58 protein-coding genes (2 of these 58 running past the window's edge) are annotated in these 56,536 nt (G+C 56.5%); 24 read left to right on the forward strand and 34 right to left on the reverse strand.

From position 1 onward, the window contains the following. The 7 genes from ACZ1HJ_RS01930 to pncA form a co-directional block, all read right to left on the reverse strand. Positions 1-710: the 5' portion of a sulfite exporter TauE/SafE family protein gene (locus ACZ1HJ_RS01930; protein ID WP_472720683.1), read on the reverse strand. 319 nt of this gene lie to the left of the window's left edge; only the first 710 of its 1,029 coding nucleotides appear in the window; the start codon lies at positions 708-710; its stop codon lies beyond the left edge, outside the window. Between the two features lie 135 nt (positions 711-845). After that, entirely contained in the window at positions 846-1,481 is a 636-nt protein-coding gene (locus tag ACZ1HJ_RS01935; RefSeq protein ID WP_472720684.1) for a LysE family translocator, read from the reverse strand. Between the two features lie 98 nt (positions 1,482-1,579). Beyond that, positions 1,580-2,005 carry a GNAT family N-acetyltransferase gene (locus ACZ1HJ_RS01940; RefSeq protein ID WP_472720685.1) on the reverse strand — a complete coding sequence of 142 codons (426 nt, stop codon included), beginning with the start codon at positions 2,003-2,005 and terminating at the stop codon, positions 1,580-1,582. After that, positions 1,992-2,657 carry a tRNA (adenosine(37)-N6)-threonylcarbamoyltransferase complex dimerization subunit type 1 TsaB gene (gene tsaB / locus ACZ1HJ_RS01945; protein ID WP_472720686.1) on the reverse strand — a complete coding sequence of 222 codons (666 nt, stop codon included), beginning with the start codon at positions 2,655-2,657 and terminating at the stop codon, positions 1,992-1,994. Before tsaB ends, ACZ1HJ_RS01940 begins: the two co-directional genes overlap by 14 nt. Positions 2,658-2,661: 4 nt before the next feature. After that, positions 2,662-3,225, reverse strand: coding sequence for a NifU family protein (locus ACZ1HJ_RS01950; RefSeq protein WP_472720687.1), 564 nt, complete (start codon positions 3,223-3,225; stop codon positions 2,662-2,664). A gap of 88 nt (positions 3,226-3,313) precedes the next feature. Further along, positions 3,314-3,769, reverse strand: a complete 456-nt coding sequence (locus ACZ1HJ_RS01955; RefSeq protein ID WP_472720688.1) for a universal stress protein — start codon at positions 3,767-3,769, stop codon at positions 3,314-3,316. A gap of 73 nt (positions 3,770-3,842) precedes the next feature. Continuing rightward, a complete protein-coding gene (gene pncA, locus ACZ1HJ_RS01960) occupies positions 3,843-4,439 on the reverse strand; it encodes a bifunctional nicotinamidase/pyrazinamidase (RefSeq protein ID WP_472720689.1) in 597 nt (198 codons plus the stop codon). Between the two features lie 99 nt (positions 4,440-4,538). Here pncA and trhO point away from each other — a divergent pair, with 99 nt between their 5' ends. Then, positions 4,539-5,453, forward strand: coding sequence for an oxygen-dependent tRNA uridine(34) hydroxylase TrhO (trhO, locus tag ACZ1HJ_RS01965; protein WP_472720690.1), 915 nt, complete (start codon positions 4,539-4,541; stop codon positions 5,451-5,453). On the opposite strand, the gene ACZ1HJ_RS01970 is transcribed toward trhO, so the two are convergent. Both ACZ1HJ_RS01970 and ACZ1HJ_RS01975 read right to left on the reverse strand, forming a co-directional pair. After that, the gene (locus ACZ1HJ_RS01970; RefSeq protein WP_472722134.1) at positions 5,450-6,667 is read right to left on the reverse strand and encodes an MFS transporter; all 1,218 of its coding nucleotides are present in this window, start codon (positions 6,665-6,667) and stop codon (positions 5,450-5,452) included. The two genes, trhO and ACZ1HJ_RS01970, sit on opposite strands and share 4 nt — an antisense overlap. A gap of 73 nt (positions 6,668-6,740) precedes the next feature. Beyond that, on the reverse strand, positions 6,741-8,060 hold the full coding sequence (locus ACZ1HJ_RS01975; RefSeq protein ID WP_472720691.1) for a UDP-glucose dehydrogenase family protein: 1,320 nt from the start codon (positions 8,058-8,060) through the stop codon (positions 6,741-6,743). A 178-nt stretch (positions 8,061-8,238) separates the two neighbouring features. Between ACZ1HJ_RS01975 and ACZ1HJ_RS01980 the strand changes: the two genes are divergently transcribed. Further along, positions 8,239-9,198: a KpsF/GutQ family sugar-phosphate isomerase gene (locus tag ACZ1HJ_RS01980; protein ID WP_472720692.1), complete on the forward strand. Its 960-nt coding sequence runs from the start codon at positions 8,239-8,241 to the stop codon at positions 9,196-9,198. 97 nt (positions 9,199-9,295) lie between these two features. Here the strand turns inward: ACZ1HJ_RS01980 and ACZ1HJ_RS01985 are convergent, their stop codons facing one another. From ACZ1HJ_RS01985 to ACZ1HJ_RS02025, 9 genes are all read right to left on the reverse strand, one after another. Then, positions 9,296-10,480 (reverse strand): DegT/DnrJ/EryC1/StrS family aminotransferase, encoded by a 1,185-nt coding sequence (locus ACZ1HJ_RS01985; RefSeq protein ID WP_472720693.1) that lies wholly within the window; start codon positions 10,478-10,480, stop codon positions 9,296-9,298. Further along, a complete protein-coding gene (locus ACZ1HJ_RS01990) occupies positions 10,477-11,403 on the reverse strand; it encodes a GDP-L-fucose synthase family protein (RefSeq protein WP_472720694.1) in 927 nt (308 codons plus the stop codon). Before ACZ1HJ_RS01990 ends, ACZ1HJ_RS01985 begins: the two co-directional genes overlap by 4 nt. Then, positions 11,400-12,461, reverse strand: coding sequence for a GDP-mannose 4,6-dehydratase (gene gmd / locus ACZ1HJ_RS01995; protein ID WP_472720695.1), 1,062 nt, complete (start codon positions 12,459-12,461; stop codon positions 11,400-11,402). Before gmd ends, ACZ1HJ_RS01990 begins: the two co-directional genes overlap by 4 nt. Before the next feature lie 127 nt (positions 12,462-12,588). Then, positions 12,589-13,683, reverse strand: a complete 1,095-nt coding sequence (locus ACZ1HJ_RS02000; RefSeq protein ID WP_472720696.1) for a winged helix-turn-helix domain-containing protein — start codon at positions 13,681-13,683, stop codon at positions 12,589-12,591. A gap of 86 nt (positions 13,684-13,769) precedes the next feature. After that, a complete protein-coding gene (locus ACZ1HJ_RS02005; protein ID WP_472720697.1) occupies positions 13,770-14,564 on the reverse strand; it encodes a hypothetical protein in 795 nt (264 codons plus the stop codon). A 101-nt stretch (positions 14,565-14,665) separates the two neighbouring features. Then, a complete protein-coding gene (locus tag ACZ1HJ_RS02010; protein WP_472720698.1) occupies positions 14,666-16,213 on the reverse strand; it encodes an ABC transporter ATP-binding protein in 1,548 nt (515 codons plus the stop codon). After that, complete coding sequence (locus ACZ1HJ_RS02015; RefSeq protein ID WP_472720699.1) at positions 16,210-17,025, reverse strand: ABC transporter permease; 816 nt, start codon at positions 17,023-17,025, stop codon at positions 16,210-16,212. The genes ACZ1HJ_RS02010 and ACZ1HJ_RS02015 overlap by 4 nt, the downstream gene beginning before the upstream one ends. Next, the gene (locus tag ACZ1HJ_RS02020) at positions 17,022-17,969 is read right to left on the reverse strand and encodes an ABC transporter permease (RefSeq protein WP_472722135.1); all 948 of its coding nucleotides are present in this window, start codon (positions 17,967-17,969) and stop codon (positions 17,022-17,024) included. The genes ACZ1HJ_RS02015 and ACZ1HJ_RS02020 overlap by 4 nt, the downstream gene beginning before the upstream one ends. An 85-nt stretch (positions 17,970-18,054) precedes the next feature. After that, positions 18,055-19,530 carry an ABC transporter substrate-binding protein gene (locus tag ACZ1HJ_RS02025; protein ID WP_472720700.1) on the reverse strand — a complete coding sequence of 492 codons (1,476 nt, stop codon included), beginning with the start codon at positions 19,528-19,530 and terminating at the stop codon, positions 18,055-18,057. 157 nt (positions 19,531-19,687) lie between these two features. On the opposite strand from ACZ1HJ_RS02025, the gene panB reads away from it, so the two are divergent. Next, entirely contained in the window at positions 19,688-20,527 is an 840-nt protein-coding gene (panB, locus tag ACZ1HJ_RS02030) for a 3-methyl-2-oxobutanoate hydroxymethyltransferase (protein ID WP_472720701.1), read from the forward strand. After that, positions 20,524-21,372, forward strand: a complete 849-nt coding sequence (gene panC / locus ACZ1HJ_RS02035; protein ID WP_472720702.1) for a pantoate--beta-alanine ligase — start codon at positions 20,524-20,526, stop codon at positions 21,370-21,372. The genes panB and panC overlap by 4 nt, the downstream gene beginning before the upstream one ends. A gap of 122 nt (positions 21,373-21,494) precedes the next feature. Here panC and ACZ1HJ_RS02040 read toward each other — a convergent pair whose 3' ends face one another. The 8 genes from ACZ1HJ_RS02040 to ACZ1HJ_RS02075 all read right to left on the reverse strand — a co-directional run bounded on the left by ACZ1HJ_RS02040 (position 21,495) and on the right by ACZ1HJ_RS02075 (position 27,299). Beyond that, the gene (locus ACZ1HJ_RS02040; protein WP_472720703.1) at positions 21,495-21,698 is read right to left on the reverse strand and encodes a hypothetical protein; all 204 of its coding nucleotides are present in this window, start codon (positions 21,696-21,698) and stop codon (positions 21,495-21,497) included. Positions 21,699-21,819: 121 nt separating this feature from the next. Further along, on the reverse strand, positions 21,820-21,969 hold the full coding sequence (locus ACZ1HJ_RS02045; RefSeq protein WP_472720704.1) for a hypothetical protein: 150 nt from the start codon (positions 21,967-21,969) through the stop codon (positions 21,820-21,822). Next, positions 21,966-23,000, reverse strand: coding sequence for an aromatic ring-hydroxylating oxygenase subunit alpha (locus tag ACZ1HJ_RS02050; protein WP_472720705.1), 1,035 nt, complete (start codon positions 22,998-23,000; stop codon positions 21,966-21,968). The genes ACZ1HJ_RS02045 and ACZ1HJ_RS02050 overlap by 4 nt, the downstream gene beginning before the upstream one ends. Before the next feature lie 61 nt (positions 23,001-23,061). Continuing rightward, entirely contained in the window at positions 23,062-24,240 is a 1,179-nt protein-coding gene (rlmN, locus tag ACZ1HJ_RS02055; protein WP_472720706.1) for a dual-specificity RNA methyltransferase RlmN, read from the reverse strand. Positions 24,241-24,311: 71 nt separating this feature from the next. Continuing rightward, entirely contained in the window at positions 24,312-25,277 is a 966-nt protein-coding gene (locus ACZ1HJ_RS02060) for an OmpA family protein (RefSeq protein ID WP_472720707.1), read from the reverse strand. 5 nt (positions 25,278-25,282) lie between these two features. Then, the gene (locus ACZ1HJ_RS02065; RefSeq protein WP_472720708.1) at positions 25,283-25,855 is read right to left on the reverse strand and encodes a peroxidase-related enzyme; all 573 of its coding nucleotides are present in this window, start codon (positions 25,853-25,855) and stop codon (positions 25,283-25,285) included. Positions 25,856-25,860: 5 nt separating this feature from the next. Next, positions 25,861-26,580: a GNAT family N-acetyltransferase gene (locus tag ACZ1HJ_RS02070; protein ID WP_472720709.1), complete on the reverse strand. Its 720-nt coding sequence runs from the start codon at positions 26,578-26,580 to the stop codon at positions 25,861-25,863. Next, complete coding sequence (locus tag ACZ1HJ_RS02075; RefSeq protein WP_472720710.1) at positions 26,577-27,299, reverse strand: competence/damage-inducible protein A; 723 nt, start codon at positions 27,297-27,299, stop codon at positions 26,577-26,579. The genes ACZ1HJ_RS02070 and ACZ1HJ_RS02075 overlap by 4 nt, the downstream gene beginning before the upstream one ends. A 45-nt stretch (positions 27,300-27,344) precedes the next feature. Here ACZ1HJ_RS02075 and sfsA point away from each other — a divergent pair, with 45 nt between their 5' ends. From sfsA to ACZ1HJ_RS02145, 14 genes are all read left to right on the forward strand, one after another. Beyond that, a complete protein-coding gene (gene sfsA / locus ACZ1HJ_RS02080; protein WP_472720711.1) occupies positions 27,345-28,046 on the forward strand; it encodes a DNA/RNA nuclease SfsA in 702 nt (233 codons plus the stop codon). Positions 28,047-28,224: 178 nt separating this feature from the next. Further along, positions 28,225-28,626 (forward strand): hypothetical protein, encoded by a 402-nt coding sequence (locus ACZ1HJ_RS02085; RefSeq protein ID WP_472720712.1) that lies wholly within the window; start codon positions 28,225-28,227, stop codon positions 28,624-28,626. Positions 28,627-28,630: 4 nt separating this feature from the next. After that, complete coding sequence (locus ACZ1HJ_RS02090) at positions 28,631-29,047, forward strand: hypothetical protein (RefSeq protein ID WP_472720713.1); 417 nt, start codon at positions 28,631-28,633, stop codon at positions 29,045-29,047. Continuing rightward, positions 29,044-29,976 (forward strand): ATP-grasp domain-containing protein, encoded by a 933-nt coding sequence (locus ACZ1HJ_RS02095; RefSeq protein ID WP_472720714.1) that lies wholly within the window; start codon positions 29,044-29,046, stop codon positions 29,974-29,976. Before ACZ1HJ_RS02090 ends, ACZ1HJ_RS02095 begins: the two co-directional genes overlap by 4 nt. Positions 29,977-30,075: 99 nt before the next feature. Then, positions 30,076-30,888: a type I methionyl aminopeptidase gene (gene map, locus ACZ1HJ_RS02100; RefSeq protein ID WP_472720715.1), complete on the forward strand. Its 813-nt coding sequence runs from the start codon at positions 30,076-30,078 to the stop codon at positions 30,886-30,888. Between the two features lie 410 nt (positions 30,889-31,298). Next, the gene (locus tag ACZ1HJ_RS02105; RefSeq protein ID WP_472722136.1) at positions 31,299-32,576 is read left to right on the forward strand and encodes an ABC transporter substrate-binding protein; all 1,278 of its coding nucleotides are present in this window, start codon (positions 31,299-31,301) and stop codon (positions 32,574-32,576) included. 127 nt (positions 32,577-32,703) lie between these two features. Next, positions 32,704-33,645, forward strand: a complete 942-nt coding sequence (locus tag ACZ1HJ_RS02110; protein WP_472720716.1) for a carbohydrate ABC transporter permease — start codon at positions 32,704-32,706, stop codon at positions 33,643-33,645. Between the two features lie 4 nt (positions 33,646-33,649). Further along, positions 33,650-34,483 carry a carbohydrate ABC transporter permease gene (locus ACZ1HJ_RS02115; protein WP_472720717.1) on the forward strand — a complete coding sequence of 278 codons (834 nt, stop codon included), beginning with the start codon at positions 33,650-33,652 and terminating at the stop codon, positions 34,481-34,483. Continuing rightward, on the forward strand, positions 34,483-35,379 hold the full coding sequence (locus tag ACZ1HJ_RS02120) for a helix-turn-helix domain-containing protein (protein WP_472720718.1): 897 nt from the start codon (positions 34,483-34,485) through the stop codon (positions 35,377-35,379). The genes ACZ1HJ_RS02115 and ACZ1HJ_RS02120 overlap by 1 nt, the downstream gene beginning before the upstream one ends. Next, positions 35,376-36,788, forward strand: coding sequence for a mannitol dehydrogenase family protein (locus tag ACZ1HJ_RS02125; RefSeq protein ID WP_472720719.1), 1,413 nt, complete (start codon positions 35,376-35,378; stop codon positions 36,786-36,788). The genes ACZ1HJ_RS02120 and ACZ1HJ_RS02125 overlap by 4 nt, the downstream gene beginning before the upstream one ends. Continuing rightward, entirely contained in the window at positions 36,776-37,819 is a 1,044-nt protein-coding gene (locus ACZ1HJ_RS02130; protein ID WP_472720720.1) for an ABC transporter ATP-binding protein, read from the forward strand. Before ACZ1HJ_RS02125 ends, ACZ1HJ_RS02130 begins: the two co-directional genes overlap by 13 nt. Next, the gene (locus ACZ1HJ_RS02135) at positions 37,816-38,742 is read left to right on the forward strand and encodes a carbohydrate kinase family protein (RefSeq protein ID WP_472720721.1); all 927 of its coding nucleotides are present in this window, start codon (positions 37,816-37,818) and stop codon (positions 38,740-38,742) included. Before ACZ1HJ_RS02130 ends, ACZ1HJ_RS02135 begins: the two co-directional genes overlap by 4 nt. A gap of 642 nt (positions 38,743-39,384) precedes the next feature. Then, positions 39,385-40,470 carry a GSCFA domain-containing protein gene (locus ACZ1HJ_RS02140; protein WP_472720722.1) on the forward strand — a complete coding sequence of 362 codons (1,086 nt, stop codon included), beginning with the start codon at positions 39,385-39,387 and terminating at the stop codon, positions 40,468-40,470. Next, on the forward strand, positions 40,460-41,152 hold the full coding sequence (locus ACZ1HJ_RS02145) for a hypothetical protein (RefSeq protein ID WP_472720723.1): 693 nt from the start codon (positions 40,460-40,462) through the stop codon (positions 41,150-41,152). The genes ACZ1HJ_RS02140 and ACZ1HJ_RS02145 overlap by 11 nt, the downstream gene beginning before the upstream one ends. Before the next feature lie 150 nt (positions 41,153-41,302). Here the strand turns inward: ACZ1HJ_RS02145 and glcF are convergent, their stop codons facing one another. The 4 genes from glcF to ACZ1HJ_RS02165 are packed head-to-tail and all read right to left on the reverse strand — an operon-like array spanning position 41,303 to position 45,573. Further along, the gene (gene glcF / locus ACZ1HJ_RS02150; protein ID WP_472720724.1) at positions 41,303-42,622 is read right to left on the reverse strand and encodes a glycolate oxidase subunit GlcF; all 1,320 of its coding nucleotides are present in this window, start codon (positions 42,620-42,622) and stop codon (positions 41,303-41,305) included. Beyond that, a complete protein-coding gene (locus tag ACZ1HJ_RS02155; RefSeq protein ID WP_472720725.1) occupies positions 42,619-42,987 on the reverse strand; it encodes a hypothetical protein in 369 nt (122 codons plus the stop codon). Before ACZ1HJ_RS02155 ends, glcF begins: the two co-directional genes overlap by 4 nt. Beyond that, positions 42,984-44,120 carry a glycolate oxidase subunit GlcE gene (gene glcE, locus ACZ1HJ_RS02160; RefSeq protein ID WP_472722137.1) on the reverse strand — a complete coding sequence of 379 codons (1,137 nt, stop codon included), beginning with the start codon at positions 44,118-44,120 and terminating at the stop codon, positions 42,984-42,986. Before glcE ends, ACZ1HJ_RS02155 begins: the two co-directional genes overlap by 4 nt. A gap of 13 nt (positions 44,121-44,133) precedes the next feature. After that, positions 44,134-45,573, reverse strand: a complete 1,440-nt coding sequence (locus tag ACZ1HJ_RS02165; protein WP_472720726.1) for an FAD-linked oxidase C-terminal domain-containing protein — start codon at positions 45,571-45,573, stop codon at positions 44,134-44,136. Between the two features lie 83 nt (positions 45,574-45,656). On the opposite strand from ACZ1HJ_RS02165, the gene ACZ1HJ_RS02170 reads away from it, so the two are divergent. From ACZ1HJ_RS02170 to ACZ1HJ_RS02180, 3 genes are all read left to right on the forward strand, one after another. Then, a complete protein-coding gene (locus tag ACZ1HJ_RS02170) occupies positions 45,657-46,376 on the forward strand; it encodes a DUF599 domain-containing protein (protein ID WP_472720727.1) in 720 nt (239 codons plus the stop codon). A gap of 36 nt (positions 46,377-46,412) precedes the next feature. Then, the gene (locus ACZ1HJ_RS02175) at positions 46,413-46,772 is read left to right on the forward strand and encodes a hypothetical protein (RefSeq protein WP_472720728.1); all 360 of its coding nucleotides are present in this window, start codon (positions 46,413-46,415) and stop codon (positions 46,770-46,772) included. Between the two features lie 102 nt (positions 46,773-46,874). Then, positions 46,875-48,014 (forward strand): aminotransferase class I/II-fold pyridoxal phosphate-dependent enzyme, encoded by a 1,140-nt coding sequence (locus tag ACZ1HJ_RS02180; RefSeq protein ID WP_472720729.1) that lies wholly within the window; start codon positions 46,875-46,877, stop codon positions 48,012-48,014. A 25-nt stretch (positions 48,015-48,039) separates the two neighbouring features. On the opposite strand, the gene ACZ1HJ_RS02185 is transcribed toward ACZ1HJ_RS02180, so the two are convergent. Genes ACZ1HJ_RS02185 through ACZ1HJ_RS02200 form a run of 4 tightly spaced genes read right to left on the reverse strand, consistent with a single transcriptional unit; the run spans position 48,040 to position 54,720 of the window. Continuing rightward, positions 48,040-50,088, reverse strand: a complete 2,049-nt coding sequence (locus tag ACZ1HJ_RS02185; protein WP_472720730.1) for a hypothetical protein — start codon at positions 50,086-50,088, stop codon at positions 48,040-48,042. Further along, complete coding sequence (locus ACZ1HJ_RS02190) at positions 50,085-52,841, reverse strand: DUF4159 domain-containing protein (protein ID WP_472720731.1); 2,757 nt, start codon at positions 52,839-52,841, stop codon at positions 50,085-50,087. The genes ACZ1HJ_RS02185 and ACZ1HJ_RS02190 overlap by 4 nt, the downstream gene beginning before the upstream one ends. After that, positions 52,838-53,716: a DUF58 domain-containing protein gene (locus tag ACZ1HJ_RS02195; protein ID WP_472720732.1), complete on the reverse strand. Its 879-nt coding sequence runs from the start codon at positions 53,714-53,716 to the stop codon at positions 52,838-52,840. The genes ACZ1HJ_RS02190 and ACZ1HJ_RS02195 overlap by 4 nt, the downstream gene beginning before the upstream one ends. Further along, a complete protein-coding gene (locus ACZ1HJ_RS02200) occupies positions 53,713-54,720 on the reverse strand; it encodes an AAA family ATPase (protein ID WP_472720733.1) in 1,008 nt (335 codons plus the stop codon). Before ACZ1HJ_RS02200 ends, ACZ1HJ_RS02195 begins: the two co-directional genes overlap by 4 nt. A 69-nt stretch (positions 54,721-54,789) precedes the next feature. On the opposite strand from ACZ1HJ_RS02200, the gene ACZ1HJ_RS02205 reads away from it, so the two are divergent. The 3 genes in view from ACZ1HJ_RS02205 to ACZ1HJ_RS02215 are tightly spaced (at most 5 nt apart) and all read left to right on the forward strand, a layout consistent with a single transcriptional unit that may run on beyond the window. Beyond that, on the forward strand, positions 54,790-55,377 hold the full coding sequence (locus ACZ1HJ_RS02205) for a DUF1285 domain-containing protein (protein WP_472720734.1): 588 nt from the start codon (positions 54,790-54,792) through the stop codon (positions 55,375-55,377). Between the two features lie 5 nt (positions 55,378-55,382). Further along, positions 55,383-56,069, forward strand: coding sequence for an SDR family NAD(P)-dependent oxidoreductase (locus tag ACZ1HJ_RS02210; RefSeq protein ID WP_472720735.1), 687 nt, complete (start codon positions 55,383-55,385; stop codon positions 56,067-56,069). A 3-nt stretch (positions 56,070-56,072) separates the two neighbouring features. Next, positions 56,073-56,536, forward strand: the 5' portion of a protein-coding gene (locus tag ACZ1HJ_RS02215) for a hydroxypyruvate isomerase family protein (protein WP_472720736.1). It continues 286 nt past the right edge of the window; only the first 464 of its 750 coding nucleotides appear in the window; it begins with the start codon at positions 56,073-56,075; its stop codon lies beyond the right edge, outside the window.

The following is a 56,536-nucleotide window of genomic DNA, read 5'->3' on the forward strand; positions in this document are numbered from 1 at the left end:
GTGTAGTTCGTGGTCGCGTGCAACATGGTCGTAAAGCCGGTGACAAAGATAATCTGGAACAGGGATGTACCGACAACCACTTTTGTGGGCATTCCCAGCAGGTAAATCATCGCAGGAACCATGATGAACCCGCCGCCGACACCCATGATCGCCGCCAGAATACCAACACACACGCCCACGATCAGGGGTGGGATCACGCTGATATACAAACCCGACGTGCGAAACCGCATCTTGAAGGGCAAACCGTGGATCCAGTTATGCTTCTTGCGCTTGGGTGCTTTGCCCGAACGCGTGTTACGAATGGCATTCAGGCTCTCGACAAACATCATGGCACCGATGATGCCCAGAAAAATCACGTAGCAAAGCTTGACCAGAAGATCGACCTGACCCAGCGATTTGAGGTAATTGAATACCACCACCCCTAAGGCCGCACCCACCAGACCGCCGATCAGCAGCACTGTTCCCATCTTCAGATCAACGGTTTTTCGCCTTAGATGGGCCAACACACCTGAAAACGACGACGCCACGATTTGGTTGGCTTCTGTGGCAACCGCCACAGCCGGCGGAATGCCGATAAAAAACAAAAGCGGCGTCATCAAAAAGCCGCCGCCAACCCCAAACATTCCCGACAAAATACCCACGAGACCACCCAGGCCGAGCAGCAAAAAAGCGTTCACGGAGACTTCTGCAATGGGGAGGTATATCTGCATGGGCTGTCCTAGCGCCACATCCCCGAGAATTGCAAGGCGTCACGGCGGCTAAATCGTTTCAGGCCCGATCTTTTCTTCGAAACTGGACTTATGGTGATGCAATTTTCATCACAACTTGTTTCAATCAGTGAGAATTTAGATCTTACTAATTGCCAGTTTATACGCAGCAAATGTGAAGAAAAATCCAAGCCCCGACTCGATCCAACGCCGCCCGGATCCATAAGCACGCCGTATGGGTGCCGCCGACAAAGCAATCGCCCATGCGGCATGGCAGATAAACGAGATCAAAAATGCACCGGCAATAAACAGGGCGGTGATCAACCATCCCGCACCTTCAACCGCGCCGATCGATGCAATGGCAAGCCAAAACGCAACGGCTTTGGGGTTGGTCACCTGCAACAGATACCCGGTTCCAAAGTGACGCATCGATGACTGCACATGCCCAGGCTCTAGGTGGAATGCCGGCGGGTTCACTGCTTTGCGAAACGCGCCATAGGCCAGATAAAGCAGGTACGCTGCACCAATCAGGCGCATCAGGCTCATGGCCCAGGCGGCCTGCGACAACAGTAACCCGACGCCAATCATTGTCAGCAGATTGAGCGTAAGGCTCCCCGTCGCAATCCCCAAGGTGGCGACCAACGCAGGGGCACGCCCCTGCGATGTGGCTATCCCAATCAGCATGGCAACTGACGGCCCGGGTGATGACGCACCCACAAGAAGGATTGCGTAGGCGGCGAAAAATCCCGGCAGGTAGAGAGGAAGGTCAGCCATGGTCAGTCTCCAAAATCAAAGGGCGCTGTGCAAACGCACCTTTCGACCATAGGTCAAATACCCGAGCCAGTGTTTCGATGAAGGTCGAACCATGCGCGTCAGGCTCCAGACAAAATCTTGCGGCACAAAAGCGCATCCAGCCGCGCCCCGTCAGGCCGGGTGTAATAGCCGGCCCGCCTGCCATATTCGTCGTACCCGGCGCGCCGGTATAGTGCCAAAGCAGCCGCATTATCTTGCGCAACTTCCAGAAACACATGTCCGGCACCCAATGCCATCGCCTTGGCTTCCAGTTGCGCCAAAACTTCGGACGCCAGACCGTTTCGGCGGTGCGCCGGATCTGTCGCAATGGTCAAAAGTTCGGCTTCATCCGCAACAACCCGGAGCAGGGCAAAACACCGTGCATCCCCCAAGACATGTGCATGCGGGCTTTCCAACAATGCGGTAAACTCAGCCGCAGACCATGACCGCCCTTGCCCATCGAACGCCAGGGCATGCACCTGCGCCATTTCTTCAGGCGTCATCATCCAAAATCACCGGGGCTCTGTCCCGCGCAGGCGCCGCATCGGCGGGTTTCAAATAGAGTGGCGCGGGCGGCTGTGGGCCTTGGTCCCATCGCGATGATGCCAGACGCGCAATCGCGGATCCTGGCGCATAGGCGGCCGGTGCAGTTTTCGCCCCCAGAATACTGGCCACCGGATCGGCGGCGGAGCCGACACATGTCAGGCCCGGCATGGACCAATCAGACGCCACATCGGATATTGCCGTGAATTGCGCGGGGATGTCCGCGACTGTGCCAAACCCTTGCACAAAACACTGATCGCGCGGCGCTGACAGGCAGGACAGAACCGGTGTTTTTGTGCCCAACGCCACTGCCTCCAGCAAGCTTACCCCAACCGCCGGAATGTCCAATGACAAGGCCAAACCCCGCGCCGCCGACACCGAGATACGAATGCCGGTGAAATTTCCCGGGCCAACACCAACGCCAATGGCTGTAAGGTCGCCCCATGAGGCATCCGCCCGTTTCAATAGGTCTTCAAGCAACGGAAACAACATCTCCCCCTGCCCTTTGGCCATGGGATCATGAGCATCGGACAAAACCGTATCCCCGTGCAACACGACGGCACTGATATAGGGGCCCGACGTATCGAACCCCAAAATCAAGGGAGCAGTGGGCATGAGGTTAGACGCCGACGGGGCGTACTTCTGTCACTTCGGGGATGTAATGGCGCAGCAGATTCTCGATGCCCATTTTCAACGTGATCGTTGACGACGGGCAGCCCGCGCAGGCACCTTGCATGTGCAGATAAACGACGCCGCGCTCGAAACCGTGGAACGTGATATCGCCGCCATCCTGCGCCACGGCTGGACGCACACGCGTATCCAGCAATTCTTTAATCTGGCCCACGATTTCTGCGTCTTCACCATCGTGTTCCGCATGGCCGGATGCCGCGGCGGCGTCCCCGATCATGATCGGTTTACCCGATTGAAAATGCTCCATGATGGCGCCCAGAATGGCGGGTTTCAGATGATCCCATTCGGTGTCATCGGCCTTGGTCACGGTCACGAAGTCATTGCCGAAAAACACGCCGGAGACGCCCTGCACCTTGAAGATACGCTCCGCCAGCGGCGATTGCTCGGCACCTTCGGGTGTCGGAAAATCCGCCGTTCCGGTTTCAAGCACGGTCTGGCCGGGCAGAAATTTCAGCGTCGCAGGGTTGGGTGTGGATTCGGTCTGAATGAACATGGGGCAGAACCTTTCGTGTCTGCATCCGATATGCGCCTGCAGGCCGCGTGAGTCAAGGTTTGGAACGATTCTAAACTGTCGAAAACCGTCAGGTGATCGCTTCCAGCCGCTCTTTGCTCAGATCACCCGGTACAATCGTCATTGGAATTTCAAGCGAACCTGAATTCTTCGAAAGCTGCGTGACCAACGGCCCCGGCCCCTTTTTGTCGGTTCCCGCACCCAGCACCAGAACACCGATTTCGTTGTCTTCCTGAACTTGCGCCATGATCTCTGCCACAGGCTCGCCTTCACGGATCACCAACTCCGGATCGACACCCTGTTTATCGCGCATCCACTTCGCAAAGACCTCAAAATGGGCCTGAATGCGCTCGCGCGCTTCTTCGCGCATGATGTCACCGACACCGATCCAGTGGTTGAACTCTTCGGGTGGAATGACGGCCAGAACCTCAACCCCGCCACCGGTATGCGCGGCCCGCATGGCGGCAAAACGCATGGCGTTCAGGCATTCGCGGCTGTCATCAAGAACGACGAGAAACTTGCGCATGATCGGACCCTCTCATAGTCGACATGCCATCATGACGAGAATTACCAAGAGGGGCAAGACGCGTTGCACAGGGTCAGATCAGGGTGACACCTGCATCCGCCATACCGGTCATTGCTGCCGCCAAAGAGCCATCCAGATCAATGGCCCGGCACTGTTTGCTTTCGACAGTTACAGCATAGCCCAGTTTCGCTGCATCAACGGCCGAAAAATTGACGCAGAAATCCGTGGCCAGACCCACCATGGTCAGGGCGGTAATCCCGCGTGTCTGCAGATACCCGTGCAACCCCGTGGGTGTTTTGTGGTCGTTTTCAAAAAACGCCGAATAACTGTCAATCTGCGGATTGTAGCCTTTCCGCACAATCATATCCGCGCGATCAGTTGCAAGGCCGCCATGAAACGCTGCACCTGAGCTGCCCTGAATACAGTGATCCGGCCACAGAACCTGAGTGCCATAGGGCATGTCTACCGTCCCAAACGGATCGAGCCCGTCATGCGATGACGCAAAGGAGGAATGCCCCGACGGATGCCAGTCCTGCGTCAGGATCACGGCACTGAATGCCGTCATCATCGCATTGATACCCGGCACAATCTCATCTCCGCCCGCCACGGCCAACGCACCGCCGGGGCAGAAATCATTTTGCACATCAATCACGATCAGCGCGTCGGTCATGGGCACGTACTCCTTTTTGCCATATGCCTACGCGCCCGCGCCCCGGCACGTCAATCATCCCCTTGCCCGGCAGGCGCCAAAGGCGTAAATCGCGGCGCTATGTATACCGTTGCTGCGCTCTATCACTTCACACGCTTTGAAGATCCGGCTGCTGTTCAGGCGCCGCTCTTGGATTTATGTCGGGCCGAGGACATTCGCGGCATCCTCTTGCTTGCGGGTGAGGGCATCAACGGCACGATTGCCGGATCGCGCGCGGGGATCGACCGAGTGCTCGCCCATATCCGCGCACTGCCCGGATGTGAGGGGTTGGAACATAAGGAGAGCTTTGCCGATGCGCAGCCCTTTGGCCGCCTCCGCGTACGCCTCAAGAAAGAAATCGTGACGATGGGCCAACCGGATGTTGATCCGCAGGCCAAGGTGGGCAGCTATGTCGACCCCGAAGACTGGAATGATCTGATCAACAGCGAGGACGTGGCCGTCATCGACACGCGCAACGACTACGAAGTAGCCATCGGTACATTCAAGGGCGCGATTGACCCGCAAACCGCCAGTTTCCGCGATTTTCCGGCGTGGTGGGAAGCCAACAAGCATCGCTTTCACAACAAGAAAATCGCGATGTTTTGCACCGGTGGCATTCGCTGCGAAAAATCCACAAACTATCTCTTGGGTCAGGGGGTTGAAGATGTCTACCACCTCAAGGGTGGCATCCTTAAATACCTCGAAGAGGTACCCCAGGCCGAGAGCGAATGGGACGGCGAATGCTTTGTGTTTGATGGGCGTGTTTCGGTGGGTCACGGCCTGCGTGAGGGGCCGCATCAGCTTTGCTATGCTTGCCGCCGCCCGATCCTGCCCGCCGATATGGAGCACGCGTCATACGAACACGGTGTGTCTTGCCACCATTGCGCCGACGAGACGTCAGAAGACGACAAGAACCGTTTCCGTGAACGTCAGAAACAGATCGCCCTCGCCGAGGCGCGGGGCGAAAAGCATATGACCAACCTTCCCGGTGATTAAGCCGTGGCCAGCCGTGGTCCACGGGTGCGCATCAGGATGAAGACCAGAATAGCGATGTTCAGGACGTTCCACGCAATGCCATTCAGGAAGGCCATGCCGTAATCACCGGTCAGGTCGTAAATCCAACCGGACATCCACCCCCCAAGCGCCATGCCAAGCACGGTCATCATCAACACAAGTCCCACCCGGCGGCCTGCCTCTTCACTGGGCAGGTATTCCCGCACCACCACCGCATACCCGGGGACAATGCCGCCCTGCGCCAGACCAAAGATTGCGCTGACCAGATACAGCGATACCAAACTGCCCGCTGGCAGATAGAGGAACAAAGCCAGGCATTGCAGTGCAGAGCCAATCAAAACGGTCTTCACCCCGCCCAGCCAGTCAGCCAGAAACCCTGAGGCCAGTCGCGAGATGACACCGCAAATCAGCATTACCGACAGCATTTGCCCGCCGACCCCCGCTGAATAGCCCAGATCGACGCAAAAGCTCACGATATGGACCTGCGGCATGGACATGGCCACGCAACAACCCACGCCGGCCATACCGAGAAGCAGCACAAGAACACCCGGTTTGATCCCCGCTGCCTGCGCACGCGTTTCTGAAAGCGTGTTGGAGTGCTGTGTTGCCGACACCGGCACTTTGCGCCGCAAGACCAGCGCCAGAGGCACCATGCCGAGCAAGGTTACGGTCGCCAGCACCCAATAGACCGCGCGCCAGCCGCTTTCTTCCAGGACACCCGAGAGCAACAAGGGCCAAATCGCACCCGACAAATAGTTGCCGCTGGCCGTGATGGCCACCGCAATCCCGCGCCGTCGCAAGAACCATTGCGAGACATCGGCCATCAGCGGGCCAAAACCAGCCGCGGACCCGAACCCTATCGCCATCTGCAACAGGGAAAGCGCAAGGATCGACTGGCTAGTGGCCGCCAGCCCAAGCCCAATGGTCAAGACGATACCGGCTCCAATGATGGCACGCGTGGCACCAATGGTATCGACAAAGCGTCCGATCACCAGATTGCCAAACGCAAATCCGATCATTGTCAGCGTGTAGGGCAAAGACACATCGCCACGGCCCACACCAAATTCGGCCTGAACCGCAGGCATGATCAGAACCATCACCCAAATACCCGCACTGCAGATCACCGCAATCAGCAACGATACCGCAAGTCGCGACCACGCATATTGGCTATCAAGAATGTCGACGCTATCGGTCATGAGGTGACGGTAGGCGGGCGTGGATAGGGTGTACAGAGCCAATCCATGCCGCCAAGGGCCAGTATTTCTCAGGCTACTTTACGAACCCGGCGCGACCAATGCTGTCATACGCTTCAAACCCGGCTCGCTTTGCATCTTTCGGGGAATAGATATTGCGCAAATCCGCCAGCCGCGGCGTGTTCATCTTCTTCGCAATGCGTTTGAGATCGAGCGCCCGAAATTCATTCCATTCCGTCAGAATAACCAGCAAATCGGCGTTGTTTGCGCATTTATACGGGTCTTCCTGCCAACTGACGCCGGGCAACATACCTTCGCCCTCGTGACGCCCCTGCGGGTCGGTGACACGCACCTTGGCCCCACCCCCAACAAGTGCCGGAATGATCGTCAGGCTGGGTGCGTCGCGCATGTCATCGGTGTTGGGCTTGAATGTAACACCCAGAACACCAATCAGTTTACCGTTAAATGTGCCGCCACACAGATCAAGCAGCTTGTCGATCATCCTGCGCTTGATTTCTTCATTGACGTTAATAACCGTTTCGGTGATCTGCATCGGTAGGCCATGCTCCTGCCCGATCCGCGCCAACGCCTTGGTATCTTTCGGAAAACAGCTACCGCCATATCCGGGGCCGGCATGCAGGAATTTGTTGCCGATCCGTCCGTCCAACCCCATCCCATGGCTCACCTGCTTGACGTCCGCGCCGGTGCGCTCGCAGAGCGCTGCAATCTCATTGATAAAGGTGATCTTGGTCGCCAGAAACGCATTGGCCGCGTATTTGATCATCTCCGCGCTTTCCAGACCAGTGGTGATGATCGGAAAATCCCGGAGGTAAAGCGGACGGTAAATTTCGGCCATCACCTCGGCAGCGCGGTCAGTCTGAACCCCAACCACCACGCGATCCGGCTTCATGAAATCATCAATCGCCGCCCCTTCCCGTAGAAATTCCGGGTTGCTGGCGACGTCGAAGTCCAAATCCGGGTTGGCCTTCTTCACCGCTTGTTTTACTTGCCGATTGGTTCCCACGGGCACCGTGCTTTTGGTCACAATAACGACGTAACCCTCCGCAACTTCGGCAATTTCTTCCGCAGCTGCCATCACATAGGTCAAATCCGCATGGCCGTCGCCGCGCCGCGTGGGCGTTCCAACCGCGATGAAAACAGCCTCGGCGCCGTTTACTGCGGTCACCAGATCGGTGGTGAAGGTCAACCGGCCAGCCTCGACATTCTTGGCCATCAACGCCTCGAGCCCCGGCTCATAGATCGGGACTTCTCCTGCCTCCAGTTTGGCAATCTTTTCGGGGTCCTTGTCGACGCAGACCACATCATGGCCGAAATCGGAAAAGCATACACCTGATACCAGGCCGACGTATCCGGTCCCTATCATCGCGATTTTCATTCGCTTGTCCTTGTCACTGCTCTTCTTACGTTCTGCGGCAGGGCGGATTCCAAGTCAATCAAAGGGATGTGCTTGGACCCATCTGCAGGTCCACGCGTCACCTGCACGTCACGCTTGGGGCTTGGCGGGGCGGGTTGCGCACGCTATCACCGCGCCATCACAATCGCCGGAAGTCACCATGACCGAGCCCAAGACCCCGACCCAGATCGCCCATGATGTGCTCAGCATTGAAGGCGACGCGCTGCAACAGATGCGCGATACGCTGCCAGACACGTTCGATGACATTATCGAAACGCTGCTCAAGGTCCGGGGCCGCGTGATCGTTTCCGGCATGGGCAAATCGGGCCATATCGCCGCCAAGATCGCCGCCACCATGGCCAGCACCGGCACCCCGGCCCAAACGGTGCATCCGGGCGAGGCCAGCCATGGTGACCTGGGCATGATCACCTCAGACGACGCTGTGATCCTGATCTCGAATTCCGGCGAAACCCGGGAACTGGCCGACATCATTGCGCACACGCGCCGCTATGCGATCCCCTTGGTTGCAATCACCAAAAAAGCTGAAAGTACGTTGGGCACTCAAGCCGATTTTCTGTTGCAGTTGCCCAACGCGCCTGAAGCATGCGGCATTGGCATGGCCCCCACCACTTCCACCACCTGCACCATCGCCTTGGGTGACGCATTGGCCGTCGCCTTGATGAAATTGCGCGGGTTTGAACGGGAGAATTTCCTGGCGTTTCACCCAGGCGGCACCTTGGGTGCGCAGCTCCTGAAAGTCAGTGCCGTCATGCATACGGGGGACAGTCTGCCGATTGTGCATGAAACAACACCGATGAGCGATACTCTGATCGAAATGACCGCCAAGGGCTTCGGCGTGGCCGCTGTAGTGGAAAATGCCCGTCTGACAGGCGTCATTACCGACGGCGATTTGCGCCGAAACATGGAGGGCCTCATGGCCCAGACCGCTGGCGAAGTTGCGACGCGTACACCGCTGACCACAACACCTGATACCCTATTGGTCGAGGCACTGGGCGTCATGAACGCGAACAAACGCACGACGCTTCTGGTCACGGATGCAGATCATCATCTGGTCGGTCTGGTACATATCCATGACGCACTCCGTGCTGGCGTAGCCTGACACAAACCTCGGGGCACCTACCCGAGGAAGCAGCGCCCGGCGCGGATGACGAGAGATCAAGCCTGCGCGCTAGCGCACTCATTTTTGAAGCGGGCTTTTACCCGGTGACCTGATCGAGGGCTGCTTGAAGACAGCGCCACCCATCGCCCAACGGATAGTGATGGTTTCCGATAAATAAACCATTTTTATCAATATCTTCCGCATGGCGAAGCGTATCGTGGATCACGTGGTCCATATGCTTGACCACTACGTCATTCTTGGCAAAATTACCTGCCACAACGGGGCGGCATTCCACTTTGTGATCCCCCAAGGCGCGGATCAGATCGGCCCTATCAAATCCCGCATCCGGCTGCACCACCATTGAAAACCCAAACCAGCTGCTCTCGCCGATCTCCTGCTGAATTCGGATCTGCGGATAGGCTTGCATCAAAGCCCGGAAACGCTCCGCATTCTTGCGCCGCTCGCCCACAATCATCGGCAATTTTGCAATCTGTTCCTGGCCAATGGCACCGCTCATTTCCAAGGGGCGCAGGTTGTATCCTGGCAGTACGAATTTGAAAGATTCCTCAAACGGATCGTCGCTCTTTTCCCCTGTGACGTGATTGATCTTTGGCAAATGACGGGTCCAGCCATGCGATCTCACGCTCAGCATGATGTGGTGCAGCTCTTCGTCGTCAGTTACCACCAAACCGCCCTCCATCGTGGCGATGTGATGCGAGAAAAACGAAGAATAACTGCCCGCAATTCCGAATGTTCCTGCCTGGCGCCCCTGATATGTCGCCCCAAGAGATTCACAATTATCTTCAATTACCAGAATGTCGCGATCACCAATGATCGTCTCAATCCGGTCAAACGCATTCGGATTACCCAACAGATTAACAACCATGATGGCCCGTGTTTCAGGGCCAACCGCGTCCGCCAACGCATCCAGATCATAGTTCAACGTGTCCGGGTCGATATCGACAAACTTCATCCTCAGACCGTACTGGTGCAACGGATAATAGGTCGTGGACCAACTGACTGCCGGCACGATTACCTCGGCACCCTCCGCCAAGTGATGTTTGGAATGATATCGGAGCGCGGCAACAATAATCAGATTGGCTGACGAACCCGAGTTGACCATCACACAAAATTTGCTGCCCATCGCGGCGGCAAACTGCTCTTCGAACTTGGCCACTTCGGGACCCATCGAAAACATGCCTGATTTAACCACGCGGTCGATGGCCGCATATTCCTTGTCGTCCCAGCTTGTCGTGGCCAGCGGAAACCCCTGATCGCTCATGTGTTTTCCCCCTCCAACGCCAGAAAATGTGCATATGTCTGCGCGATGCCTTCCGCCAGACCCGTTTTAGGTTGCCAGCCGAATGCCGTTTGCCGATCCACCGCCATCAGCTTTTGCTTCATGCCAACAGGACGGTTCAGGTCGTGGGTGAACGTACCTTTCCAACCGATCACATTTGCGGCCTCGGCGTAGTATTCATTGATCGAATGGTCACGCCCGACGCCCATATTCATGCATCCAGGCAAATCATCAAACCGTGCGACGGACTGCCAGACCCCGGCCGCCAGATCCGCGGAAAACATGAACTCGCGACGTGCTGTCCCGTCTCCCCAAATTTCCACGCTGCTTGCCTGCGTCTGCTTGGCCTCATGCACTTTGCGGATGATGGCCGGCAAAAGGTGCGAAACCTTGGGGTCAAACTTGTCGTAGAGGCCATATAAATTGCATGGAATCAGTGTCTTGTACGAAACATCACCGGCTCTGTTTATAAAGTCGCACAACCGTGCAACCGCCAGTTTCGCCAGCCCATAGCCTTCGTTTGTTGGCTCCAACTCGCCTTTTCCCAGGCTGTCCTCTTGCAACGGATTGGGCGCATCGTGGGGATACATACAGCTTGACCCGAGGTTCAAAAGACGCGGTATCCCGGCGTCACGCGCCGCCAAAACGATATTGAATCCCATGTCCATATTGTCCGCCAGAAAGGCAGCAGGGTCCGCCATGTTGGCCTGAATCCCACCCACACGGCCCGCGGCATGGATCACTATATCGGGCGTCTCTGCCTTCAACACCGCCAGGACCGCTGGCCTGTCCGTCAGGTCCAATTCAGCGCTTGTTGGTGCAATAACCTGGTGGGAGGTCGCCACCGCGTGATCCTGCACAGCACGGCCCACCATGCCACGCCCCCCGGTCAGCAGGATTTTCATTTGCTGTCCTCAGCACGCTGCTGCGCCTGCGCCTCTGCCAGATCAGAGGCCGCCATTTCCCGAACCAATTCTTCGAAACTCGTCTCTGGTTCCCAGCCGAGCTGTTGGCGCGCCTTACTGGCATCACCCAACAGGGTTTCCACCTCCGCGGGGCGGAAATATTGCGGATCTACCCTGACGACCACACGGCCGTCCGCGTCGCGCGCCACTTCGTCGACACCTTCACCTTCGAATGTCAGTTGCATGTCCAATGCGTCTGCCGCGCTGTTCACAAAATCCCGGACGGAATATTGCTGCCCTGTGGCAATCACATAATCTTCCGGCCTGTCCTGCTGCAACATCAACCACATCATCTGGACGTAGTCACGCGCATGGCCCCAATCGCGCTTGGCGTCCATATTGCCCAACAGCAGTTCGTCCTGCATGCCCAACTTGATACGGGCCAGTGCGCGGGTGATTTTGCGGGTCACGAAAGTCTCCCCGCGAATGGGGCTTTCGTGGTTAAAGAGAATGCCGTTACAGGCATACATATTATAGGCTTCGCGGTAATTGACTGTGATCCAATAGGCATAGAGTTTGGCCACCGCATAGGGGGACCGCGGGTAGAACGGCGTGGTTTCACGCTGCGGCGTTTCTTGAACCAGGCCATAGAGTTCAGAGGTCGACGCCTGATAAAACCGGGTTTTTTCACCCATGACGAGAAAGCGTATTGCTTCCAGCAGGCGAAGCGCGCCCATGGCATCAGAATTCGCGGTATACTCCGGCTCTTCGAAACTGACCGCCACATGGCTTTGCGCCGCCAGATTATAAACCTCATCGGGCTTGGTTTTCTGCAATATATGCGTCAGCGATGAACTGTCCGTCATATCCCCATGATGCAACTGAAACTGCCCTGATTTACCCGGCTCGCCTTCGAACAGGTGGTCAATCCGCGCAGTGTTGAACAAAGACGTACGGCGCTTGATGCCGTGCACGCGGTAGCCTTTTTCAAGCAGAAATTCAGCCAGATACGCCCCATCCTGCCCGGTCACGCCAGTAATCAGTGCGGTTTTGACCATCTTTGCCTCGTCTTTTTTGTGCCTCTCACGGCGCTCCATCTCCCGGATACTGTTTTCATTGGCCAATGAACAGAGGGCAGATGGGACATCAAACGCACTCAAACGAATTTAAGCACACATTCACGATCTACGCGCGCGACGTTTTCCAGAGGATGTCACCTATCCCGGCCAGTCGCGCAAATCTTGCAAGTTCCGCATCAAGTTTTCCAAATCGGTTTTCACCCCATTTGACACCTGCCTCTGGCCAAAAACCGGTCACATGCATCCATCCCTTTGCCCGGTCGGCCTTGAGTTCGATCCGACCCACAAACCTGTCGCCTTCAAGCAAAGGATACACATAGTAGCCCCATTTCCTCTTCGCCGCTGGAACAAACATTTCGTTACGATACTCAAAACCAAATAGTCTTTGTGTTCGCATACGGTCACGTATGGCAGGATCAAAAGGGTTTAGAATACGCAGGCGTATGGTTGGCGCAGATGCGGCAGCAAGGCGCTGTTCGATATCCGGCGCACCCCAAGCACTAGACACCTGTCCATCTGCCCCTTCGACATCCACTGGAACCAAGTGGCGCTGCCCGTCGCACCATGCATTGGCCTCACGTGCTGTCATGGCTTCCCAAAAACGGCACAGCTCCCCTCCAGTGCCAAACGAAATTCTTTCAATTGACTGATTACAAAGCCAATTTATCTGATCTTTGTCCTCAACGTCGTATCGCAAATACGCCGGAAAGACACGATCACTGAGATTATAGTATTTGACGAAGTTTTCCCGAAAGCATGTTGCAAGCTCACCAGCATACCACATCTGGTCCAACGCTTTTTTGTGCGGCGGACGCGCCCACATTTCGCGTGGACCCTTGATTTTGGTATCGAACGCATGGGTCGATAACGCACCTTCTTTTTCAATACGCTTCCGTATGTTTTGTATCTCAGTTTGCGCCAAACCTGATTGAAACCATTCCGCTTCGGCCGCCTTTCGGCCCAACCGCTGGAACTGCCTCTGCCAATAGGGCAGGAATTCCATCGGAATCAGTGATGCATCATGCGTAAAGTGTTCAAAGATCGCACGATCCCGGCGCAACAACGGCCAGAGCATCTTTTCGCGATAGTTTTGATTGCGCGACCAAAGAATATGGTGGTGCGCGCGCGACACGTTGCGGATCGTGTCGATCTGGACGAACCCCAATTGTCGGATGATCCCCATCACATCCAGTGACCCCACGGGTGCGGCTGATAAGCCGTGTGACCACAACCACAATCGTCTGGCGCTTCGATTTGATATTTTCAACGCCGCCATGTCGCCCCCTGCTAGTCAGGTGTGCTTAGCAGGATCAAAGCATGGTGCAAATCACGTCCCTTTAAAGACAATACGGAATCCATGAACAAGCGACCTGCAGCGCAGGCGCGGCGGTTTCCCGCACGTTCGAGGTCGTTGAACGCCCGTTCCAAGGCGCGCTCATCAGGGTGCCCCTCTACCGTTTGGGCCAGCGCGGCATTGATCCGTCCTACAACCCGTGCTTCATCCGCGGCAGAGAGCCGGGCGACGTCGCGCGTTGCGCCGAACCGTGCAGCTCTATACTGAATACGGTAATATTCCTTGAGCGCGGGCGTGTTCAGACGGGCAGCAACAGCACCCGTCGCCTTCGCGCGGCGTTCCGGCGAAAGTCTTTGCTTAATCACCAGACCACATTCCCGGTCAGGCAGTGCTTTCAACATGGTTTGCTCGACCAAATAGAAATACCGCAGATCGCGCGCGGAAAGATGGCCTAGACCACGATCCACCAAAGGCCAGAACAACCCTCCGGCCTGGGCCGAAGGGATGGACGTCTGTTGTGCGGCCAAGACACGGTCGGCGATATTACCCGCAATCAACGGATCACGCAGCATCCGTACGATCTGCGCCTCGGCGAGATCCAGCTTTTCGCCACGAAATCCGATGGCGGCCATATCTTCGCGAATTGTCGTGAAAGTCGGAAGCTCCCCCAAGAGTCGGACCAAATCCGATTTGCGGACCTGATTTTCCTGCGCGGTTGCGTGTTGCGGCGTCACAAAGGTGACGGCAAGCAGCAGGCATATTGTTGAAACAGAACGGAAAAGCGCCAAATCGTTTCCTTTTTTCGCAGTGCCCGCCGTGAACCAGATGTTCAGCAATCCACCTTGTACATATGTCTAGGGTTTTTGGGACGAATGGAAACCCCTGTGCCCTACACATGTTCGGGAAGCTGCGGCACCGAAGCGATCAGTCGTTGCGTGTAAGAGTGCTGCGGATTGTCAAAAACATCGTCGGTCGCGCCCTCTTCCACGATTTTTCCCGCATGCATAACCAGCACTCTGTCCGTCACATTGCGCACCACGCTGAGATCGTGGCTGATGAACAGATATGTCAGATCATACTGATCGCTCAACTCTGCCAACAGGTCCAGAATTTGCGCCCGCACCTGAACATCAAGCGCGCTTACAGCTTCGTCCAAAACAATGAGGTCAGGTTGGTTGATCAAGGCCCGCGCAAGGGCAATGCGCTGGCGTTGACCGCCGCTGAACTCGTGGATGTACTTTTCCTGGTCCTCGGGCTTCAGACCCACACGGATCAGCGTGTCACTGATGGCATTGTACAAGCGTTCACCCGTCGGCGGCGTGTCGCGGACATGAAGCGGCTCTGCCACAAGACGGCCCACCCTGTGACGCGGATTGAAGCTGCCGTAGGGGTCTTGGAAAACGGCCTGCAGCACCGTGCGATCCGCCGTTTCTATCGGCTCACCGTTAAGTGTGATCTGTCCGGATTGAAGCGGCTCCAGCCCCAAAATCGAGCGCATCATTGTCGACTTCCCGCACCCGGATTCGCCCACCAATCCAAGGTTCTCACCGCGTTTGAGCTCAAAACTCACCCCATTCACAGCACGAAATCTCGGTGGGGTATGAAACCACTTTTGCCGTGGCAGTACATATTCGCGCACGGCGTCACGGACCTGCAGAATAGGTATATCGGTTGGTTGCTTCTGACGCTCCGGAACATGACCCGAGGCGGCCATCAGGGATTTTGAATAGGGGTGGTGTAGTTTGGAAATCTCGCCGGTTTCGATCACCTCACCGCCTCGCATGATCACCGTGTGATCCGCCATGTCGCTGACCACACCCAAATCATGGCTGATCAAGATCAGACCCATGCCATCGGCCTCGACCAATCGCCGCAGCAAATTGAGGATGTCGGCTTGGGTAGTGACGTCCAGAGCTGTGGTTGGCTCGTCAGCAATCAAGAGTTGGGGCCGCAACGCGATGGCCATGGCGATGCAGACCCGTTGCCGTTGCCCCCCGGACAATTCATGCGGATATCGCGACAAAGGCATGTCCAACTCGACCCGGGCCAGTGTTTCTGCGGCACGTGCAAGCGCTTCTGAGCGGCTGATTTTTTCGTGCTGCAAAATGGTTTCTGCCACTTGATCACCGATACGGTGCAATGGGTTCAATGCGGTCATTGGTTCCTGAAACACCATACTAACGCTCTTGCCACGCACGCCGCACAGGCGGGCTTCGTCCATCTCGGTCAAGGTCGCGCCAGCCAGCGTAACCTGCCCCGACATACGCGCACCGGGCGGGAGAAGTTGCAGGATAGACAGGGCCAGCATGGATTTCCCCGAGCCGCTTTCACCAATGATGCCAACAATCTGACCCTCGGCGACCTGTAGCGAAACGTCGCGAACCACGGGCCCGTCCGGGAAGGAAACTGTGACATTGCGTGCGTCCAGAAGTGTCATGCTGAACGCCTTTCAAGCCGGGGGTCCAACGCATCGCGAAGCCCATCACCCAAAAGGTTAAGCCCCAGCACCGCCAGCAAAATCGCCAACCCGGGGAAGAGGGCCAGATGCGGTGCAGGAACGATCAATGTCTGGCTGTCCGCCAGCATCTGACCCCAACTCGGCACCGGCGGTTGTGCCCCAAGGCCGACATAGCTCAGGCCGGCCTCGGCCAGAATGCCCAGGCTGAACTGGATTGTGCCCTGCACGATCAACAGGTTTGCGACATTCGGCAAAATATGCTCGACGCTGATCCGCATCGCAGATTTACCTGCCAGTCGTGCCGCCAGAATGAAGTCCCGCGTCCAAAGCGACAAAGCGGCGCCGCGCACCAGCCGGGCAAAGACGGGAATGTTAAAAATCCCGATGGCGATGATGGCATTCAACGCCCCAGGACCAAAGATCGCGGTGATCATGATCGCAATCAGCAGGCTGGGGAACGCAAAGATAAGATCGTTGCCGCGCATGATGATTTCATCGAGCCATCCGCCGCGTTGCGCTGCGGCGGCCAGGCCCAAAGGAACGCCCAGTCCCATACCGATCCCAACGGCAACCACGGCCACCGCAAGCGACGTGCGCGCACCAATCATGATCATGCTGAGAATATCGCGGCCCAGATGATCCGTCCCCAGTACATGATCTGTGGTGGGGGTTTGCATCCGTCCGGCAATGTCCACAATCGTGATATCGTAGGGCACCCAAACCAGCGAAATGAGGGCAGCTCCGGCAAAGACTACGCTCAAAACGGCCCCGATGATCAGACTGGCCCTCATCCGCGGTGCCTCAATCGTGGATCAATCCAAGCATACGCCAGATCAACAGCAAAGTTCACGGCAATCACCGCAAAGACAAGCAGCATGACAACGGATTCCACCACGATCAAATCCCGCGCGGTAACCGATTTGAAAATCAACTGCCCAAGACCGGGCAGGTAGAAAACATTCTCGATAATGATCGCACCTGCCAGCAGGAACGAGAACTGCAAGCCGATGATGGTCAACACGGGGATCAGGGCATTGCCGAACGCGTGTTTGCGAATTGCCTGGCCGCGGGTTAGGCCCTTGGCGCGGGCCGTCCGGATATAATCTTGGCCCAGTGTTTCAAGCAGTGAAGATCGCATGACCCGTGCCAGAATGCTGGCCTGCGGCAGGGCCAACGCAATGGCGGGCAGGGTCAGGGATTTCATCGCAGGCAAAAACCCTTTGTCCCACCCCGCAAAGCCACCTGCGCTGAACCACCGCAAGTTGATGGCAAAGACCAGAACCATCAGCATCGCAAACCAGAAATTTGGAATTGCGATCCCCAGTTGCGTAAACCCCATCACCCCAACATCCGCTGCGGAACCACGGCGCGACGCCGCCCAGATGCCCGCGGGAAAGCCCAATAGAATGCTTAGAGACAAGGCATAAAGAGCCAATGGGAGGCTGATCCACAGCCGGTCCGCAATCATTTCGGACACAGGTGTCCGGTATGTGTAAGAGGTGCCAAAATCACCGGTAAGCATGCCTCCGACCCAACGCAGGTATCGCGCGACAGGTGAGCCATCCAATCCCAGCTCGGATCGCAAAGCCGCCAGCGTATCGGCCCGGGCGTTCAGGCCAAGCATATAGGCGGCGGGATCGCCAGGAACGACTTCAAGCGCACAGAAAATGACCAGACTTGCCACCCAGAGTGACACGATCAAAGACACAAACCGCTTCGCGATATAGCGCAGCATCATGCGCCCCTTCTGGCTTTATCGATCTTGAGCTGCACGCCAAGCCCGTGGACGGAATACAGACGGGAGCCTTGCGATCAAACGCTTATTCTTCCCAATAGACACCGGTCAGATCGGTGGCTTGGGTTGGTGCGTCCTGCCACAGGCCACGCAGCCGCGCATCCGCCACGGTGGCCGAAGCCAGCTGGAACAGGAAACCGTTCACATAGTCTTCCGCGATAAGACGTTGTGCCGCCATCAGCCAGTTGGATCGCATCGCAGCGTCTGTTTCCGCGTTCAATTCTTTCATGACCGCTTGAAACGGCACGCTGTCATATTGGAAATAATAGTCAGGACGCGCATAGATCCCGATATCCATCGGTTCCGTGTGGCTCACGATGGTAAGGCCGAAATCCTTGCCGCGAAACACCTCTTCCAACCATTGCGCCCATTCCAGATTGGTGATTTCGGTCTCGATCCCCACGGCGCGCAGTTGCGCTGCCAGAATCTCGCCCCCGCGCCGCGCATAGGACGGCGGTGGCAGTTTCAGCGTGGTCGTAAAGCCGCCTTCAAAACCGGCCTCCGCCAAAAGCTGGATCGCAAGCGCGGGGTCGTAGGTGGATTTATCGGTCAGGTCCACGTAATCAGGATGGTGTGGCGCAAAATGCGTGCCAATAGGCGTTCCAAGCCCGAACATGGCACCATCAATGATTGCCTGACGGTCAATCGCATGGGCAATGGCGCGCCTGACACGCACGTCATCCAGCGGCGGCACCTGATTGTTGATCGCGAGAATGGTTTCGCCCTCTGTGCTGCCCACCAGCACCTGGAACCGGGGATCTGCATCGAATTGCGGTAAATTCTCAGGCGCCGGAAAGGCCGGAAACGCATGCACATCTTCTGCCATCACGGCGGCAAAACCTGCTGACGGGTCACTGATGAAGCGAAAAACCACATTTTGCAGTTTGGCGGGTGTGCCCCAATATTCAGGATTACGCTCCAATTCGATCCGGTCACCCTGGACCCAGTCCTTGAACCGGAATGCGCCTGTTCCAATTGGCTTTTGCTTGATTTCGCCAATGCTCTCAGGGGCCACAATAACCGCGTCACCCCAGGCCAGATTGAAGAGCAAGCTCCCATTCGGCTGACCGAGGGTGATTTTCACCAGATAAGGCCCGATCACATCAACCTGAGTGATGCCTTCAAACAGCGCTTTTTGCGCGTTTTGACTGGTTTCATCCCGGGCACGGTCCAAAGAAAATTTGACATCTCTGGCGTCCATCTCCGTTCCGTCATGGAACGTAACCCCCTCATGGAGCTTGAAAATATACTGTGTCCCATCTTCGGAAATCGTCCAGGTTTGCGCCAGCCCGGGCATCACGGAGCCGTCCGAAGCAAAGCGCGTCAAGCCTTCGAAAACATTGGCGTAAAGGACCTGATCAATCGCCCCTGCCGCGGCACTTGTCGGGTCAAGATGCGGCGGTTCCAGTTGCAGGGCGACAACAATGTCGTCTTTGGCATGCGCAAGTGCAGCAACTACGCTGAACAAGCCGGCCAAAGCATATTTTCTCAATGTTTCCATCGTTTCTCCGAACATGTACCATTGCAAGTTGGTCACATACCCTAACTCTTCCCGTAAATTGCCGGGTGATCAAGCACCGTTTGACCAACAGGACGGTAGAATTTTAGGCGCAGAGTTGATAGGACGTGCTGCAACGCAGCATAAACCGGTTAAAAATATGAGCGCTACGGCTAAAAAAACCTCTCCGATGCCTGATGATATCAGGGCTATGAAAGGCGATACGCCAATTGTCAGCCTGACCGCCTACACCACGCCAATGGCGCATATGATGGACGCACATTGCGACTTTGTACTGGTGGGCGACAGCGTCGGCATGGTGCTACACGGGCTGCCTTCTACCTTGGGTGTCACCATGGAAATGATGATCTTGCACGGACAGGCCGTGGCCCGCGGATTGAAGAATGCAATGCTGGTTATGGATATGCCCTTTGGCAGCTACGAAGAAAGCCCCGAACAGGCTTTTGCCAACGCGGCCACCTTGATGCGTGAAACAGGGGCTGCCGCGGTCAAACTGGAAGGCGGCCGTCATATGGCCGACACCATCGCCTTTCTAGTCGCGCGCGGGGTGCCCGTGATGGCGCATATCGGCCTCACACCTCAATCGATCAATACGCTTGGCGGCTACAAGGTTCAGGGCCGCGACAGCGAAGCAAAAGCTTTGAAGATCGATGCACAGGCAGTCAGTGATGCTGGCGCCTTTGCCGTGGTGCTTGAAAAAGTACCCGCCAATCTCGCGGATGCCATCACCGCCGACATCAGCATCCCGACAATCGGGATTGGCGCCTCGGCGGGCTGTGACGGGCAAATTTTGGTCGTCGATGACATGCTGGGTCTGTTTACGGCCTTTAAACCAAAATTCGTCAAACGCTATGCCAAACTCGGCGAAGACGGCGAAGCCGCAATCGAAGCCTATGCCGCTGACGTTCGCGCACGGAAATTCCCGGCATCTGAACACACTTTTGCGGATCATGCGCCGAAAAAGGGCAAGTCTAAATGACGGCGCCCATCCTGCGCACATTGGACGAACTGCGCAACACCACCCGTGATTGGCAGCGCGAAGGTGCGCGGATCGGGGTCGTGCCCACCATGGGTGCCTTGCATGACGGTCACCTGTCGCTGGTAGAGGCCGCAAAAAAAGAATGCGACCGCGTCATCGTGACGATCTTTGTCAATCCGATGCAGTTCAATAACCCGGACGACCTCGAAAACTATCCGCGCACCGAACACGAAGATGCCCGCAAGCTGGAACGGTTCGAAATTGATCTGCTCTATGTGCCTGATGGTCCGCAAATGTATCCCGACGGGTTTGCAACGACGGTCACCGTGGCAAATCTGACTGACGTTCTATGCGGTGCGCACCGCCCTGGTCATTTCGACGGGGTTGCCACGGTTGTTGCCAAGCTTTTCCTGCAGACATCCGCCACAGACGCGTATTTCGGCGAAAAGGACTTCCAGCAATTGCAGATTGTGCGCCGCATGGCGCGCGATCTGGATATTCCGATTACGGTTCACGGCTGCCCCACAATCCGCGAAATCGACGGGCTGGCCATGTCCTCACGCAACCTGCTTTTGTCCGACAGGGCGCGCGTCAAGGCGGCGGCTCTCAATGAGGAAATGGAGAGTATTGCCGCAGAAATGGCCAAGGGGACACCGTTTTCCAGCCTGCGGGATGCAGCGATCAAAAGGATTGAAAACGCCGGTTTTACCAAGGTCGAGTACCTTGAGGTGCGCGCCAACGATGATCTGGAGTTACTGGATCAACCTGAGCGTCCGGCCCGTTTGTTGGTGGCCGCATGGCTCGCGGGTGTCCGGCTGATCGACAATATTTCGGTCAAGGATTAACGGCCGCAAAATGCGCCTTCGCATCGGTCGGGGATGCAACCTTGCCTCATACGGCCCGAGGAGACTGCCGGAGGCGGTCGACGAGACATCAAGCGCGCGTGTTACGCGCTCAATTTATCAACTTAGTGGATGGTTTGACCGGGCAAGCTGCACAGCGGTGCATCGCGCAGGATCGAGGTGACGAAACGCCCCTCATCCGTGTCAAGAATAGCATATCCATAGCCACGCAGGCGGTGTTTCCACTCACGCTCCGAAATCGCCATATCACGCTCTCGCATGACCAGATCGCGGATTTTGGCCTTGGCCTCACGGTTCAGAATTTCCATTTTAGCAGCCTTTCTGCAGAAATATTTGAACCAGTGTTAGTTAACGGCAGTGGCGACAATCGTCTCAGAAAAGGGCGGCCATGGGATAAATCTGGGGCATCTGCCACAATTGAAAACCGGCTCAGCCGCCGCACATTCGATCAAGGTACCGGGTAAATTGCCACAGGTTGCGCTCGATCGGATGCAGCGTGCCCTGGGGCAACATGGCCGACGATGTCCCCCGATAGAGCGCCTCCACCAACAGCTTATCCTCATCATTTGCCACGTTCATGTAGTCGCGCAGGTCAGCGAGCCATTTGTCATAGGCCGCCGGCTTGATATCCGCCAGAACCTCTGGCGGAATGGCCACCCCCACGTGGCGACAAACCGGCCCACGCCGTCCGGCTGCACCGAGATGTACCAGAGATAGTCCGGCATGACGGTGACCAAATGGCAGGGAAACACGCAGAAATCCACCATGGTCCGGCGCCATTCACCGCTCAGGCGCTCATTAGCATGATGCGCCGCCCCTCCACCCGTCTCCGCCTGTTGGGACGCGCGATGGTAGCCATAATAATCGCTATCCTCACCGCAGACATATTCCTCCAACGGTTTTTTGTGCTTGGCGAACGTCTTCTTATGCGCCATCGGCACATGGTAACTTTCGGTAAAATTCTCAATCAGATTTTTCCAATTGGCATCCCATGCCATCGTTTCACGCATCACCGTGCGGTAGCATCCCATATCGTAGCGCCCGACCACCTGATCGCGCAGGGGTGCCAGAGCCTCCGCCAATGAAATTGCCGGAGATGGGGACAGGCTGACATACAAAAAACCCTCCCAAACTTCTGTGTGCAACGAACGCAACCGATGCTCAGACAGATCAAACCCGTCTTTCATCTCCATATAGGGCGCGCGGATCAACGCCCCTGACAGATCATAGGTCCAGGCGTGATAGGGACAGACAAACCGTTTGGTCCGGCCTGTGACTTCCGGCGCAAGGCAGGCAAACCGATGCGCGCAGGCATTCACAAAACCCTGGATACTGCCATCGCTTTGGCGCACCACCAACACCGGCACACCGGCAACATCGTGGGTCAGATACGCGCCTGCCTCGGCAATTTCATCCGCGCGTCCGATGCAAATCCATTCCTGCTGGAAAATCCGCTGGTGCTCATGGGCATGGAATTCGGCGGAATGGTTGACCGCCGGCGGGATGGGATGTGCCGTTTCAAACGGAGTTCGAGCGGCCTCATGCAATGCCTCCAGTACCAATGTCAGAGAGGTATCCGTATGGGCGTTTTTCAAAAAATGCGATGCCATGTCACAAGATTAGAGGCGCCAAACCACGCATCTTGTCTGTTTGCGACACGCTCACAGCCCGTTAAGCGCGGGTTTCGGCCTCAATCTCTGCCCGGCTTTTTCGAGCCCGTTCGGTAGCTGATTTCAACTGGCCACACGCTGCCATGATGTCTTCGCCCCGCGGCGTGCGCACCGGGCTGGCATAGCCCGCTTTGTAAATGATCTCGGCGAATTTCTCGATACGTTCCGGGTCGCTGCGCTGATGCGGAGCACCCGGCCATTCATTGAACGGTATAAGGTTGATCTTGGCCGGAATGCCTTTGATCAACTGCACCAGGCGCCGCGCATCCGCGTCGCTGTCATTCACATCCTTCAGCATCACATATTCAAACGTGATCCGCTCAGAATTGGACAGCCGCGGATAGTCGCGCAAGGCCCCCAACAGGGCTTCTATGTTCCATTTCTTGTTGATCGGCACCAGCTTGTTGCGCACTTCGTCGGTGGTCGCGTGAAAGCTTACGGCCAACAAACATCCGATCTCATCTGCGGTTTTCGCAATCTCTGGCACCACGCCCGATGTGCTCAATGTGATCCGACGACGGCTCAGGGAAATCCCTTCCGGGTCCATCGCGATATTCATCGCATCGCGCACATTGTCAAAATTATAGAGCGGCTCACCCATGCCCATCAGGACGATGTTGCTCAGCAAGCGCGCGTCATAAGTACGTGTGCCGGGCTCAGGCCATTCACCCAGATCGTCACGCGCCATCATCACCTGGCCCACGATTTCGCCGGCCGTCAGATTTCGCACCAACTTTTGCGTCCCTGTATGGCAAAAGGAACAGGTCAGCGTGCACCCCACTTGCGAACTGATACAGAGCGTGCCGCGGGTTTCTTCGGGAATATAGACAACCTCAACCTCGTGCCCCCCGGCAATCCGGACAAGGTACTTGCGCGTACCATCCGCGCTGACTTGTTTGTCCACCACTTCGGGCACAGCAATGACGAACTTCTCAGCCAATTCCGCCCGATACGCCTTGCTGAGGTTTGTCATCGCGTGAAAATCACGCACGCCCCACTGATAGATCCATTGCCAGATCTGCCCGACGCGCATTTTAGCCTGCTTTTCCGGCGTGCCGTTTTCGATCAGCAGCGCGCGCAGCGCATCACGGGTCAATCCCACAAGGTTAACCGGTCCCTCCGGCATCTTCCGGGGGATTGTCAGCACATCTTGCGTGATTGGCGCGGTCTTCTCGGTCATCTCGACGGTTCTCTCGGCTACCAGAAGGACCTCATATAGGATTTCTTCCGGAAAGCAAAAAGAACACCCGCTTATTTTTTGCCCAAAAGCACCGCTTCCACGCGCCTGTTTGCCTCGCGGCCGGTGGCACTGTGGTTTGCTGCCAACGGTGACAGATACCCCACGCCATGGGCTTGTAATTGACGGCGCGGCACGTTGTAGTCTTCGATCAAACGCCGCAGCACCGACTGTGCCCGTTTCCGGGAGAGCGCGACATTATCCTTCAGCGTACCCACGAAATCCGTATGCCCAACCAAAGCCACGCGGCGGTCAGAGTTTTCCAAAAGGAATGCTGAAAGTGCTTCGAGTGACGCAAAGCGCCCCGCGCCCAGCTCAGAAGAGCCTGTGCTAAATTCCAGATCCTGCAAAATCACATGCCCGGCCGCGGTCAGCCCGGCCGCTAGAGATTGGTCGCCAGATGATGTTTCAGCCGCGGGTATCGTCGCCCCACCGGCTGTCACACTCACACTGCCTGATCGTCCATCGGGCGTGACCTCAATAATTTGGACGTACCCAGCACCACCTGATTGGCTAACGATGATCGAGACGAATTGATCCACCTTGCCGCCGGTTGCGGCGCGTTTCTGGGCGGATAAGAACCGAAAATCGAAGAGATCAATATGCATGGCAGGAGCTTGCAAAATTGGCGTGTTGAAGCGGAAGTCGAACCCCCCACACTCCTGTCCGCCGCAATCGAGCAACACCTCATAGCCACCCTCTGCAAGCTGTTCGCGCAACGGACGGATCATTTGCAACGTCGAAGACCCTGATTGCGGTAAGCGCCACGCCCGTTGCAAGACCCGGCCTTCGACCGGCACCACCGGGAGTTGGCCATCGGAAAAGGCAGCAACCGGCACGCTGTAACGACCGGGTTCATTCAGAACTTCCCCTGTCAGTTTCGCGCCACCAGGCAAAGACAACTCCAGCCCGCGCGCAGCAGCACCTATCAGCGCCGAAGCCACCAAAAACGTCAGAAAGATGCGCCCGGGTCGCATCATCGCGCTCACCGGGCTTGCGCGTGATAGTCGGCATTGGGGACCATGCCCGTCGCGCTGGCCACTCTGTTCGACATGTTGAAAAATCCCGTCACGTTCGCAATGTCCCAGATGTCCCGGTCAGAAAATCCAACCTGTCGCAGGGCAACACGGTCGTCTTCTTCAATCGCCGCGCTCTGGGTGGTGACCTTGGCGGCAAAATCCAGCATGGCGCGTTGCCGCGCGTCCAGAGCCGCGACCCGGTAATTCATCACCATCGCCTCTCCCAAGGCCGGGTCGCCCGACAGCGCCCGCACGGCGGCCCCATGGGCAACCTGACAATACCAGCAGCGATTGATGGAGCTGACCACCACAGCAATCATTTCACGATCGAGCTTGCTGAGCCCGCTCTCGGCCAGCATCAGATCATTGTAGAGCGCGGTGAACGCGTTCAGCTTGTCGATGTCAAACGCATGCGCCTTGAGAACGTTTGGCACCATTCCCAGTTTTTCCTGACAGATATCGAAGTATTTCTGCGTTGCCTCGGGCAACGGATCGACCATTGGCAGGTCTAGAGCGGTCGGCGTTTCAGGCTGGGTCATATCGATCATCCTTTTCGGCGGTAATGGTACTGTCCCACAAGCGTCATCCCGAGGGAAGAATAGAGCGCATTTGCCGCCACATTGGCTTGCGTGCAGATAATGGACATATGTGTCGCACCCTGATCCGCGGCCCAAAATGCCGCCTCCTGCATCATGTAACGCCCCATGCCTTCGCGCCGGTGCCTCTCAAGGACTTCCAGCGCATGAACCATGGCGATCCGGTCGTGAATGGCAACAAAACCTGTGGCCGCAGGCCGGTTGTTTGATCGACCAAAAAGACCCGTTTTCACACCCTTTGCCCGCGCCATGACCTCAACCCGCGCCGGCCCGATGCCACCGGCGGCCCAGATATCGCGCATGATCGCCAACGGTTCCCAAATCGCAAAGGTGGAGACACGCGGCGGTCGCTCGGTCATCAGATCAGTCAATGGCGTTACGTAAATATTCACCGGATCAACAATTGGATATCCCGCCGCCTCCAGCATGGCATCCAGGCTGGTTTCGCCATCCCGGATCATGAATAATTGCGGCTGATCCAGATCGCGCATCGCCGCCTCGGCCATTGGCAGATCATCCAGTGTCACTTTTTGGGTCGTGGTTGCGGCACTGACGCGTTGGCCACCGCCCTTCCCGTCCCGTATGGTCCAGGGGCCAACCGTCATTTCAGTCGCCGCGGGCCACGTGCCTTCGATGACGGAATAGAGGTGTTGAACCCCCGGCATCATGCCGAAAACTCCGCCTGAAGTTCCGCCATGGCAGCCGTCACCTGCGCCGGATCGCTGCCCCGGATCACGATATTGGATCCAAAGGCACCATCGCGCTGAAACGGGTAAGAACCAATCGACAATTCCGGATACCGATCCGCCAGCGCTGAGAGCGGCCCTGCGATGTCACCCTCACCGCGGCAAATTTCCTGTGTCTGGGAGGTCAGAGGCCGCCCGCCAGTGAGTGTCGGCAAAACGGTGGCAACCATGGCAGTAAAAACCGCAGGAACACCAGCCATCACATGCACATTTTCCAAGGTGAAACCCGGCGCCACACTTACCGGGTTGTCGATCAATGTGGCCCCGTCCGGAATGCGCGCCATGCGCAACCGGGCTTCGTTCAGATCATACCCTTTGGCTTCGTAATGCGCGGCCAGCAACGCGCGCGCATCGTCACGAACGCTGATGGGCACATCAAACGCCCGAGCCACATTTTCCGCCGTAATGTCATCATGCGTTGGCCCGATGCCGCCGGACGTGAATACGGTGTCATACGCGGCACTCAAGGAGCGCACGGCACTCACAATCGCCTCCGGATCATCGCTGACAACCCGAACCTCCACCAAATCGATCCCGGCTTTGGTCAGCTCACACGCTAGATGATGCATATTGGCGTCGCGCGTGCGGCCTGACAAAATTTCGTCGCCGATCACAAGCATCGCTGCGGTGGGATTAGCCATGACATCTCCTTGTATGGGTCCGGTCACCGGTATAGGCCTGCAATCATGCGCTTTCAAACCCCTCTTGTCCCTGCCATTCTGATCCGCCGCTATAAAAGGTTTCTGGCAGATATCTGGCTGGAGGATGGCCGCGAGGTTACTGCACATTGCGCCAACCCGGGCTCGATGCTGGGCCTGAAAGAACCCGGCATGCGGATTTGGGTTGAACCAAATGACGATCCCAAAAAGAAACTGAAATTTGGGTGGCGCCTGGTGGATCATGAAAATGGCCACTTTACCGGCGTGGACACCTCGGTGCCGAACCGAGCCCTGCGCGCAGCGATCATGGCGCGAGAGATCCCGGAACTGGCGATGTATCACACCGTCAGACCCGAGCAGAAATACGGTCAAAACAGCCGCATCGATTTTTTGTTGCAAGAACCCGGATTGCCTGACGCCTATGTCGAGGTGAAATCCGTCACCCTGTCACGCCAGCCGGAATTGGCTGAATTTCCAGACAGTGTGACCGCCCGTGGCGCGAAACACGTGGCGGAGCTGTCCAAGATGGCACAAGAAGGACATCGCGCGGTGGTGTTTTACCTGATCCAACGGACCGATTGCACATTGATGACAGTGGCGGCCGACGTCGACCCGACTTATGCAAAAGCTTTTGAACTGGCACGCCAGGCCGGTGTCGAGGTTCTGGCCTATGACACGCGGATCACGCCGCAAGAAATTCTGGTCGGAAACGCCGTTCCAGTAACCTGAACGCCAAGTTCGCACCATTCTTTTTCGGGGCCAAGGGTCAGTTATTCCTGACTGAGAGACAACCTCAAGACGTGTTACTCTGCCAGAGCGTGCAGTGCCCCTCCTTATTTTTCAGGCACCTGGCGCAGCATTAAATACCAAAATTTTTCAAACAATTTTTATGTGTGGAGTACTTACAATGAATAAGAAAGACTTCCTGAAAACACTCGATGATGAGCGTGACGAAAACGTTGCACGGCTGGTTTTTTCGGGCCGCGCGCTCAGCAAGAGCAAAGACAGTCTGCATATGTGCACATCATCGGGTGTGGTTCTGATCCCGATTGATGAGATTGAGAATGTGGAACGCGTCTATGAAAAGATCGACCGCAATCTCGTGAACGTCACGGTGCGCAATTCCGATGCGGTGCGTCATGTGCTGCAGGTTGAACAATTGCGCGACACACCCGGCGCGGCCCCTGCCGCCGATGATGGACCGATGGACCTGACGCATTTCGATCACGGCACTGCCACGGATCAAATGATCCTCGATGCCTGTGATGCCACGGATGTGTTCGTCCCACCGTCCTCTTTCACGCGGTGATCCCATGGAAAAGGCCGATCTGAACGATTTCCTCTCAGACCTGACAATGTGTGACATGGACCCAGATATCATGGCGGTGCGCGGTCATGTTCTGCGCGGGCCTGAGGGCCGAACGCGGATTTTGACTGCCGGGATCTATCTGGATGTGCACCCCAATGACATCCTGTCCATTCATCAGGTTGGGGTCGGATCGGCCGAGGTTGAGGTGGCGCTGCAATCTGGCGCCACCTTGCACGGCATTGGCCCGTCCGAGCCGTTTCGCGACCGTATTGAGACAGGCGGCATCCCTTTCACTGTCCTGACGCGCCCACCGGAAACAGCGCATCGCCACAGCATCGAAAAACGGCGGGTTGAGTTCCACAAAAAGGAACGCGCGTTTCTTCAAAAATATGGGCTGTTTGAGCGAAAGGCTTCAGAATGATTTTGATCGTTGATGACCCGCAGGACGTCCACACCCATTGTGTCCGTCAGGAATTATCCGGAATGAACGTGGCCAGCGCCGTACTGGATTGCGCCGATTTTGGCAAAAACGCGCGGCTTAGCATTTCTGCCCGGAACGCGGCAGAATTCACCTGCTCTGATACCGGTCAGACGCACGCTGTGCGCGACGTTTCCACCACGTGGCTGCGCCGTCCCGGGCGGTTCGATCTTACCGATGCCATACGCGACACACACCTTGGTTTTGTGACCCACGAGTGGCGCGATATGTTCTGGGGGCTGATGGACAGCATGATCTGTCGGTTCGTCAATCCCTTGGCGCAACAGGAGCGTGCAACCAAGATTTTGCAACTTCAGGCCGCGCAGGCCGCCGGGTTGAACATACCGGACACATTGGTCTCGAACGATGCGGCGGCCATCACGGCCTTCGTTGACCGGCACCGAGGCCAGGTGATCCACAAGTCCCTGACGCAGGCCAAATCCATGTTGTTCAAAACCAAAAAATGGTCATCCGATGAAAGCGGCCATCTGGACCAGGTCCATCTGGCCCCGATTATGGTGCAGGAGTTGATCACCGGTGTTCTGGACGTGCGGGCCACGGTCATGGGCGACAGGGTCTTTGCCGCCATCATGGAAAGCCCCCCGGATGTCATCGACAGCCGGCTGGTAACCGATCTGCCCTACGAAACCTATGCGCTGTCTCCGGAGATCACGGAACAGATTTTGGACCTGATGCGACGGCTTGGGTTGGTCTATGGCGCCGTTGATTTCAAACTGTCGCATGACGGAACTCCCTATTTCCTCGAGGTCAATCCGCAAGGGCAATTTGCCTATATCGAAATCGCAACCGGTATGCCGCTGATCGGTGAATTTGCCCGGTTTCTGGCCGCCAATGAAAAGAGCGGCGGATAGGCCCCAATCACGCGGATGCGAGCATCGCTCACGCCCTCTGGCCCTTTTGTTCAATCCGCCCTAAATAGAGCGGCGAACAGGACGACAAAGGGCGCTGACGTGAAAGACAAGCACAGCGGTAAAACCACACGCGACGGCATCCGCATCCACGAGGCAGCGGATTTTGCCGGTATGCACGCCGCCGGTGCCTTGGCCGCGCGCATTCTGGATGAGATTGCGGACCATGTTTTTGTGGGCCAAACCACCGGTGAGCTTGACCGGATGATCGAGAACAAGGTCAACACCGCGGGCGCCACATCCGCCACCATCGGCTACAAGGGCTACAAACACGCCAGTTGCATCAGCGTGAACCACGTGGTCTGCCATGGCATCCCCGGCGACAAGAAGCTGAAGGACGGCGACATCCTGAACATCGATGTCACCGTTGTTGTCGACGGGTGGTATGGTGACACGTCGCGCATGTATGTGGCGGGCAAGCTTTCGCGCAAGACAGAGCGATTGATCCAGGTAACGCACGATTCACTCTTCAAAGGGATCGAGGCGGTCAAACCAGGCAATACATTCGGTGATATTGGTCACGCGATCCAGAGTTTTGTAGAAGCGCAGCGCATGTCCGTCGTGCGCGATTTTTGCGGTCATGGTCTGGGCCGGGTGTTCCACTCTCCCCCAAATGTGCTGCATTACGGCCGCGCGGGCACGGGTCCGGTGCTGGAAGAAGGCATGTTCTTCACGATTGAGCCGATGGTCAATCTGGGACGTCCCGAAACCAAGGTCCTGTCCGACGACTGGACCGCCGTCACCCGCGATAAATCCCTGTCCGCCCAATTCGAACACTCCATCGGCGTCACGGCGGATGGCTGCGAGCTTTTCACCCTCTCCCCCGCAGACAGGTTCCACCCGACCTGGCGTTAACGGCGTTGGTTTGAGGCTTTACGGTCGTCCGCTCTGCGGACACATCGCGCATTACGACATAGAGTTTGAGTGACGGCTTTGGAACCTGCAATTCCTGAGCAGAGCTTCCATGTGCGTAAAGAGATATAGTTTTTTACTGCCTATTGTCTCTGCCGGTTTCAAACATTTCTGCTTTGATATCGATTGATAATCGCCATTCTGAAAGCCCGGGCAACCCGTCAACCGTTTTGGCTACATTCACCTTCCTGATCGATCGCGCCTAATACTCTTTCGCCATAATATTCAAAAAATCCCTCAAAAAATGCAAGTTTTATACCACTCTCGGGCAGCTTCGTACTAGTTTGCTGCAGAATATCATTGTCAGAATGAGGGTGATCTCGGATTTTCCGAGCGTTGTTTGGGAGGACATCATGAAGAAACTAGCAGTGCCGGCCTTTGTGCTGGCGACAGGGATTGCGGCTGTGGCGAGCGCTGAAGAGCTCACCATTGCTATCGTTAACAACGGCCACATGATCAACATGCAGACCGTCGCACAGGCTTACACTGAAGAAACCGGTGTGAAGTTGAACTGGGTTTCGTTGGAAGAAGGTGTCCTTCGCGAGCAGGTCACGTCTGATACAGCGACAGGCGGTAGTCAGTATGACGTTATTAACATCGGCATGCAGGAAGCACCTATTTGGGGTGCAGCAGGCTGGATTGAACCCCTTGAATTTGGTGCTGACTACGACGTGGAAGATATTTTGCCGGCGATCCGCGCTGGTCTGAGCCACGAAGGTACCATGTATGCGGCGCCATTTTATGGCGAAAGCTCCATGGTTATGTATCGCAAGGACTTGACCGATGCAGCGGGCGTAACAATCGCCGACAATGATAGCTGGGATAACATCAAAGCGGCTGCGGCAGCCGTTCATGACCCGGAAAACGGCGTTTATGGCGCCTGCTTGCGTGGAAAACCCGGCTGGGGCGACAACATGGCCTTCATCACGACGGTCGTGAATTCGTTTGGTGGCGCCTGGTTTGACAAAGATATGCGTCCGACGCTGGACAGCGACGAATGGAAGGCTGCGATCAACTTCTATGTAGATCTGCTTGGCAATTTCGGACCTCCCGGTTCGGAAGGTAATTCGTTCAATGAGATCCTCGCGCTTTACAACGAAGGCAAGTGCGGTATGTGGATCGATGCGACCATCGCGGCGTCCTTCCTTGAGGTCGACGGTGTCGCTTACGCGCAGTCGCCAAATGCTGGCAATCCGGTTGGGGCGAACTGGCTTTGGGCTTGGGCAATGGCCGTGCCTGCCGGATCGCCAAATGCTGAAGCCGCCAAGGCGTTCATCGAATGGGCAACGTCCAAGGACTATGTTCAAGCGGTGGCCAACCACCCTGATTTTGGTTGGAAATCGGTTCCGACCGGCCAGCGCGCATCAACTTACATGTTCGACGAGTTCAAGGCCGTGGCTGGTTTTGCCGAGGCTGAAATGGCAGCGATCAACTCAGCCGCCCCCGAAGCGACAGACCTAAAACCATATGTCGGCGTTCAGTTTGCCGCAATTCCGGAGTTCCCTGAAGTGGGATCGGCTGTGGCCCAGGAAATGGCAGCAGCTCTGTCCGGAGCCAAATCGGTGGATGAGGCACTGGCAGCGTCACAAGCCGCAGCGGATGCCATCATGTCTGAAGCAGGCTACTACTGACCCATGACGACAATTGGGAAGGGCGTTCGCGCCCTTCTCATTCCGTGATGTTCGTCAAACCGCAGTAGGTTCCACGAACCAGGCGAACGGGTACCGCACCCTGCCGCAACCCTGAGCGAAAAAAGCAATGACCAACCGAACGCTGCCAAAACTCCTCCAGACACCCGCTGTGGTGCTGTTGTTGATCTGGATGCTCGTTCCGCTGAGTATGACGTTGTATTTTTCGTTTATCCGCTATGTGTTGAACAATCTGCGCCGACCCGAATGGACGACCCCTTCCTTGAGCAATTGGCGTGGCTTTGGGAATTACGAGTTCGTGCTCTACAAGGCCAAGGACTTTTGGTTTGCGGTGCAAAACAGCCTGTTGATTGTTGGCTCCATTATCGTTCTGACATTGGTTCTTGGTCTTGCAATTGCGATCCTCATCAACCGAAGCTTTCCCGGACGCGGTATCGTTCGGGTGCTGTTGATCTCTCCCTTCTTTGTCATGCCTGCCGTGAATGCCGTGTTGTGGATCAATATGATTTTGGACCCGGTTTTGGGGCTTCAAGGCATCGCGGTGGCGGGTGTTAACGACATGATTGACGGGCTGCGAAGTGCCCCGGTGTTGGGGGCTTTCTTTTCGCTTTGGCCTGAATTCGAGCCCATTTCTTTCCGCGCCACACAGACCTCTGCCTATGCGGTGATCATCATGGTGACATGGCAATGGACGCCTTTTGCGGTTCTGATCTTCATGACGTCCCTGCAATCCGAGGACCAGCAGCAAAAAGAGGCGGCAATCCTTGACGGTGCAAATGCCTGGTCGCAGTTTCGCAACCTGACTTTGCCGCATTTAGGGCGTCCAATCGCGGTTGTGGTGATGATCCAGGCGATCTTTCACTTATCACTTTATGCCGAGATCGAGATCGTGAGCCGCGGAAACGGCAACAAGAACCTGCCTTATCTGATTGGCGAGTTTTCAACCAATAATATCGGGGCCGCTAGTGCAACAGGCATTTTCGCCGTGATCTTGGCCAATATCGTTGCGATCTTCCTTCTGCGGATGGTCGGAAAAACCTTGATGGATTGAAGCTATGATCGTCGCCCAGCAAAGCAAATTTTCGCGTCTGATCTGGCCCGCGCTGGCGTGGATTGTGGCACTCGTGTTTTTCTTCCCGATCTTCTGGATGATCTTTACCAGCTTCAAAACAGATGCGGATGCTGTAAAGCCCGAACACCTTCTGTTCTTCACGCCGACGCTCGAAAACTATGCGAATATGACCCAGAATTACGACTATTGGCGCTTTGCATCCAACTCGGTCATAACGTCGGTTTTCGCCACGTGCTTTTCACTCTTTGTTGGCGTTCCTGCGGCCTATGCCATGGCGTTCAATCCGTCGCCACGCACAAAAGATATTTTGATCTGGATGCTGAGCACCAAGATGTTGCCCGCCGCGGCCGTCCTCTACCCTATGACCTTCTTGACCAAGAATTTCCTTGGCATCTTCGACACCCATTTCCTGATCATCCTGGTCCTGAGCCTGATCAATTTGCCCATCGTTATCTGGATGCTGTTCACCTATTTCAAAGAGATCCCAAAGGAGATCATCGAGGCCGGCAAGATGGATGGCGCCAGCACCTGGGGAGAGATCAAAGATATTTTGGTCCCGTTGGCCTGGGGCGGTATCGCCTCGACGGCGCTGTTGTGTTTCATCTTCTGCTGGAACGAAGCCTATTGGACGGTGCGCCTGACGACGACGGATGCCGCCACGCTGTCCAAGCTCATTGAAGGAAACAGAGCGCCTGAGGGTCTGTTCTTTGGGCGCCTGTCAGCGGTGTCTACCGCTGCGGTGGGTCCGATCATCGTCCTGGGTTGGTTCTGTCAAAAACAGTTGGTGCAGGGCCTCACATTCGGAGCGGTCAAATAATGTCGATCCTCACGCCCGAATTTGAGTTCGTTGATCAGGCCTCCGAAAGTGTGCGCTACCTTGAACATGGCTGGCCAACAGATCTTTGCCGCTGGCATAGCCACGAGGTTTTTGAATTGCACCTGATCACGGCCACAAGGGGCAAAGCCTTTGTCGGCGAACATATCGGTACGTTTGGTCCCGGCGCGCTTTATCTCGTGGGCCCAAATCTGCCACACAATTGGGTCACGGATGAAGTAGGTTCCTATGAGCCCGTGGCGCTGCGGGACATGCTGGTTCAATTCAGCCAGAATAGTGTGGACCGCATGCGCGAAGCCTTTCCGGAGTTTCGCGATCTGGACGAAATGCTGCGAAAGTCACTGGGCGGCATCGAATTTGTCGACTTCGACCAAAGCGTGTCGAAAACCCATCTCGCTGGCATTCGCGATGCGACAGGGACAGAAAGAATAGTCAGGTTTCTGGCTTTCCTGAGGGTCGTCGCGGCTCATCCACAACAAAAGCAGCTTTCTGAACACACCGTTGCCTTGCCCGTTTTCCAAGCCAAGCGCAGCGGGATTGCGGCCGTGGTCGATTACATCACTACAAATTTTGCCGACGACCTCAGCCTCGAAAAAGCTGCCGAAATGGCCCACATGAGCCCCACCGCTTTTTCGCGTAATTTCCAAAAGTTGACCGGCAGTCGCTTTGTCGAGTTTGTGATCAAGGTGCGGATTGGTCAGGCGTGCTCAATGCTTCAAGTAACGGATGAAAAAATTGCATCGATTTGCCACGAGGTTGGGTTTCGAAACCTCGCGAATTTCAATCGGCATTTTCTCAAGGTCAAAGCCATGACACCGTCGGCCTACCGCGATCTGACCCGATCCGAACTGGTGCCTTCGTCGGGGGGCAGCAATTGAACGACGCGAATATTTTCACCACAACATATGATCGGAACGCCTGCGAAATTGGATGGGTCCATGTCGGGTATGGCGCGTTTCACCGTGCGCATCAGGCTGTTTATCTGGATGACTATATGCAGGCCACAGGCGACCTGCGTTGGGGTGTCGCCGCGGTGAATTTGCGGCCGTCGGAAAGCAGTTCTTTCAGGGCGGCATCAAGCACAGACAACGGGTATTTGCTCAAGTCCATCTCGGCGGGCGGAACCGAGGAGTTCCGGGCGATCCGATCGCACCGTGCGTTCCACGATGCAGCAATCGATCCCGAGGCGGCTCTTGACCTAATGGCACTTCCAAGTGTTTCCGTTGTCTCGATCACGGTAACCGAAAGTGGCTATTGTCTTGACGAAGAATGGGCCCTTGATCTGGATGCTGAGCCGATCAGGCGCGACCTGACAGAAGCGAGCATCCGCACTGTCTATGGATATTTGACCCATGGTCTGGAACGGCGTTTCAAAACCTCGGGCGATCCGATCACCATTTTATGCTGCGACAACATCCGCAACAACGGCACCATTCTCATGCAGGGATTGCAGACGTTCATGCACAGTGCAGGGAAAGCCGAGCTTGCCAAGTGGACGCGGGAGAATGCAACGTTTCCGTGCTCCATGGTCGACCGGATTACCCCAAGAACCACGCAGGAATTTGAAGCAAAAGTCGCGCAGATGTTCCCGCGGCAAGCCATAGCGCCGATCCAATCCGAGGACTTCATCCAATGGGTTCTCAAGGATGACTTTGCGGGACCCATGCCAGACTTGGCCCAGGTTGGCGTGCAGATCGTCGATGTGGTGGAACCCTATGAAGAGGCGAAAATTCGCATTCTCAATGGCGGACATGCCGGGCTGGCCTATCTCGGCGCGCTTGCCGGGTACACAACGTTTGATGCGGCGATGCGCGATCCGTCCCTTCGGGCGCATTTCGATGCCTTTCAGCAGGATGAGGTTTTGGTTGGCTTGGGCAAGGCTATGCCATTTGATACCTCCGCCTATCTCAACCAAGTCACCGCCCGATTTACAAATGCCGGCATCGCGGATCAGTTGGAGCGGATTTGCATGGACGGCTATTCGAAAATGGCCATCTATATCCGCCCGACACTGCGCGCTTGTCTGGCCAAGGGACTTGACCCAAAAGCGGGCTATGATTGCATTGCATCATGGGTGGTTTTTGCCCGCCGCGCGCAGGCGGGTCTAAGCCATGTGCCTTACCACGAGCCGTTTATGGACAAGCTGTCACCGCTCCTGTCCGTGGGTCGAGAGGCGGACCTGGCGAGTGATCCGAATATTTGGGGCAATCTACCCTCCACGTATGACAGGTTTGCGCCGGGCGTCGTCGCGGCCATCAAAGGAATGGAACAAAAATGGCAGGCCTAAAGCTGCGCAGCGTTGCCAAGTCTTATGGCGATACGGAAGTCATCGAGAGCATTGACCTCGATGTCGAGGATGGCGAGTTCGTCGTGTTCGTCGGCCCGTCCGGCTGCGGAAAATCCACGCTTTTGCGCATGATCGCAGGGCTTGAAGAAATCTCAGGCGGGGACATCTCAATTGGCGACACGCTCGTCAATGAAATCGCTCCGGCCAAGCGCGGCGTGGCCATGGTGTTCCAGACCTATGCGCTCTATCCGCACATGACGGTCTACAACAATATGGCCTTCGGATTGAAACAGGCAAAAATGCCGAAGCCCGAAATCGATACGCGTGTGCGCGCCGCGGCTGAAATTTTGGACATCACGGACTATCTGGATCGTACCCCAAAGGCGCTGTCTGGTGGTCAACGTCAACGCGTTGCAATTGGCCGCGCCATTGTGCGGGAGCCGGAGGTTTTCTTGTTTGACGAACCGCTGTCCAACCTGGATGCAGCCTTGCGTGTGCAGACAAGATTGGAAATCGCGCGCTTGCACGAACGATTGGGGACGACGATGATCTACGTCACCCATGACCAGGTCGAAGCCATGACGCTCGCCGACAAAATTGTGGTCTTGAAGGGCGGTCACATTGAACAAGTGGGTAGCCCGATTGACCTCTACGAACGCCCGAACAATACATTCGTGGCGCAGTTTATTGGCAGCCCCAAAATGAATTTTTTTACGCCGACAACATTGGCAAAAACCGCTGATCCAGAGTTGCGGGATCCAACCGGCGGCGGATTGACCATTGGCGTCCGCTCCGAGCATTTGAAGCTCTGTGAGAAAGATCAAGCGATGTTGAGCGCCAAGTTTGAACTGGTCGAAAACCTTGGAGAGCATGCGTTGGTTCATTTACGGGCCGACGATGGCACGGATTTCATTGCCAAGCTCGACATGCCGCCCGATGCTGAACGCGGAAGCTACCTTCATTTCACGGCCGCCGCCGAAAAGGTACATCTCTTCGACAGTGTCACTGGACAGCGGCACGTGACAACATGATCCTTTGTTGTGGCGAAGCGCTTATCGACATGATCCCGTCACTCACGGCAGAGGGGCGGCAGAGTTTCGTGCCGCACCCTGGAGGCGCGGTATTCAATACAGCCCGGGCTTTGGGGCGGTTGGGGGAAGATGTTGCGCTGTTCAGCGGGTTGTCAAATGACCAATTCGGCCGTCTTCTGACCAGCGCTCTGACTGAAAGTCACGTAAGCACGCGCACGATCGCATATTCCGATAGGCCAACAACGCTGGCGTTTGTGCATCTGGAGCAGGGGCAAGCGCAGTACAGCTTTTTTGACGAAAATTCCGCGGGCCGCATGTTGGCGCCCTCCGATCTGCCAGCGTCGCCGCTTACCGTCGATGCACTTTTCTTCGGAGGCATCAGTCTGGTGTCTGAACCGGCAGCCGACACCTATGTGGATTTGGCCGTGCGCGAAGCCCCGTCGAAACTGATCATGTTGGATCCCAACATCCGACCGTCCTTTATCAAAGACGAAGCCGCTTATCGTGCCCGACTTACACGCATGATTGAAATCTCTGACATCGTGAAAGTATCGGATGAAGACCTTGATTGGCTGTTAGATGGCTCGGACAGGCCAGAGACCAAAGCGCACCACTTACTGTCGCTTGGTCCCAAACTCATTTTGATGACACATGGCAGCGAAGGCGCCAGCGCTTTTTCATCGATCGGCGTGCACGTGAAAATTTCCAGTCGTCATGTTGAGGTGGTTGACACAGTCGGCGCGGGCGATGCCTTCAATGCGGGATTTTTGAGGCATTTGAATGCCATGGGGTGTCTCAGCAAAGAACGCGTTTCTGCTCTGAGTGATACAGATGTGGAGGCATGTTTGACTTTTGCAGCTTCCATTGCGGAACGGACGATCACCAAGGCTGGCGCAGAGCTACCTTGGCAACCCAATACTTGATGCGCGCAACACATTGAAAAATTGGACGATTTATCAATTCGCCGCATAGCGAATTGTCACATTGAAACCATCTTGCGGTGCCGGTCTTTCATGGCCTCGCCAATTTTGTCCGACTTCCTAAAAGCTGACAGTACTGCTTCAAGAGACAAAAAAGTTCTTTGGTTAGAAAAGCTTTTTCGGCAAGTTTCCAACTACCAATTGTTGCCGTTGTGGGTTTGGCGCAGAATTTTGCTTCTAGAAGCGAATTCAAAGGAACTTGTTAAAACATCCAATATCTTGAAGGTTTCATGGTGCCGGCGGCGGCGCCAAATTGAAGCGATAAAACAATAAATCTATGAAGATATTTAAGTGAAGCATCAATGCCCCCAAGTTGATCCATCAAGCCCAATGACCGCAATACGGACGCAAAGCGGACGTTCAAGTCATCTAAGCTAACTCCAATGCTGCCCAATCCCGATGCTGCATCTCTTTTCGTTCGTTTAGTGTTCAGTTTGGCTAAAGCTTCGCAGTGGACATATGCCTGCTCTTTCTGCATCCATTCAAAGCGCAAAACTGTAGTGCATTAGCGGCTTTCTGAAATGCTCTAGGCGCGTTACTCTGGTTGCGTTAAAACACGCTATTCAAGAAACCCAAGAGGGTAAAATGGGCAGTGAAAATCCCTATCATGGCTTGCCGCCAGAAGCCTTTTGGCGGTCGGGGGTCGCAGACGTAGGCCTTTTTGGATACAAAAAACTCTGGACATCTAAGTGGCAATTACCTGAAGACGCACGTTTTTCAACTTACGGGTCTTGTTTTGCTCAACATATTAGCCGTGCGCTGACAAATCGTAAGATGAATTGGGTCAACGCGGAACCCGCTCCTGGGCGTACGCCTCCGGAACTAGAATTGCAGTACAATTATGGTGTGTTTTCGTCGCGAACTGGCAACATTTACACCGCCGCACAGCTGAAGTGCTGGACCGAACTTGGCACAGATCCTGGTCTGGTTGCCAGTGTCGATTTGTGGACTGAAGATGACGGACGAGTGATAGATAGCTTACGTCCCGCCGTTGAGCCGCGGGGCTTCATTTCTGAAAACGAAGCACGGGCAAGTTTGCGAACCAATGCCCTCGCTTTTCGTAAATCCATAACGGATACCGACGTGTTTGTTTTTACACTAGGGTTGACCGAAGGTTGGCAAAATCAGGAAACCAGCCAACCTTATCCAATGTGTCCCGGCACGATAGCGGGACTGTTTGATAAAGACCGACATGTTTACCGCAATTATTCCTATACTGAAACTGCGGCAGGTCTTGAGATTGCCTTCGACCAAATGTGGGCGCTCAATCCTGACCTAAAAATCTTATTGACGGTCTCACCTGTGCCGCTGACCGCTACAATGGATGGTCAGCATGTTCTGGTGTCATCGACTTATTCCAAATCAACACTTCGCGCCGTCGCTGGCGATTTGGCTAAGTCCTTTGAAGCGGTTGACTACTTTCCTTCTTACGAGATCATAGCCGCACCCTCGTCGAGAGGAACCTTCTTTGAACCCAACATGCGATCTATAGCACAGGACGGTGTAAATTTGGTGATGGGCCATTTCTTCGACGGCTTGAACCTTAACGGCAAAGCTAAGGGAATAGAGGTTTCCGAGATCGCAGAACGGAAAGCGGCAGTCGAACGAGAAATGGCTGCTGAGGAACTGATTTGCGAGGAAATGAGCCTCGAGGTTTTCAATGAAACCTGATGTTTTGATTATTGGCGATAGCCATGCGTCGGCGTTGAATGAAGGCTGCAAGGCAATTGGGATGACGACCAAGCTTGTCATTTTTTCTGGTAGAAACTGGGCGGCGGGCGCGATCACACCGCACAAAACCCACGGGATCTGGATGAATAGACCATGGGCTAAGAAAATGTTTATGAATCTGAAAAAGGAGCTTGAAGTCGACAACCTGGCTCATACGGATGTTCCGGTACTCTTCAGCGTTGGCTATCACTTGGGACGTATGGTGCCGCCCTTCGGCTGGAACAACCACATTGCCATCGACGATGAGGTCAAGGTTCCTGATGACTGTCTCGCCGTTTCTTCTGGCTTTCTTAAGGACTACATCCAAGCCTATCGCAGGTCCCACTTTGCATTGATTGAACAATTTGCGAAGACGGCAAGATTAACCGTTGTAGCGCCGCCGCCAATGTTTCATCGCGCTAACTATGATGCGTTCCGCCGCGAGATTTCACATCAGATTTCCAAAGTAAATGCCGTTGTCTATGACCCAGCCGAGGATTTGGCCGACGAAGCCGGAGTTTTACCTGAGCATCTTCTGGAAAGTGATCACACACACGGCAACTCGGAATATGGTGCCCTTGTGATCAAAAAGTTAGTTGAGCGTGGTTTTCTTCCAGAGCGCGCAAGTCATAATACCGCTTGAAGACATCAAATGTATTTCCAAACGACCTAATCTCATAAGGCGGGACCAACTGCCAGATGACAGAAATTCCCATGGTAAGATGCGTCGGGTCGGTGAACGCCTGCTTTGGGCTCCAAACGGACATTCGCTACACAAGTCCACCCCAATACATCACCGCAGGATCGGCACGGTCTGTCTCAATGGCGCGTCGGTCATCGCGGATGGTTTGGGGCCGCCGGTAGCCCAATCGAGCAATTCCACCGTATGCAGGATCGGTATTTCGGTTGCCGAGCCGATTTGCATCATGCATCCGATGTTGCCCGCCGCAATTACATCGGGTGATTTGGCCTCCAGCGTACGGACTTTGCGCGCTTTGAGTTTTTGCGAAATTTCGGGCTGCATCAGGTTGTACGTCCCCGCGGAACCACAACACAGATGCGGATCCGCCGGTTCGACAATCGTAAAACCCGCACGTTTCAGCAAATCCTTGGGAAAGGTTTTGATCTGTTGGCCATGCTGCAACGAACAGGCGGCGTGATAGGCCACCACCATATCCTTGTCATCACCCTCGGGCATGTCGAGTTGCATCAATAGCTCGGAGATATCCATGGCCTTTTCTGAAACCCGCGCGGCATCAGCGGCCAGCGCCTCATTGCGGAACATGTGACCATAATCCTTGACCGTGGTGCCGCATCCGGACGTGTTGATCACAATCGCGTCCAACCCTTTGCCATCCATCTCAGCAGTCCAGGCGCGGATATTCTTGGCGGCGGTTGCGTGGCTCTCGGTTGTTTTGCCCATGTGGTGAGTCAACGCACCGCAACAGCCCGCGCCTTCGGCCACCACGACCTCACAGCCCAACCGCGTCAGAAGGCGGATCGTGGCATCATTGATATCCGTGTTCAGCGCCTTTTGCGCGCAACCCGTCATCAGCGCCACGCGTTTGACCGGCGCGCCCTGGGCCGGAAAGGATTGCGGATCATCATTGCGACTGACCGGCGGGATTTGCTTTGGTGCCATTTCCAACATCGCCCGCAGGCGCACATCTGGCATCAACCGCGCAAAGGGCCGTCCGATCTTGGCCCCAAGCAGCGCAAGGCGAAACCGGCCAGGGTAGGGCAGAATTTTCGACAGAATCCAGCGCAGGGCACGATCATCCCACCGGCGGGTGTAATTCTGCTCGATGTAATCGCGCGCATGATCAACCAGATGCATATAATGAACGCCCGACGGGCAGGTCGACATACAGGCCAGACAGCTCAGGCACCGGTCAATATGCTTGACGGTTTTCTCATCCGGCACCCGGTTGTTTTCCAGCATATCCTTGATCAGGTAGATGCGGCCTCGCGGGCTATCCAACTCGTCACCCAGAACCTGGTATGTGGGACAAGTAGCCGTGCAAAACCCGCAATGCACGCAGGCACGCAAAATTTCATTTGAACGCGCAACCGCTGGATCCAGCAGCTGATCGGGAGTGAATTCAGTTTTCATTTTTCGGCAATCACCTGTGCAGCATAGAGCCCGAACCACGGTAGCGTGGTCGAGAGAGCGCCAATAGTTAGGATGGTTTTTCGGGCAAAATTTGAGGTCAGGCGAAATTGCAGAGCCAGCGCGCAATAGGCCAGCACAACCACCCACGCCACCCAACTGACCACGATGACCGCAAGGCCCGGATAGGGGCTCGGGCTCAGCAAAGGAACGGCCCACCGTCCCAATCCGAATGCCGCTGCCATCAATGCAATCGCCACGATCATCAAACCGGCAATCCGGTGTCGGCTAGGGGGGCGGCGAGCCAGCCGCCAAAAGAGCGCGGGTCCTACAACAAAGACCATGAAAAAGGTCACAGCCAGCTTCATGCGGCCTGCCCCATCAGCCCCGGGTTCAGGATGCCGCGCGGGTCAAATTTCTGGCGCAATCCTGTCTGCAATGCTGCAACGGCGGGCGCCAAGGGTTGGAACGCTGTGTCGCTACTGCCGCGAACAAGGGTTGCGTGGCCGCCAGTGACCGAAATGGCCTGGCGGATCTGGGCCGAGTTGAGATTAGACCCTTCAGGCACCAAGAGCCAGATCAAACCCCCACCCCAATCATAGAGCGCTTGCGTCCCCGGCAAACTGGCCACGATCTGGGGCGCATCGCTTGGCTTGACCGACAATCGCCAGACATCGCCTGCCGCATGTTGGAAGGCGACCACATTGCAAATGTCACGCCACTCGGCTTGCGTGGTGGCGGCATCCGTCTCCAACCCAAAAGCACCAAACTGCGCCAATTGTCTTTGCAGTGCCTCTGCGCGATATGCGACCGAACTTTCGAAACCTTCCAGACGGATCATCGTCAGGGGTGCACCGTTTTTGCCCGTTTGCAAATGCGCCGCGCCCGTCACTTCGTAGGGTGAGCCAAGGGCCATGCTCAGCGCTTTGACCGCGTCAACATCACTCAGGCCTTCAAGTCTTAGCGTCCCCGTTGCATGCGATTTCGGCAGTACCTTGAGTGACACTTCCGTCAAAACACCCAATGTGCCCCAACTACCTGCCATCAACTTGACCAAATCATACCCGGTCACGTTTTTCATCACGCGCCCGCCGTTTTTGATGATTTTACCCTGCCCGTCCACAAACCGGACACCCAGCAGATGATCGCGACAGGCACCCACCTGAATGCGGCGCGGACCCGACACATTGGCGGCAACTACGCCGCCTATAGTTGGCGTCCCTTCAGTGCCGAGCAAAGGCCGGTGATCCATCGGTTCAAATGCAAGGCGCTGTCCTTCGGCGTCCAACGCTTTTTCAACCTCCGCCAGCGATGTGCCGGCCTTGGCTACGAGCGTCAGCGCGCCCGGCTCGTATAGTTCGATGCCAGTCAGCCCGCTGGTATTCAGAATTGTACCATTTGTTGGCGCGCCAATGGGGCGCGTACCACCGCCCTTTATCCGAAACGGGGCATCAGCACCCTGAACAATTCCGGCCAATTCGGCCTCGGAGGAAGGAATCAGCATGGCAAATTCCTCACGCAACTTTATCGCGGCGGGTATCTGAGGCATCCAACGGGAATACCTTGGCCGGGTTCAACAACCATTTCGGATCAAACACATCTTTAACAGCCATCTGAATTTCGAGATCGTTTGGTGCGTACTGATCACTCATCAGATCGCGCTTTTCGATGCCCACGCCATGTTCGCCGGTCAGGCATCCCCCTACTTCGACGCATAGGCGCAGGATATCCGCGCCAAACGCTTCGCAAAGTTCCAGATCACCGGGCTTGTTGGCATCAAAAAGGATCAGCGGGTGCATATTTCCATCCCCGGCATGAAAAACGTTCCCGACATCAAGCCCGTATTCACGGCTCATTTCGCCAATGCGTTTGAGCACATAGGGCAATTGGCTGACAGGGATCGTGCCATCAAGGCACATGTAATCATTGATCTGCCCCATCGCACCGAAAGCGGATTTTCGACCCAGCCATATTTTGGCGCTTTCATCGGCGGATTTGCTTTCGCGCAGCTCGACCGGATCATGGGATTGTGCAATGCGGACAATCGTTTCCAACTGCTCATCGATCTCGGCATCACTGCCTTCAACCTCGACAATCAGCAGCGCTTCGCAATCCGGGTAGCCCGCACCCGCAAACGCTTCAGTTGCCCGAATGCATGGCCTGTCCATGAATTCGATCGCAACTGGCAACACACCCGCCTTGATGATGTCACTGACACAGGCCCCAGCCACTTCGTTGCTATCAAACCCGATCAATACAGGGCGCGCGCCTTCGGGTTTGCGCAAGATACGCAACGTTGCCTCTGTCACGACGCCCAACTGCCCCTCAGAGCCGCAGATAAGCCCCAAAAGGTCGAGGCCTTCCGCATCCAGAAACGCACCACCAATTTCGGTGATTGTGCCATCCATCAGAACCATCGTGACGCCCATTAGGTTGTTCGTCGTCACACCGTATTTCAGGCAATGCGCGCCCCCGGAGTTCATCGCGATATTGCCGGCAATGGCGCACGCCAATTGGCTCGACGGGTCAGGCGCGTAGAAAAAACCTTCGGCCTCAACGGCGCCCGTTACGCTCAGGTTCGTCCGACCGGTCTGCACGCGAATGAAGCGGTTATCATAGTCGGTTTCCAACACATCGTTGAGCCGCGCCACACCCAGTATGACACTGTCCGCCGTTGGCAACGCGCCCCCGGCCAAAGACGTGCCCGAACCGCGCGGGACAACCGGAACACCCATGTCATGGCAAATCCGGAGCGCATCCGAAACTTCTTGGGTCGAGGATGGCAAAATCGCCAGAAGCGGCGGGCACTTATACGCGGTCAGCGCGTCGCACTCATACACCCGCGTTTCGCTTTCCTCCGAAATGATCGCATCTTCCGGCAAAACCGCCTTCAAACGCTCGATCAACTCGTCCTTGCGCACGAGGATCAGCGGGTTCGGCGTTGGCATTTCCATTTTTGCAATCCTTTCAATTGGTAATATTTTATAACCAATTTTGCGCTATGGCAAGTCAAACCTCAACGCGCTATGGCTCCAATATGGATATATTCGACGGTCTCGCTCACTTTACCACACTCGACTATGTCGCGTTGGCAATGCTTGTCAGCGGATGGTTGTTTATTGGCTATATGATTGAAAACGAGTTTAAAAACATGAAGTCCGTCAGCATTCTGATGATGGGCTACCGGCGCGCGTGGATGGAACACATGATCGACCGCGAGCCGCGCGTTTTCGATGCGCAAATCCTTGCCATGATCCGCCAAGGGACGTCGTTCTTCGCGTCCGCCACGATGATTGCCATCGGTGGTTGCCTCGCTCTTCTGGGTAATACGGAACGCCTGATGGGCATTGCTGAGGATCTGACACTCGCCGAAGACCCAACAATTGTATGGGAACTTAAAGTGTTGGTCATGCTTGGTTTTCTGGCCAATGCCTTGTTCAAATTTGTGTGGGCCAACCGGCTCTTTGGGTATTGCGCCGTGCTGATGGGATCCGTGCCAAATGATGGAAATGATCCACGTGCCCTGATCCGGGCCAATAAGGCCGCAGAAATCAACATTTCCGGGGCCCGCAGCTTCAATCGCGGATTGCGGTCGATCTATTTTGCGCTCGCGGCAAGCGCCTGGCTTCTGGGCGGGCCCGCTTTGATATTTGCGTCGGCCATGACCTGCCTTGTTCTGTTTCGCCGGGAATTCGCGTCGCGGTCCAAGGAAATTTTGCTGCAGCCCGAGCATAACGACGCTGACACACAGACGTGATTCGAGTTATTAACGTGCCACGGTAAGGTGACGCTCATGAACAGATTTGCAGTTACACTGATCACATCACTTCTGGCCACGCCCCTCTGGGCCGATGTTGCCGTGGTGAAAGACGTCAACATCACCAAAACCGGAATGGTTTGGCGTGTCGATGTCACATTGGAACATCCGGATACGGGGTGGGACCACTATGCGGATGGCTGGGAAGTGCTGGATAAGGATGGCAATCGCCTGGCCTATCGCAAGTTGCTGCACCCGCATGTGAATGAGCAACCTTTTACCCGCTCACTAAACGGCGTTGTCTTTCCGGATGGCACCCGCGAAGTATTCGTGCGCGCCAGTTGTACAGCAGATGGATGGGCTGGTGAGCCGGTCCGGGTTGAACTCAAACCCTGATCCAACATCCTCCAAAACAGCTCCGAACAACACGCATCGCTTCGCATTGCCGCATCATTGGGATATGCGTCTTGCACGACGTCCCAATTGCGAGCTCCGACCATGCCGACCCTGCCTGATTTTCGTCTGGAAACACATTTCTCCAAGTGGGAATTCAAAGCGCGGTATCACCTGACAGCCTCGGATGCGCAAAGCGTGTCGCTGCGCGACTTGCTCGCCTTGGCAACACCCGAGGAGCGGGCTGAATTCGACGACATGTGGTTGGGTTACACGGAAACATTCGGCGCACCCGATCTACGCGATGCAATTGCAGGCACATATGTATCGCAATCGGCCGCGGATATATTGTGTTTTGCAGGCGCAAGCGAGGGGATTTTTGCTGCCAACAATGTCATTCTGGACCAAGACAGCCATGCCATTGTTGTCACGCCCAATTACCAGTCACACGAAACACTGCCCCTGGCGATCTGCGACGCAACCGGCGTGCCGCTTGATCCCGATGACAACTGGTCTTTGGACATCGACCGCGTGGCTGATGCGATCAGGCCAAACACGCGTCTGGTCACCATCAATTTTCCCCATAACCCGACCGGTACGATTTTGCCGCTGGAGCGTTATACCGCATTGATCAATCTGTGCAGACATCACGGCATCTACATTCTGCATGATGAGATATTCAACGGCCTGGGTCCCACCGGCACCAAACATCTGCCGTACATTGCAGATGTATATGAGCGTGGCCTTTCCTTGGGCGTGATGTCCAAGTCCTATGGCTTGCCCGGCCTGCGCATCGGCTGGATCGCCTGTCAGGACCCGACAATCCTGTCACGCATGGAGCGGATGAAACACTACCTGTCGATCTGCAATTCGGGACCGAGCGAGCGCCTAACCAAGATCGCTCTGACACATCGCGCCACGCTGTTGGCGCGCAATTGCGCCATTGTCGATGAGAACCTACCGAAATGGGAGGCTTTTTTCGCCCGCCATAGCGAGCTCTTCGACTGGAAGAGGCCGGACGGATCCTGCATGGCGTTTCCGCGCTACAAGGGTCCTGAAGGTGTTGAAGCCTTTGCCGCGGCGTTAGTGGAAGAAAGCGGTGTTCTGGTTCTGCCCAGCACGATCTATACCTCAGAACTGGGCCCGACACCGCAAGACCGGTTCCGCATTGGCTTGGGTCGTACAGGTCTGGATGAAGGCCTTGCAGCGTTGGACGCACATTTGATGAAAAACAAAGCGACGTAGAAAGCGATGGCGCCAACAGCCCGGCTCAGCGTCGCCCTTCGCGCAGCCAACCTGCAATGATGAACCCCGAGGCCAGCAGCAAGACCAGCCAGGCCGGCATCAAGGGCAATTGTGTGACCGAGCGTGTTTCATAGGCCCCGCGCGGTGTGATCCCGATCCAGTCACGCCCCGCCGCCGGGCGCCCTGCCCGCACAGCGCGAATGCGCGGGATACCGTCGCTCAGAGCCTGCGCGCCCCCGCCTGTGGGTTCGATCATCGGCATCAGCGCGTCGGTACTGGCAATGGTTTCCTCAAACTCAACAGGGGCCGCAGGACCCAGACCGATGACCGCAGACTGGTCACCATTGCTCAACCGGTAAAGTCCAATTTCAGGACCATCATAAATCGCTTCAAACTGACCCGGCGAGACTTCTTCCAATGGCACCTCGACAACTTCGCCACCCGGGGTCTCAATGGTGACGTCACTCACATCTTCTTCCAGCGATCGGCGGGTGATGCGCATGGTTTGACCCGTGGCCTCGGCCCATAGCGCCTCTTCCTCAAGCTCCGGTTCTTTCATCATCCAGTGCGCCAGACGCCGCAGCAGTTCCAGCTGTGGACCACCACCCTCATATCCCCGATGCCAGAGCCACGCGTGATCCGATGCCAAAAGCGCCACGCGCCCTTCGCCCACACGGTCCAGTACCAGCAATGGCCGTTCATCTGCGCCGGACATCACCACCTGCCCAGTTTCCGCTTCCAGTTCAATCTGGCGCAACCAACTGCCCCATTCATCCCCTTCGACCGGCTGCAGACCTGCAGTCACCGGATGGCGCAACCCAAGCTCCGTCACTTCGGGGCGGAACCGCTGCTCCAGCACGCGCGCCGTTGGTCGGGCAGGCACAATGGTTTCGATCGGCGTCCGGTAGATACTGTCCGCACTGGCGAAATCAGGACCGGCGGCAATCAACATGGCACCGCCCGCCTCGACATAGTTGCGCACGTTATCAAGGTAGATCGATGGCAAAATGCCACGCCGTTTGTAGCGGTCAAAAATGATCAGGTCGAAATCATCGATCTTTTCCAGAAAAAGCTCCCGCGTTGGAAAGGCAATCAACGACAATTCCCGCACCGGCACACCGTCCTGCTTTTCCGGCGGTCGCAGAATGGTGAAATGGACCAAATCAACCGAACTGTCCGATTTCAGCAGGTTGCGCCACGTGCGCCCGCCGGGATGCGGCTCACCCGACACGAGGAGCACACGCAAACGGTCGCGCACGCCGTTTATCTGGATCAGAGCGGTATTGTTCCGGTCTGTCAGCTCTCCGGGGACGGCTGGTGTGGTAAACTGCAATACGTTGCGGCCCCCGTGGGGCAGCGTGACGGGAAGTGTGATCTCTTCCCCGAGGGCCACGTTGAAACGCTGAGGTTCTTCGCCATCAACTGAGATATCAATTGGCACTGACGTGCTGTCGCCCGGCGCAGCGCCCACATCTTCGATGGTCAATGTCATCGTGACTTCTTCGCCCAAAATGGCAAAGGCCGGCGCGTTTTTGATGGTCAGACGGCGGTCCCAATCGGCATCTCGGCCGGTGTGCAGCAAATGCAGCGGGGCGGGCATATCCGGTGTGCGATCCAAATCATGCAGGCGGCCATCCGACAGCAGAATTGCCCCGGCAATCCGCCCGCGCGGTTCTTCTGCCATGGCTTCGGACAGGGTAGACATCAGTTGTGTACCGGCGTTGTCCTCAGCATCGGGAACAGTGACACGGCGTACTTCGGTGTTGTCCCGCGCATCCAGGCGGGCCGCAAGCGCATCTGCTGCTTCCTTGGTGCGTTCTGCGCGATCGCCCAGTTTTTGGCTGGCACTTTCATCTTCGACCAACAGTACGATATCGCTGAGCGGTTCACGGTCTTCCTGCTGGTAAACCGGACCCGCCAGAGCCGCCAGCACAACCAGTCCGGCAAGTGCCCTCAAGGCCCATCCGGACAAGCCACGCCATACCGCGAGCGCAATGCCTGCCATGACCATCACCGCAAGGATTGCAATCACGCCCAACGGCAGAAGCGGATCAAAAACGAGGGTTGAGGTCATTGGCCCAACCTTTGCAGAAGCGCGGGCACATGTACCTGATCGGATTTATAGTTACCGGTCAGCACGTGCATCACCAGGTTCACGCCAAAGCGGTAGGCCAATTCGCGTTGGCGTTCACCTGCAAAGCCACGCCCAACGGGAAAGAGCGGATTGAACCGTTCATCCATGGCCCAGGCCGCCGCCCAGTCATTGCCGCCAATCACCACCGGCGTCACGCCGTCGTTGAGATTGCGAAACGGCATGCCTTCGATTTTTTCGGCATCAGGAGGTGCGGCCTCAACCCAAACCGACCGCCCCATGTGGCGACCCGGAAAATCCTGCAAAAGGTAGAAGGTGCGTGTCAGAACATGGTCTTCCGGCAGTTGTTCCAGCGGCGGAATGTCCAGTGGTGCCGCCAGCTGCTTCAGTTTTGCGCCATTCGGTGACGACGCGCCGAACCCCGCCACATTGGCGTCGCGCGTGTCAAAAAGGATCATGCCGCCGGTACGAAGATAGGTGTTCAGCTTGGCATAGGCATCGGCAGACGGCGTCGGCTGATCCGGTGTGACCGGCCAGTAGAGCATCGGGTAGAAGCCAAGTTCATCCGTCTCAAGATCAATCCCAATCGGCGTCGCAGGTTCGACCGAAGTCCGGAAAAACAGCGTTTGACCCAGCCCGAAGAGACCCGCGCGGGCCGCATTGTCCAAGGCGGCATCGCCGGTGATGATATGCGCAAGAACGACCTCAGACGTGGCCTCAAGTGCGCGATCTTCGGTGGATTGCGCCTGACCGACATCAGGTGTGATCATCAGCGCACCAAGCAAAACTAGTGCTGCGCGGGCCGGGAGCAATCTGCCGGACAACATCAGCGACGCAAGGATATCTGCGGTCAGCAACAAGAGGGCCAGCGCCAGAAGCCACCCTCCCAATGGCGCCTCTACCGGACGCACGAGACCCGACACAGGCACCCGTTGGGGCCAGGTTGCGGCGGTCAATTCTGTGTCTTCGGTAACAACGTTACGCGCCAATCGCCGATCAGGACCTTCGTAAAGGCCCGGACGCAGATCAGGGCCCAAACGATCTGTCACCAGACGATCCCCAGGCACACCCGGCAACGTGCCCGCGTCAACCAGTTTACCAAACCCATCCAGCACCTGCACAGGTGTCCAGATCGTTCCTTCCAGATCCTTGGCATCGGGTGTGGTGAGCGCAGAGGACACGGCAAGCCGTTCGAGCATCTGCACGAACAAGCCGGACAACGGCAGCGAAGACCATTCTGCATTGGCCGTTACGTGGAATAGTACGACCTGACCATCCTCGATCCGCTTGCGGGTGACCAAGGGTGTACCATCCGTGAGCTGCGCTATGACTCGGTCGGCCAATGTGGGGTCCGGCTGTGCCATCACCTGCGCGCTGACTGTAACATCGGGCGGAATGCTTAGACCGTTAAATGGGCTGTTTTCAGAAAACGGCGCCAATGCCTTGGGTTCACCCCAACTCATTGCCCCGCCCACCATGCGGCCACCCACGCGCAGGCGAACCGGCATCAACGGCGCTTCGGTATCACGGGACACATCACTGGCCGCAAGCCGCGGCCCGGCGAAGCGCAAGAGCATTCCGCCTTTGGAGGTCCAGTCCAGCAAGGCGGTCTGTTCCGCATCCGACAGCGTGGCCACATCGGCGAGCGCGATGACATCCGGATTTGCGGGCAGGATATCCATCAACGAACCATCCAGAATGTCGGCCGTGGGCTGCAGCGCCTGCGCCAGATAATGCAACGGCGACAAAAGCTCGAGCCCCTCGCGATCTTCACGCCCGGCAATCAGGGCGACTTCGCGCCGCTTCAGACTATCATCCGTAAGGCTAATGGCACCCGCATGGTCCTGCCCGGCGATCTCAAAATGCGTCAGACGTGCGCGCAGTTCCGCCGGTAAAGACAGCTCACCCGTGGCCGTCGTGTCACCTGCAGCGAACTGCATCGGCAGGCTTGCCAGAACACGCGGCACACCCGATGGGTCACGGCCATGCGCCTCTACAATGATATCCCGAGCCCCCAGAGCGGCAACGCGCCGCGCGGATAATTGCACAATTCCTTCGCTCATCTGCGCGGGCTGCAAGGCCAACACCGGACGCGGGCTTTGATAAATACTGACAGGCCCTCGCGCCTCAAACGCCTCAAGCAAAGCCGTGTGGCTTTCATGCGCCAACCCATCGGAGAACCAACGGGTTTCAAACCCCTCATCGCCAAGCTGGGAAATGACGGTTTGGGCGCCCTCATCGGTGATGGTCCAGGGCAACGGCTCAAGACCAGACAAACGGCTGCGCCACGCCTCCGCAGATTGGAAAACCGGGGCTTCCGGATCGCTTAACTGCATTACCGCAACGGGACGGGATTTTCGCCCCGCTTCCGCCAGCATGCCATCCAGCAATTCTTTTTGCGCAGGCCAGTCGCGCGCGCTGGCCCAACTGCCATCCAGCGCAATGAGCAGCGGCCCCGTGTCATCTTGCGCGGCGCGGTCTTCGGGGTTCAGAACAGGGCCGGCCAAACCGATGATCACAGCAGCCACCGCCAACATGCGCAACAGCAAAAGCCACCACGGCGTGCGATCTGTGACGCTGTCATCATCTCTAAGCCCTAAAAGCAAGACGACGCCCGGGAACATCCGGCGCACAGGTGCTGGCGGAACAGCCCGCAGGATCAACCAAAGGATTGGCAAGGCAGCAAGGGCAACAAGCAACCAGGGCACAGTAAATCCGATGGGGCCCAGGATCATCGCAGATGCCCCCGTTCAAAGGCGCGATAAAGCCACAGCAGCGCTGATTGCGCACTGTCGGACGTGTGATGGCACTGGTATTGCCAACCCGTCGCCAATGCCAGCACGGATAGTTCATCTTTGCGGGCCGCCAGCCGTTCCAAATACCGGTCCCGCAATTCATTGGCCTTGAGTGTTTCATGCGCCACCGTGCCGCCAACGCTCTCGAAAATTGTTCGGCCGCGATAAGGAAATGCTTCCTCGGCCGGGTCCAGAACCTGCAGGATGATGCCCTGAATGCCCCGGTCCGTGGCCTCTGTTACCGCGGCGCGAATGGGTTCGATATCGCCCATGAAATCCGACAGAAAGAGCGCGCGACCATGCGCCATCAACCCGTCCGTGTTCGGTGCGGCATAGTCATCCGAGCCATCCTGTTCCAGTGCCTCGGTCAGCCGCCTGATCTGCGTTTCTCCGCGGCGGGGCGGCAGGGTGCCGCCAGTCATCCCCACCCGTTCGCCGGCCCTTAACAAGAGAATGGACACCGCCAGCGCCAAAACCCGCGCCCGGTCAGACTTGTGCGGCAGCTTATCATCCGAGGAAAAGCGCATGGATGCTGCATTGTCGACCCAAAGCATCACGCTTTGCGCAATCTGCCATTCCCGCTGACGAACAAATTGCATGTCGCTGCGGGCGGAGCGCCGCCAGTCTATTGTGCGCCGCGCATCACCGGGCTGCACCGGACGGTATTGCCAAAAGTCATCGCCCAGACCTGAGCGCCGACGCCCGTGTTCGCCCAGCAGAACCGTGCCTGCCAGATGCTCCGCCCGTGCCAACAGAGCCGGCAGGCGCGCGGCCTCGGCTTCTGCCCGACTACGAAGGGGAGCGTGTTCTGTCACGCCGCAGCCTCGCTCCGGGTCAGCGCGGACACTGTTGTGTTGATCAAATCGCCAAGCGTATCGCCACGCGCACGGGCGGCAAAATTCAATGCCATGCGGTGGCTGAGAACCGGTTGCGCCATTGCAGCAACGTCATCCACATCGGGCACCAAACGACCCTGCAGCATGGCACGTGCGCGCACCGTAAGCATAAGCGCCTGTGCTGCCCGGGGGCCCGGCCCCCAAGCAACGGAGTTGCGAACCGATTCACTGGCCGTGCTGTCCTCGGGCCGGAACGCACGGACCAAATCAAGAATGACCTCCATCACCTGCTCACCAACCGGCATCCGGCGCAAAAGGTTCTGTGCATCAATCAGCTCATCTGCGGTAAAGACCTGATGCGCTTCTTCTTCGGTAGCCCCTGTTGTCGCGATCAGGATGTCGCGTTCCGTATCCCGATCGGGATGGGGCACGTCTATCTGCACCAGGAACCGGTCCAACTGCGCCTCAGGGAGCGGATATGTGCCCTCCTGCTCAATCGGGTTTTGCGTGGCCAGCACGTGGAAAGGCGGATCAAGCGGGCGATCCTGCCCTGCAACGGTGACCTGCCGCTCTTGCATCGCCTGCAGCAGAGCGGATTGCGTGCGCGGACTGGCCCGGTTGATCTCATCCGCCATCAGGAGTTGGCAAAAAATTGGTCCGGGGATGAATTTAAAGGCCCGGCTGCCATCACTGCCGGTTTCAAGCACCTCTGAGCCCAGAATATCAGCGGGCATCAGGTCGGGCGTGAACTGAATTCGATTGCCATTGAGACCCATCACAACGCTCAAGGTTTCCACAAGTCGGGTTTTACCCAGGCCAGGCAGTCCGATCAGCAGCCCGTGACCGCCGCACAAAAGCGCCGTAAGCGACAGATCAACCACTTGTTCCTGACCAATAAATCGCCGTGTGATCGACGCCCGCGCTTTGGCCAGTTTTTCTTCCAGCGCTTCGATACCTGCCAGCAGATCGGCGTCATCACTCATGGCAAAACTCCTGTTGCACCTATATTGTCAACTTAGAGTGTATAGCTATGGGCAGAAATGGCAAAAGCAATGAGCAAAGAAAACCTCACAACACCGTCAGCAGAAGGGATCGCCGCCTCGGCGCGCGCGATCCATGATGCTGACAAGGGATTGCCGCCTGTGCATACTTGGAACCCGCCTTTTTGCGGCGATCTGGACATGCGCATTGCCCGAGACGGGACGTGGTTTTATCAAGGCACACCGATTACCCGACCTGGGTTGGTGCGCCTCTTTTCGACCATCCTGCGTCGTGACGGCGAGAAATACTTCCTCGTGACACCCGTCGAGAAGGTCGGAGTCACCGTTGATGACGCGCCTTTTGTAGCCATCGATTTCGACGTATCCGGACAAGGTGCAGCACAGCAAATTGTATTTGAAACGAATGTCGGCGATGTCGCCCGTGCCAACGCGAAAAATCCGATACGGGTCGAACGCGACCCCAATACGGGAGAACCGGCGCCCTATGTGTTGGTGCGCGCCAATCTCGAAGCTTTGATTGATCGCAAAAGTTTCTACCGGCTGGTTGATATCGGATGCCATCATGACGGTTGGTTCGGGCTTTGGTCTGGCGGTACGTTTTTCCAGGTCATCCCGTCGGATGAAGTGTTGGAGGCCTGAAAGCTATGGCAAAACCTTTGGCGATCATCGTTGGCGTGGGGGACGGGGTCTCTGCATCTTTGGCGCAGGTGTTGGCGGATGGCGGGTATGAGTTGGTTCTGGCCGCACGCAATGTTGCCAAAATCCAAGATCTTGCCGCCCGGACCAATGCCGAAACCGTTGCCATGGACGCCGCTGATCCTGCCGCCGTGGCACGGCTTTTTAAGGGGCGCGCCCCGCGTGTTACGATTTACAATCCGTCGGCGCGGGTCCGAGGCGCTATCGCTGATCTCGACCCACAGGCGGTGCATGATGCGGTCGAAGTGACAGCTTTTGGGGCCTTTCTGACCGGGCAAGCCGCCGCCCGCGAAATGCTTGAAAACAAGGGCGATGTGCGTGGAACAATCCTCTTTACCGGCGCGTCTGCCGGGGTGAAGGGATTTGCCAATTCTGCGCCATTTGCCATGGGAAAATTCGCCCAACGCGGGCTTGCGCAAGCCATGGCGCGGGAGTTGCATCCCAAAGGCATCCATGTGGCATGGGTGAATATCGACGGTGCAATCCGGAACCCGGGGCGGACCGAACCCGCGGATCAACCCGACAGCATGCTGTGCCCGGATGCCATTGCGCGCGCCTATCTGGCTCTGATTGAGCAGGATCGATCCGCATGGAGCGACGAACTGACCTTACGGCCTTGGGTGGAAACTTACTGATCCATGCCCAAGTTTTGCGCCAACCTGTCGATGCTTTTCAAAGAGCTTCCGTTTATCGAGCGGTTTGCGGCGGCCAAGGAAGCAGGCTTCAACGCGGTCGAGGTGCTCTTTCCTTATGATGAGCCGGGCCACGAGATCGCCAACGCGCTGAAGCATAATCGTTTGCAGATGGTCCTGCTGAATACGCCACCACCTAACTGGACCGGTGGCGACAGAGGCTTTGCAGCCATCCCCGGTGGTGAGGCGCGATTTCAGCACGATTTCAAACGCGCCCTGCGCTATGCAACAGCACTAAACGCCAAAATCATCCATATCATGGCCGGTGTTGCCGACGGCTCCGAGGCAGAAAAAACCTTCCTCACCAATCTGAAATGGGCCGCGGCACAGGCCCCAAAGCAACAACTGACCATTGAACCCATTAACACCGAGGACATGCCCGGCTATTTCCTTAATGATTTCGATCAGGC

It is taken from the genome of Roseovarius sp. JB2-10 (assembly GCF_055693585.1).

Coding starts and splice junctions, on each gene's coding strand:
- ACZ1HJ_RS01935 (WP_472720684.1), bottom strand. CDS start 1,481: ATGGCTGACCTTCCTCTCTACCTGCCGGGATTTTTCGCCGCCTACGCA.
- ACZ1HJ_RS01940 (WP_472720685.1), bottom strand. CDS start 2,005: ATGATGACGCCTGAAGAAATGGCGCAGGTGCATGCCCTGGCGTTCGAT.
- tsaB (WP_472720686.1), bottom strand. CDS start 2,657: ATGCCCACTGCTCCCTTGATTTTGGGGTTCGATACGTCGGGCCCCTAT.
- ACZ1HJ_RS01950 (WP_472720687.1), bottom strand. CDS start 3,225: ATGTTCATTCAGACCGAATCCACACCCAACCCTGCGACGCTGAAATTT.
- ACZ1HJ_RS01955 (WP_472720688.1), bottom strand. CDS start 3,769: ATGCGCAAGTTTCTCGTCGTTCTTGATGACAGCCGCGAATGCCTGAAC.
- pncA (WP_472720689.1), bottom strand. CDS start 4,439: ATGACCGACGCGCTGATCGTGATTGATGTGCAAAATGATTTCTGCCCC.
- trhO (WP_472720690.1), top strand. CDS start 4,539: ATGTATACCGTTGCTGCGCTCTATCACTTCACACGCTTTGAAGATCCG.
- ACZ1HJ_RS01970 (WP_472722134.1), bottom strand. CDS start 6,667: ATGACCGATAGCGTCGACATTCTTGATAGCCAATATGCGTGGTCGCGA.
- ACZ1HJ_RS01975 (WP_472720691.1), bottom strand. CDS start 8,060: ATGAAAATCGCGATGATAGGGACCGGATACGTCGGCCTGGTATCAGGT.
- ACZ1HJ_RS01980 (WP_472720692.1), top strand. CDS start 8,239: ATGACCGAGCCCAAGACCCCGACCCAGATCGCCCATGATGTGCTCAGC.
- ACZ1HJ_RS01985 (WP_472720693.1), bottom strand. CDS start 10,480: ATGAGCGATCAGGGGTTTCCGCTGGCCACGACAAGCTGGGACGACAAG.
- ACZ1HJ_RS01990 (WP_472720694.1), bottom strand. CDS start 11,403: ATGAAAATCCTGCTGACCGGGGGGCGTGGCATGGTGGGCCGTGCTGTG.
- gmd (WP_472720695.1), bottom strand. CDS start 12,461: ATGGTCAAAACCGCACTGATTACTGGCGTGACCGGGCAGGATGGGGCG.
- ACZ1HJ_RS02010 (WP_472720698.1), bottom strand. CDS start 16,213: ATGACACTTCTGGACGCACGCAATGTCACAGTTTCCTTCCCGGACGGG.
- ACZ1HJ_RS02015 (WP_472720699.1), bottom strand. CDS start 17,025: ATGAGGGCCAGTCTGATCATCGGGGCCGTTTTGAGCGTAGTCTTTGCC.
- ACZ1HJ_RS02020 (WP_472722135.1), bottom strand. CDS start 17,969: ATGCTGCGCTATATCGCGAAGCGGTTTGTGTCTTTGATCGTGTCACTC.
- ACZ1HJ_RS02025 (WP_472720700.1), bottom strand. CDS start 19,530: ATGGAAACATTGAGAAAATATGCTTTGGCCGGCTTGTTCAGCGTAGTT.
- panB (WP_472720701.1), top strand. CDS start 19,688: ATGAGCGCTACGGCTAAAAAAACCTCTCCGATGCCTGATGATATCAGG.
- panC (WP_472720702.1), top strand. CDS start 20,524: ATGACGGCGCCCATCCTGCGCACATTGGACGAACTGCGCAACACCACC.
- ACZ1HJ_RS02040 (WP_472720703.1), bottom strand. CDS start 21,698: ATGGAAATTCTGAACCGTGAGGCCAAGGCCAAAATCCGCGATCTGGTC.
- ACZ1HJ_RS02045 (WP_472720704.1), bottom strand. CDS start 21,969: ATGAACGTGGCAAATGATGAGGATAAGCTGTTGGTGGAGGCGCTCTAT.
- ACZ1HJ_RS02050 (WP_472720705.1), bottom strand. CDS start 23,000: ATGGCATCGCATTTTTTGAAAAACGCCCATACGGATACCTCTCTGACA.
- rlmN (WP_472720706.1), bottom strand. CDS start 24,240: ATGACCGAGAAGACCGCGCCAATCACGCAAGATGTGCTGACAATCCCC.
- ACZ1HJ_RS02060 (WP_472720707.1), bottom strand. CDS start 25,277: ATGATGCGACCCGGGCGCATCTTTCTGACGTTTTTGGTGGCTTCGGCG.
- ACZ1HJ_RS02065 (WP_472720708.1), bottom strand. CDS start 25,855: ATGACCCAGCCTGAAACGCCGACCGCTCTAGACCTGCCAATGGTCGAT.
- ACZ1HJ_RS02070 (WP_472720709.1), bottom strand. CDS start 26,580: ATGATGCCGGGGGTTCAACACCTCTATTCCGTCATCGAAGGCACGTGG.
- ACZ1HJ_RS02075 (WP_472720710.1), bottom strand. CDS start 27,299: ATGGCTAATCCCACCGCAGCGATGCTTGTGATCGGCGACGAAATTTTG.
- sfsA (WP_472720711.1), top strand. CDS start 27,345: ATGCGCTTTCAAACCCCTCTTGTCCCTGCCATTCTGATCCGCCGCTAT.
- ACZ1HJ_RS02085 (WP_472720712.1), top strand. CDS start 28,225: ATGAATAAGAAAGACTTCCTGAAAACACTCGATGATGAGCGTGACGAA.
- ACZ1HJ_RS02090 (WP_472720713.1), top strand. CDS start 28,631: ATGGAAAAGGCCGATCTGAACGATTTCCTCTCAGACCTGACAATGTGT.
- ACZ1HJ_RS02095 (WP_472720714.1), top strand. CDS start 29,044: ATGATTTTGATCGTTGATGACCCGCAGGACGTCCACACCCATTGTGTC.
- ACZ1HJ_RS02105 (WP_472722136.1), top strand. CDS start 31,299: ATGAAGAAACTAGCAGTGCCGGCCTTTGTGCTGGCGACAGGGATTGCG.
- ACZ1HJ_RS02110 (WP_472720716.1), top strand. CDS start 32,704: ATGACCAACCGAACGCTGCCAAAACTCCTCCAGACACCCGCTGTGGTG.
- ACZ1HJ_RS02115 (WP_472720717.1), top strand. CDS start 33,650: ATGATCGTCGCCCAGCAAAGCAAATTTTCGCGTCTGATCTGGCCCGCG.
- ACZ1HJ_RS02120 (WP_472720718.1), top strand. CDS start 34,483: ATGTCGATCCTCACGCCCGAATTTGAGTTCGTTGATCAGGCCTCCGAA.
- ACZ1HJ_RS02130 (WP_472720720.1), top strand. CDS start 36,776: ATGGCAGGCCTAAAGCTGCGCAGCGTTGCCAAGTCTTATGGCGATACG.
- ACZ1HJ_RS02135 (WP_472720721.1), top strand. CDS start 37,816: ATGATCCTTTGTTGTGGCGAAGCGCTTATCGACATGATCCCGTCACTC.
- ACZ1HJ_RS02140 (WP_472720722.1), top strand. CDS start 39,385: ATGGGCAGTGAAAATCCCTATCATGGCTTGCCGCCAGAAGCCTTTTGG.
- ACZ1HJ_RS02145 (WP_472720723.1), top strand. CDS start 40,460: ATGAAACCTGATGTTTTGATTATTGGCGATAGCCATGCGTCGGCGTTG.
- glcF (WP_472720724.1), bottom strand. CDS start 42,622: ATGAAAACTGAATTCACTCCCGATCAGCTGCTGGATCCAGCGGTTGCG.
- ACZ1HJ_RS02155 (WP_472720725.1), bottom strand. CDS start 42,987: ATGAAGCTGGCTGTGACCTTTTTCATGGTCTTTGTTGTAGGACCCGCG.
- ACZ1HJ_RS02165 (WP_472720726.1), bottom strand. CDS start 45,573: ATGGAAATGCCAACGCCGAACCCGCTGATCCTCGTGCGCAAGGACGAG.
- ACZ1HJ_RS02170 (WP_472720727.1), top strand. CDS start 45,657: ATGGATATATTCGACGGTCTCGCTCACTTTACCACACTCGACTATGTC.
- ACZ1HJ_RS02175 (WP_472720728.1), top strand. CDS start 46,413: ATGAACAGATTTGCAGTTACACTGATCACATCACTTCTGGCCACGCCC.
- ACZ1HJ_RS02180 (WP_472720729.1), top strand. CDS start 46,875: ATGCCGACCCTGCCTGATTTTCGTCTGGAAACACATTTCTCCAAGTGG.
- ACZ1HJ_RS02185 (WP_472720730.1), bottom strand. CDS start 50,088: ATGACCTCAACCCTCGTTTTTGATCCGCTTCTGCCGTTGGGCGTGATT.
- ACZ1HJ_RS02190 (WP_472720731.1), bottom strand. CDS start 52,841: ATGATCCTGGGCCCCATCGGATTTACTGTGCCCTGGTTGCTTGTTGCC.
- ACZ1HJ_RS02200 (WP_472720733.1), bottom strand. CDS start 54,720: ATGAGTGATGACGCCGATCTGCTGGCAGGTATCGAAGCGCTGGAAGAA.
- ACZ1HJ_RS02205 (WP_472720734.1), top strand. CDS start 54,790: ATGAGCAAAGAAAACCTCACAACACCGTCAGCAGAAGGGATCGCCGCC.
- ACZ1HJ_RS02210 (WP_472720735.1), top strand. CDS start 55,383: ATGGCAAAACCTTTGGCGATCATCGTTGGCGTGGGGGACGGGGTCTCT.